Source organism: Bacillus sp. 7884-1 (genome assembly GCF_002272245.1).
Classification (GTDB): Bacteria; Bacillota; Bacilli; order Bacillales; family Cytobacillaceae; genus Neobacillus.
In genome coordinates, this window is sequence record NZ_NPDD01000198.1 from 1 (window position 1) to 57,671 (window position 57,671).

Sequence of the window (57,671 nt, forward strand, 5' to 3'; positions counted from 1 at the left end):
ATTTTTTTCTTCCTAAAACCTCGTTCTGCCGAAAATTTCTATCTGCCACCTGAATGTATTGCCCCATTCAATTACAACGATCCTCCTTCAAGTAAACTGTCATTAATATTAGCCCAATCCCGCAAATTAATAAAACAGTCCCAAAGGTAGTAATGAAGAATATTGGGGATATTATTTTCACAAGGGAAAGCCCCACCATAATCATCCCAACAAGGAGATAGTGATTAATTGCGTGTAAACGATATGCATTCTGCTCTATATGCCACGCGTGATGGTAACCTTGTAAGAACCCTAAAATAACCTGAAATAAGAGAGCAATGTAAGGAAGAACTTCAAATGAACTATTTATATTGCCTACTAGTATATAAACACTACCCATCCCAATGTAAATATAAGGAATATACGTATTGGCATGCTTTTTACCAGCTCGGAATAGACGATATCCAAAGGCAGCACTAAAAGAAAAAGCAGCAAAAAACCAAGTAAATAAGGTAAATGTCAGTGAGGCTTCTTTTAACCAAAGGATATAGTATGGAAAAATGACAACCTGGCCAACTGATACTACCAAAGGGACATAGCGTTCACTCAAACTCTTCATCCGAGGCTCCTTCTTAAAAATAATGGTCATAAAAGATATTTTGAAAAACATCGTTTGGATCTCTTTTTAATTTTTCTTCTTGAAACTTCTCCCACTTTGGATAAGCAATTCTAAATTGGTCTTTTGTTTGATAAGGATAATATGGGAGGTAATATACCCCTCTGTGCTTGAGTGTCAAATCCGTCCATCCCTGAATAATGGCTTTCGCATTATTAATCTCTTTTTCTTTTAAGCCATGTTGGATTAAAATGACGAGTCCAAACATATCTTCTTTGGCATAATTCAAACTTGTGTAGTTGTCCTTTGCAGCATAACGAACAGTAATGTTATGAATCTTAAAATCATCATTTTTATCATTAGCTGGGAGAAATCTTTTTAAATCACTCATATATTCTTCAAACTGCTCCACTGGAATGAAGAACTCTTGCAGTACTTCTACCCGACCAGGTGTTGTAAATTCCATAAAAGCAGAATTCCCGCGCATGGCGTTATTTCGAGTAATTTCGTCTCCGTCGAGTGACTTAATCAGCAGCTTTTGATTTTCCCAGAAAAGATCTTCTAACCCCCCGCCTTGCCGGCCAAGATCCAGTGCCAGCTTACCAATTCGGGCACCGCGCTCTTTTTTAAGCGGCGTTTGATCATCCGTTTTTCCAGTATTGATGTAATCGATTACATACATTTCGTTCAAAAAAGAATTCGGAGCAACACTTACTCTTGCATAATGCATAGATGTATCATCATTTCTTAGCAGTTTTGCAAAATAGGCTTCATACTCATGTGTTTTATGTTCTTCTGTATGGATTGTGTAAACGTCATTTTCCGTTAATTCTAAAGTGACATCTAAAATGACACCGAATAAGCCATAGCCGCCAAATACATACTTCATCCATTCCTCAGAGTCATTCTGAGTTATTGTTTTCATCTCTCCTGTGGGAGTCAAGATGGTCATTTCCCTGACTGTTCCAGCCATTGTGCCAGACCGTATATCCCGCCCATGAGCATTAACGGAAAGTGATCCTCCTATGGTGAAAATCGATTGTGATTGTGTGACTTTTAAAGCTAGCCCATAAGGTTGAATCGCTTCCTGAACATCTTCCCAAGTAGCTCCACTTTCTACTTTTATCGTTTTATGCTGTTTATCTATTTCGAGGACTTTATTGAACGTCTTCATATCCAATACTACACTATCCTTGTAATATGTATGTCCTCCTTGCGAATGCTGCAGTCCAGCTATGGAAATATGCTGGCCCTTTTCATTCGCTTCCTTCACAATTTTTTGTAATTCGGTCCGATTACCTACTTTTACTATTCTTTCGATCCGTTCAGGAAGCAGACCTGTATAATCTGTTGTCAAATTTCTCTGAGAGAGTCCATATTTTCTTTTTTCGATAGGGATACTTAAGGACACGAAGACAACAAAAATACATACTACAATTCCTAGAAACCATGGATTTTTATGTATTACCTGTTTATTGTTCTTTATTAGTGATGGCTTCAACAAATCAACCCCAATAGTGTAATATTACACTAAATATAACAGGGTATTTCCATTCTATGCAATACAAATTTTTTTAAAAAAATAGCCATGTTTCTCCCCTCCTTTATAGTAACCGTAGGCAATTTAGGTTCGTAAGAGAATTAAAAATAGCCCTCAATTCACCAAGAGGACTGAGGACTTCTAAGAATCTGATCTTTATGCCTTTAATACACCATATTGTGACGGCTTGTTTATTAAGGAGCACGAATATCCTCCCCCTCTTACACCGCTTGAGTATCACTTAAATAAAGCCTTAGTTAAGTTGTACTTAATTTAGCATAGACGATAAAAAACAAGGTTATTTCCCCTATGACTATAATATTTGGTACTGAAAAAATCAGATTAATAATAAAAAAGAATGCTAAGATCCCTAAAAATAATCCTAAATGATATATTTTCAATCTGTGGTGCTGATGTCTATATTGATGGAAAACAAAAGTAGTGGAGAAGAAATAGAGTAATACAGAGCCATAAACGAAATATTGGATAAATATATAGTGGACCTCATGTAATAACAATAGTCTAATGGATGCTGCGATCATGCTCAACGACATTAAAATAAACAAATGACCGTATATAATGGTCTGGCCTGCAGTTTGGATCGACTTGTCTACTTTCTTTTCTACATTATCAAAATACTGCCACCACATCGCTATGATTAGGATAAAGGAAATAACCGCAAATCCGATTGAATTCCAATCTCCTTGTGTAGGTTGAATGACCGCAAGGGTGCTGATAAGAGACTCACCAAATAGAATAATAGTGAATAGACCAAATCGCTCCAGTAAATGTGCCGTATTAGTGGGCACTTTTACTAAATACCTTCTGCCAAACACCGGGACCATAATATCAATAAAAATACCAAAATATAATAAAACATATCGGACCCAAGAATCAAAAAACAGTGAACATAATGAAATAATGATTCCTATCCAAAAATACCTTCCCAAATATTGTGCTGCCTCTTTACGAAAACCCGTTTCTAAGCGCCGGACAACAAGATATTGGATTGCCGTTATGGCTCTCAATCCAATATAACCAATTAAAAAAGAAAGATAATATGTATCAAAATCAACCGATAAGCTTGATGTCATGACTAGGACAAAGAACATTTGTAGGATCAAAAATAGCCGTTGATGAAACAAATCTTGTCCAAACCGGTTCACAAACATGGTTTGCCCTACCCAAGCCCACCAGATTGGAATAAAAATCAACCCAAACTTTATTAAATACTCTGCATGTATATATCCGTCTTCAACATGAAGTAAAACATGGGTAGCAACAGAAACAGACGCCACAAATAATAAATCATAAAAAAGCTCTAACCATGTAACTTTCTTTTCCTGCACTTTTGTATTCCTCCTTGTTCATTACTTGTTTCACTTAGTACTTTAGTTGATTACTATTATTTAACGCAAAGGTTTTTACTCAAAGATATTTAAAAAGTTCTTTCTATAATAGAACAACTTAGTTAAGTGTAGTCCATAATTAAATCTATAAATTATTTTTAGGACTACATTGATATGTATTGAGAAAGAACGAACCACAGAACACGTTGTAAATGTATGCTCCCAAATTTTAATATTTAGCCAGAATTTAGATTGGTGAAGAAAGCAGATAAAAAAGGCCTGGGTTCACCAAGTGAACGGAACTTCTTAGATAACAAAAATAAAACGGGTAGTAACTGTTACCACCCGTTTTAAGTCAAAACTATTTAACTACTTTTTCTTTCTTTTTGCTTTCATCGATTGGACCTGGAGAAATGCTTTGGTCATTGGCTGTCAAATCGATGTTATATTCCTTTGCAAACACCATATGGGTTTCTACAAGCACATCAGCAGTATTTTCATCCAAATTAAATACCCTTGCACCGCGTAATCGATTCCGTTCAGCACCTGAAAGACCATATGTACCAAAACCAGTATTTCCGGCATAACCAAGCAGGATGCCATAGTAGTTACCCATGTAGGTGTTTACGTGATCATGACCGCAGAAAACACCTTTCACATCTCCCCTCTCAAGCATAGCTGAGAACATGCCGCTGTTGACCGGGCCTGGGCATTCTTCTTCGTTTCTTTCTCCCACAATATTATGCTTTGTCACAGCATTAGCGTGGTTTTCGTCTGTTCTGCCATCTACACTGGCAAACCACATATATCGATGTTCCCATAGAGGAATATGAATAAACACGAGTGAAGGAACCTTATGTCCCCATTGTTGCTCTAATTTTTTGGATGTCTCATTATACCAGCTTACTTGGTTGAAACGGAGCCAGTCCCAGGTTGGATACCCGCTAAAGTCTTGACCAGCAATGGAGTTAGGAGCATACCTTCCGCTGTCAAGCAACCAAAGATTGAAAGCTGCATCCGTCCCTTTGGAATTTTTGATAAGCAAATTCATATTTCCTGTTCCAGTAATATCTTTTACACTGGGCTTGTTCAAATTGTATTTGTAAGACATGTAAATCTCAAGCATGTCCTCTTCATCAAGGCCACTTTTTGGAGTGGAGTCCTCATCATGGTTTCCGTATGTAATCGCCCACTTTATTCCTCTCTGCTCCATCGGCTGTGCCACATTATTAATCGCTTGTTTCATCTCAAGAGGAGTATCACAGCCACCCGTGATATTGTCGCCGTTAAGGACAACAAAATCCGGTTTTTCAGTATCTAGGACTTTTTCCATCAGTTCGATTGTACGACGGTCAATGTTTTCATCATCTTGTGTATCGTTAAACTGGACAATCTTGAATCTTCCGTCCGGTTTGAATTGAAGCTTGAAATCCTCATTTGCTGCGGCATGAGCTTTACCTGTGAACATATCAGCTGGAATGCCCGCTGATCCAAGTGTTAAGGCAAGTGTACTCAATCCACCGATTTTGATAAAGCGGCGTCTATCCAATCCCTTTTGCAAATCATAATTACTCATAATAAAATCTCCACATCCCTTTATAGAAATATAATAAAAAGTAAATCTATAAAAAGAGTAGCAGGGAAGTTTTAATTTTCTGTTTTCCCTTTGTAAATTATTGATAATGATTTGGTAAAGATTACTTATACAATGAATATTTTCTAATAATCTGTGTTTAAAAAAATGGAAAAGTTTTTAAATTAGGCAAAATAAAAAGCAATGGAGTTTTTCTTTTCCATTGCTTTCTTTGCTTATATTTGGTCTATTATTCTAGTTCAGGTGCTTTCCGATGTTGAGTTCCCTCTTGATAAGAATAGGCTAGTTTGATTAACGTAGATTCATCGAACTCTTTACCCAGCATTTCCATTCCCACTGGCAGACCATTCTCACTGAACCCTGCTGGCACCGAGATTGCCGGGAAGCCAGAAAACGGACTTAAGCGATTCGCATTTCCAGCACCTTGACCGCTACCTACTACCGCAGGTAAAGCATTAGAAGTTGGATACACGAGCGCATCTAATTCATATTCTGAATAGGTCGCCATTAAACTATCCTTTGCTAATTTTGGACGTTCTGTAATGATCCGTTGGTATTCTGGATCATTTTCAAGTGATTCTCTATTGTTTCTAGAAATTAATCCACTTCTTAGACTTGGATGATATAATCCACTGTCAATAATGTCAGTAAGTGTCTTATAGGGAGCATTTGGTCCGAGAGAAGCTAAATAATCATTTAATTGAAACTTAAATTCGTAACTACTTAAACTTGAAAAAGCTAAAACCTGACTAAGGTTAGGAATTGTAACTTCGTACACTTCAGCTCCGAGTGCTTCCATGTCAGCTATTGCTTGGTTCATGACTTTATTGACTTGTGGATCACTTCCAAACAGCTCTCGTACAACCCCAATTCTAGCATTTTTTAAACCATTTTTCTTCAGATAGTGTGTATACGTTTTTGGTACATTTCCAATGCTTGCTGCGGTAACGGGATCGTCTGGATCATAGCCAGCAATCGCATCAAGTACGATTGCTGCATCTTCAACCGTACGTGCAATCGGCCCGCCCACATCTTGTGTGAGGGCAAGTGGTATAATACCATCCCGGCTAGCGAGTCCCATAGTAGGTCGAATTCCAACTAAATTATTAAAAGAGGAAGGAATACGAATGGAACCACCGGTGTCTGTTCCTAAGCCAACAGTAACAAAGTTGGATGTAACCGCAGCTGCAGTACCGCCACTCGAACCACCTGGATATCGTGAAACATCATATGGATTATAGGTTTGTCCACCTAGGGAACTAATCGTTTCAAATCCAAAAGCAAATTCATGAAGGTTCGCTTTACCTAAAATAATCGCCCCTTCTTCTCTCAATCTCTTCGTTTGATATGCATCATCCAAAGGAATGGACCCTTTAAGAGATAGGGACCCTGCTGTAGTCGGCATGTCGTATGTATCATAGTTATCTTTTAATATAATGGGAATCCCATGCAAGGCGCCACGGACCTTTCCAGCCTTTCGTTCTCTATCAAGCTCTCTTGCCTTTTCCAGTACATCTTCGTCAATCGTAATAATCGAATGAATAGTATCATCGTATTCGTTAATTCGACCAAGGTAAAATTGGACCAATTGTTCAGAAGTTAACGTCCCCTTTTGCATCTCATGCTGCAGTTCAAAAATTGTTGCATCTTCAATCTTGACGGATAATACACTACTTGCAATAGGATTAGCTGTTTTGGCAGCTGTTATAGGGGCTGCCTCTACTGATGCACTAAATAAACTACCCGCTACTACTAAACTAGTTATAAAAGTTACTGACTTCTTATACCCTTTCCTCATTTTTTCCTCCCCTTTCATTAGATACTATGAATATACTAATATTCATTCTAGGAGTCTTAAAACGCGGAAGGTTTTCTAACATAAAATCAGGAGAAATACTTAAATATGATCTATGGTTTTGAAAATAGACTAAGTGAATCTTGCTTTTTTTAGGATGTAATCGACGACGTGATTACGATGGATTCCAACTAATAAACTCTGACGCATTCGAGGAGCATTTATAGTACGAAGTTGAATCACTTTCGATGTTTTTTTGGCGGTACGACGACTAAAAATATTTCCAATTCATTAAGAATAAAAGAACAAAAAATTGTCAACTTATTATTGGGAGATAAAAAAATGCTATGTTTCTCACAGGAATAACCGTTTTTCAAAATAAGGAGGACAGTGAATGAATCAATTGAGAAAGAGTTTATGTTCTGTACTTGTTTTTATTTTGTGTGCAATTCCTTTTTCATCTGTGTTAGCACAAACGACTGGTACCCTACCCGAGAATCCTAGTGTTACGGCACTAAAAAATGATGAACCTACTTCTAAGAGGATTAATCAATTAGAAGAAATCGCTATGTATTATTACTGGCATGGCGGAGATGTCAAGAAAGCAGAAGAAGAAATATTCCAAGGAATCACTCTTAAAGGGAAATACGACGTTGTAGAAAATGCATTTTTGCAAGCAACTCTGATAGATCCTCATAGCCTTGATTTGAAATTTTCGCTTGCATCTACACAAATCATTCAGAAAAAAATTCCTGAGGCTTTACAAACTTATAAGCAAATTTTAAATTTAGATCCGAGGAATTTTGAAGGAAATCTTTTATACGGGGTTTACTCAAAAGTAAATGGGGACGAAAAGGCATATGATGCTTCTTTTTCAAAATTAAAAAATATCGATTCTAAAAGAGCTAATGAGTATACTTCAAAAATAAGCAAGACAGAAAAAATCTTAAGAGAGAAATTCAACACAGAACCACCAGCAAACCTTCCATCCAAAGATCATGCCATTGTGATTCTTGGATACGCACTTTCAGAAGAAGGAACCATGCAGCCTACACTTGTAGAAAGACTAAAAGTAGGACTTGCTGCTGCAAAAAAATATCCAAATTCCAAAATCATCGTAACAGGTGGTGTCCCTAAAAAGGGCATAACGGAAGCAGATGCCATGAGCAAATGGTTGGTCGATAACGGAATTGCAAAAGAACGAATTATTATGGAAAAAATGTCAACAGACACGGTAGAAAATGGTCTTTTCACAACAGCCATTCTTGAAAAAGAAAACATAAAAGATGTCACTCTTGTTACAAGTGCCAGCCATATGAGAAGAGCATTAACCATATTTGAGGAAGCCAGTGATTTCTATGATAAAATGACCGGCAAAAAAAGCAAAAGAAACTTTACTAACATTGTCTATTTGGATTACCCATCATTGGAGGAAGCACATAAAGTGACCAAGGATGAGCTGCTCGTCATATACCGTGACCTTATCAGGACTTCAGGAATCTGGCAATACCCAGGGCTTCAAAGATAAGTTACATTGCAGCTAGACTGGGGAGCTTTCATCTTTGGTTTGAAAATATCTTCTTTTTTGCAGAAGCTCTATATTTTTTTTCAACAAACAAAATTGGCTGCCTTATTTATTGTTTGGCAGCCAATTTGATTTAGCTAGGTCATTTTCCACTCTATGAAAAAGCTATCAAGCTTGTGATATCTCCTCCATATGAAAGTTCATCTGAAAAATTTCTTTATCTTTGTTATATAGCAGGTGGTCTGTATTTAAATATTTAAAAAGTTTATATTTCCTCATCATTTCAACAAATTTCCGTTTTTCAATACGAGAAATCGTATTATAAAAAAGGATCAATAGCTCTGTATTTGTTAATTGTGCTCTGACTATTTTGGCATATTGATATTTATTTTCAAAACTCATATTTTGTCTATCTATGAAGTTTAGAAGGTGGAAAATATTTTGAATAAAATGACCTATAAACATCTCATACTCAATATACCACGCTTCATAACCTTTATTTATCGATTTATATCTGTGATTAATAGAATTTTGCGTTTCATTGTATTCCAAACTCTTTGATAGTTTAAGGTAAATTTTATGTAATACATTTCTTCCGTCTACTTTAGAGTCACCATTTATATCAAATGAAATGGAATTGACAATTTCGTGATGCAAAGAAACAAGATTAAAAAAAGTTTGTTCAAATCTTTGAATGTCAATCATTTGATTTTGTTTCACTAATAGATTGGTTTGAGTTTCATAGGATAGCTTCGTTTGTTTTAATTCATCTTTCTGTGTAAAGTACGTGGCTAAAATCATGAGAAACGACGCGAGACCTATAAAGGGTGCTGTTGACCCGCCTAACCAATCCCCTACAGCCCCTAATTCTAGGATATTACTATGATTTACGACATATAGTATGAAAAATGGATTAATTAGAGTTAGGACCATGAACAACAGTGAAACTCTGAAGAAAATACCACTTAAAATCATCCCTTCTGCATTTGCTAAAAAGCGTTTATGTAAAAAGTAATAAAGAATGACCAATATGAAGGTGAATACTAGAAACTTTTCCATAATTACCATGTCCCACTCACCTTTACAATACTTTTCATAGTAAGATATTCTCTTTTAAACAAGGGTATGACAAAGTAACGGGCAACAAAATTTCGAGGAATTTTGCTGACCGTCTATTTTTATCTTGACGGTAGTACTATGGAGAGGTCTAATCCTATTGCTGTTTCAATGAAAAGATTGCCATAGTCCACCTTTTTCATTGATTAAATTCTGAATGTCATAGTAAGGAATCCAAAATTTTGGGAAACCAACAGCGTATGAAGCAAGTTCATATGGCTTAAAATAGATCACTAAATAATCGTTTGTTAAGAAAAATGGATGGTTTTCTTTTATACCTTTATACTGATCATGGTTTATATAGAAATCCTGATGTTGTTGAATTCGCTTCCCAATGATTTCACTTAAGACTTGTTTATAATTACTCCCGGTTGTAAATAAATCTTTTAATCGATAAATTTGACCTGTTATAAAATTTATATGAACATTGATTTTACTTGGCATCCCATGGGCAGCTCCAAATGGATATTCTTCCCCTGTTAATTCCAGTACCAGTAACTGTTTCTGATAAAATTGAACAGAATAGTTACCAGAATAGCTATAATATGACTGACCATTTTTTGGTAAATCTTTCACCCCTAATTTATTTCTTAAATGTTGGTTTACTTTTGACTGAGCAAGTTTGTTTTCCATTCCTTGGATTTGTGGATAGTAAACCAGATAATATTTATTAGGTTTATATTTTTCTTCGCGAATGTGAATGGGTCCGGTTAAAGGAAGAATCATGTTCTGAGTCCATACAAGATCCCCTTTCCGATCATAGTAAGAAAATCTTTCATCCACAAAAGCTTGAATCAAATCTCCTTTCAGCCTGACTGTACCAGTACCGTCGAAAATAGGGAGATTTTGAGCTCGGGTACCTTTTCTGTTTATAAAAAAAGTTTTTTCATCTTTTGTAACAGAGCTATATTCTCCTTTGTACTCACTAACACGGTCATAAATAAAATCGGTAAGAAATTTACCGGTGGTTGTTTCAGCAATAGCAAAGACAGAGCCTGCATGTGGATAATCCGGATCGATGGCTTTGGCCACTGACGCCCGATTTTCCCCTAGTAGATTGATATCATCATATTCTGGCGGAATGATAAAAGCACCTGTCTGGTCGATAAGCCCATATTGATTTTTATAATTTTCCGAAGTATTGACAATAGCTCTTCCATTTTCAAATAGCATAGCACTCGAATAGACAGGCGGAATGACCACCATACCTTCCTCATTAACATATCCTGATTTGTCTTGATCCGTTTTACGTAAGGAAATCAAGCCCTCACTTAAAGGACCCATTCGTTCAAAAGGATAGGTCCTCAGACGTTCTCCATTCAAGCCAATAAGTGCAGATGTACCGTCCTTTAATCCAACAATTGCCTTACCTTCGTGAAAATCGTGTGCATAATTATATTGTGCAGGGATTACAATCTCTCCATTGGAATCTAAATAGCCATAGAGGAACTCTTTTCTATTCACGAAATCCTGAAAAACGAGACGATGTTCATGAAAGGCACCAAAATACGTAAACGGATAGGTTTTATCTGTTAGTATTTTTCCAGTTTCATCTATGATCCTATAACCCTTATCTTCCTCATCTACAATCGCAAGGCCATCAGAAAATGGATAGATGGAACTATAGATTGGTGGAACCACAAAACGGCCGCTTTGGTCAATGATTCCAGAATGATCTTTTAACCAAACAACAGCCAAACCGTTCGGTTGGAATTCACTTAGATCCTCATATTGAGGTGAGATAACAAACTGACCTCGATTATTTATAAATCCCCATTTAACCCCATTTAATGTTTTAATTGAAACTGGAAATAAATCATTCACGATTAATTCGCTTTCCATATACACATCACTCGTTTCAGCATTTCCAATATCTTATGGAGTGATTTAAGAATAAGTGATTTGAAGAGACCTAATTTTTTATGCATGATACCTAAATATTTTTAGTATTATAACCAGTTCATTAATTTGATAGAAGAATTGTTCCTCTACTATAACTTCCAAACCATAGCGTTTCTGCATACTTTATCAAATCCCCCTTATTATTCCAGTAAATACAGGTACCGTTAGAAAGATTTTCCTTCTAAATTTTCATTCCAATACCCTAGTTGATTCTTTCGTTTTGCACCAACATTTTCAGTCCTGAAAATGAGCAGGTACGCAGAATATAAGAAAAAGCTAAACTCAAATAAGGGCGAGTTTAGCTTTTTATAATTTCTTTTAACTTGGATTTGCCTAACAACAGCTTAAAGTCGAGTTCCATAAGAATAATCGAAAGCATAATCAGCGTTCCACCAACTACTAACTTACCTGTTACTGGTTCAAAACCAAACGTAATTGAAAAAATGCTTCCAAATACGGATTCAAGCTTCATAATGAGTCCAGCTGATGTTGCTGATGTATGTTTTTGAGCTAAAACCTGTAACGTTTGACCAACAAACGAACAAATTACTCCCATGTATAATAATGGGACAAGAGCAACAGACCAATTAATGTCCGATAGCTCCCCTTGCTCAACTAAGAGGAAAAATGCGATATATCCTACTCCCTTTTAGGAGGCATTTGTCAGCCACCTTTTATACAAGTTTCTGACGAACTTCCAACAGCAGCATTCAGTTTTTCAAGAAGTGAATTAACCTGTTCCTCTTCAACCAATGTTTCGATGGTCTGTCTTGTGAGCGGAATTTTGTGTTTATTAAAAATATCTTCCGTAACTTCCCAAACTTCAACAATTACTTTTGGTGACATATTCGCTTGTATAACCATCTCAGCATACTCCTTTTTTCTTAATTTTAACATTTTTCTATTAAACTAACCTACCCAGGATGCACAGAGAGGGCTTCTTTTTTTATGGAACCATGCTATCGTTAAGGTTTGTTGGGATAAGAAGTTTTTCTCCTTATCCGCATTCTGGTATAGTGTAAAAAAGTAGGGGTGATAGAATGTTTTTCATTGGACAGTTCGAGCAGTTGCCTGTAAAAATTTTAACCGTGGCACTGCTGATTATACTCACGGTTTATTTGATCCGCAAATCCATCAAGCTTTTCTTTGACAAAACGAGCATCTTGGATGAAAAGCGTGAAGATACATTGATGCATTTTGCCAACCAGGTGACAAAGGTATTGGGACTGGTTTTATTCTTAATTTATGTGCTTAGCCATTTCTTCGAACTAACAAGACTTCTCACTGGTTCGGTCGTGTTGGCAGGTGCCTTGGCATTGATCCTCCAGCATATCATCCGCGATTACATTATGGGGCTTACCTACTTGTTTGAGCGCCAGATCCATCTCGGGGATTATGTAATCATCAATGGAAACCGGCAGGGGAAAATCGAGGAAATCAGCATGCGCCACCTGAAAATCCGCCAGTATGACGGATACCTCTATTCGGTCTCCTATAGCAGCATCACGGAACTTCAAAACGGGAACCGGGGAATGCGCAGGGTGAACGAAAACCTTGTCCTCAACTATAGGCAAAATCCAGACGATGCCTTCAAGGTGATGGAGGAATTGGCACAAACATGCAACGAGAAATACGGTGAATACCTGTTGAAGGATGAGAATGGCATTCCATTAGATCCTTTCAAATTCAATCAAATCACCGAGCTAAACGTGGATTTCAGGGGTAACAGATATTCATTATCTGGTCTTGTGAAGGAAGCGGATTTCGTGGAAGCGAGCAAAAAAGTGAGGTATGAACTGGCGATGGCTGCCTACAAGAACGACTTGATGATGGCAGAGAGCCTTAACACAATCCATTAATAAACATTAAAAGCAAGAGTTCATATCTCTTGCCTTTTTTTCTGTTTTTTTTATGAATATAACGAGTGTAGCCATGTAAGGTATGGAAGTCGAGTCCAGGTGGTTCGGACCCCCGCCCATTATTCTCATCATGTCAAACTTATAAAGCCCCCGAAAATATAGTTAAAAACTACAGTGTAGCTCCTATTCTTTTTTTATTGTTTTTTCAATTCATTAATAATCTCATTAATGCGTTTTTCCACTTCATAAAGGTTCTTCTGCATCCTGTCACGCCGACTGGTTAAGACCTGTAATTCCTGTTTCAATTCTTCTGTTTTGCTCATGATTTCAACTCCGGACTATGATTTATCATTCGTATGCTAGCAAAAAAAACATTTATAGATGGATTTCATTGAGATACCCCTATAAAATTCATCTTAATTATTATTCTTATCATAATCATTTTAATTCGTTAAAATGTTTCCGAAAATTCTCAGAAAGGGTTTATTACGGTCCCGCAGGAGCGTACAGTAATATAAGCAACCTGGAGGTCGCTATTCAACATTTTTTCAGGCTCTAGATTTTTACCGCTTCCTTAATGGGTCCTTTATAATAAAAATCATAAACAAATCCATCATCCGTTTCCCATGAAAAGGTTATGTAAGCTACGCGTCTTGTGTCAGTGATTGTGATATGTCCTACATGAATAATTTTGTCTTTTAACCAATTCACTTTCTTCAACGCATTAAACAACTCATCTGCCTGCTGATAGGGCTCATCTCCGTGATCACCATCAAAATACATTGACCACGAGCCACGCTTTGCGAATTAATAAGGAGCAAAATTCAATTCAATAAATGCTCCTTATTAATTTTTTAAATATTCATAACTATCTCATCTGAAGTAGTTTTTATTATAATGTTGTTATAGCAGTTTTTACACTGATGCTAGCCGTTCTTCACTAATTGTTGTTCCATCTATTAGCTGTTGGATTTTGAAAATGGTATTCTTATTAAAGGAAGGCTTCTTGTTTAGAGACTCGTACCATATCACTAGAAAAGTATTTCTTAAAATATTTTTCAACCTTTACATGTAAACCTTGTTGATACCACTGTGATAGTCCATGTTCTTCAAATATTTTGGGCATTCCTAATCTCTCAGAACGTTTACCCATCGCCCCATCCCCAATCGATAAAGTATCAATCCATATATGGTCCACAATCCCGTCCAATCGTTTAGGAAATATAGGTACGGTAGACTGTCAAAATACACTTATGAAGTAAAAAACAGTGATTTTATGCTCATTTTAAGCCATTATAATTCTGACAATATCATTAAATGGATTGTCAAACAGAGCCTCACTCATTCCACCTAAAGTAAAAGCAAACAAAATAGGTAATGTTTCCAGACTATTGGCTACATTTAGAAACGGTCCACTTAACAACTATACAAAACTGATTACCTTTTCTTTCTACTATACAATTATAAAGGTTAATACGAACATTTGAAGATATAAAAATATTTCCTAAAAAAACAGCCCTTTTTAAAAGGCTGCCGCTTGTACTATTTTATATTTGTTTTTGGAATGGGATAACTTTTTGGCTTTCTGGCCGCCCCTGGTGCTTTTCTAAACTATCTAACGGTTTCTTATTTTGTTTTTGTAATTTTTGCACTTCCATATGAAAGAAAATTAACTCTCCAGGCTCATCATCCCAATAGTTGCTTTTTTTCTTTTTGAAGAAAATCTTTTTCATATAGAACAACATTATTATAGGAAGCAACAAATATAGTAACCATTCCATGTTGTTTCATTTCTCCATTATTTTTTTATTCCATCATTTGACCGCATGCTTTCATCATTTTTTGTCCTTCAGGAGACTGCATCACTTCCATCATCTTCATCATCCCTTTGTCACTCATCATATCATCATTTTTTTCAGCATAAACAAACTGACCAAGCATTAACAATGAACCTAATGTAAAAGATGCAATAAGAGCAATTTTCTTTTTCATATGAATCACTCCCTTTTTTTATTTAAGACCATTATAAACAATGTCTTTGCAGAAAATATGAAGAAATAACTTATTTTGTTTTTAACAATAAAAAATGTAGTTTTTAGCTACATAAACTGTACAGTTTTTAAGGGACAATCCGTAAAATGGCGTCAAAATATTTGTAAACCTACAAAAAACACGACATTAAATTTGACGTGTTTTTCTTCCAACTATTTCTATCTATATTAAGCTGTTAAATCAGGAATAAGATTTATCCTCTTTTCCTTTTCGTCTAAGGTGATTGTAAAAACAGTATCTGAGCTGATTCTCCGTAATTTTCTAATCTCTGTAGGTATATGAACGGTTCCTTTTTGATTAATAGTACACTTATGAAACATATTAGTGAAATTCTAGATTTGCCTCTTTAATAAAGTTAATTCCCTCAACAAAAATATCTAAACACTTTTCGGATTCGGTTTTTCTTTATCTTAGTCGATTCCCCAATTTTATTTTTATTGGACCCATTTTTAAGTGTAAAATGTTAATAATCTGCATATTTTCTTCACATTTTTTTTATAAAATGGACTTATTAATTATACCTAGGTGATCAATATGAAAATTTCTCTAAAATTAGGCTTATGGTTTTTTGTTTGTTTATTAATTATTGAAACCTCTTCTATGGTGTATTTACATCGTCACGTAATCGAATCACGTGCAATGCAAGAACTCAATTCACTTAAGGAAAGAGGTAACAGCCATCGTGATGTTTTGGAGATGTCAATGGACCCCTCCACTCTTCATCATATTGCTCTAATGGAATCCAAGACTGATACTGAAGTGGTCATTAAAGATGCAAATGGGAAGATTATTGAATCCTCTGGCCCCGTTGATTCCAGCATGAAAAAAATAATAGATAAACCAACTGAGAAGCTAACAAGAAACGGCTTAATTTTACAGTCAGATTTGAAAGATGAAAAATATATAGCAACCGTTTCCCCTATTAATACAGGAAATGAGAATAAAGGTTTCGTTTACATGTTTAAGACCACTGACCAAGTACAAACATTGATTTCACAATTAAACCACCATTTCCTTTATGCCTCATTATTAATCTTAATTTTTATGTTGATAACCATTTTCTTATTATCGAGGGCTCTTACAAAACCGCTTATAGTAATGAAAGAGGCTACAAAAAAATTAAGTAATGGCGATTTCTCCGTGTCATTACCTGTTATGTCCAATGATGAGATGGGTGAATTATCACGATCCATTCAAACTTTAGCCAATGACCTGAATCATCTAAAGAAGGAAAGAAATGAATTTTTGGCTAGTATATCTCACGAATTACGCACACCAATAACCTATATTAAAGGCTATTCTGATATAGGAAGAAGACCTATGCTTGATGAACAGGAAAGGATAAATTACTTCAATATTATCCATGAAGAATCTGAACATCTCACCCAATTAGTAAAAGAGTTATTTGACCTAGCTAGATTAGACCAGAACGCTTTTACCATTGTAAAAGAAAGGGTTCATATTGATTCGTACCTAAAAACAATTTATGAAAGGGTCTTACCTGCTTTTAAAGATAAAGGGATTCAACTAAAGTTATCCTGTGAAGATAGCTTGTTTTATTCTTTAGACTCAACTCGTTTTGACCAAGTTCTTTTGAACCTTTTGGACAATGCGATGAAGTATTCGAACGAAAATACAACAACAAAAATTAAGGCTTATAGAAAAGACCAAAGTATCCAAATTGACATTAAAGATGAGGGAATCGGAATCCCAAAAGAGGATTTACCTTATGTATTTGAACGTTTATATCGAGTGGAGAAATCTCGTTCAAGAGCGACTGGAGGATTTGGTCTTGGTCTAGCGATTGTAAAAGAGTTAGTAGAAGCTCATAAAGGTGAAATTTCCGTTGAAAGTAAAGTGGGAGAAGGCACCTGTTTTAAAATTATATTGAAGGAGAAATAAGATGAAAACCGTTTTACTAGTAGATGACGAAAAAAGAATGCTTGACCTTTTAGAATTATATATCGCCCCCCAAGGTTATAAATGCGTCAAAAAACAAACTGGCAGCGATGCCCTAAGTTATTTAGAAAATAAGAATGTGGATCTTGTTATTTTGGATATTATGATGCCCGATATGGATGGGTGGGAAACTTGCAAAAAAATACGTGAAACATCAAATGTTCCAATCATCATGCTCACGGCCCGTGAGGGTAAAGATGAAGTGATTAAGGGACTAAAAATGGGTGCGGACGATTACGTTACAAAGCCTTTTAATGAAAAGGAATTATTAGCAAGAATGGAAGCTGTCATGCGAAGAACAAGCAATGTCACAGAGGACCTTTTAAAATTTAAAGGATTAACATTGGATGAAAATGCCTTTAAAGTTGCTTTTGAAAATCAAAGTATTTCCATGACACCGAAGGAGTTCTCTTTATTAGGGCTTTTTTTAGGCAATCCTAACAAGGTTTTTACCAGGGAACATTTACTGTCAACAATATGGAGCTTTAAATCGGATATTGAGGACAGAACGATTGATTCCCATATCCGAAATATTAGAGATAAACTTCGGCAAGTAGGTTTTCCAGTTGATGAGCATCTGAAAACCGTTTGGGGAGTTGGATACAAGTGGAGTTCTGAGAGCGAACAATGACTGGAGCGATAGAAAATTTATTTACATCCAGTGGCCCCTTTGCCATCGTTGTTAGTATCATTATTAATATTGTAATCAGTATAGCTGGGGTGATCCCAAGCGTTTTTATTACTGGTGCCAATATTACCTTTTTTGGATTTCACACTGGTTTGATCATCTCTTTTATAGGAGAGTGTATTGGAGCAGCTTTCAGTTTTTGGTTATATCGAAAAGGGATTAAAACTTTAAATCCCTCACTTTTAAACAAAAACAAATGGTTACAAAAACTTCAACAAACCCAAGGCTGGGATTCATTTGTTATTATCCTAGTATTGAGAGTTCTACCGTTTATCCCTTCTGGATTGATTAATCTAGCAGCAGCTATCAGCAAAACCAGTATTCTTACTTTTATTGTTGCTAGTTCTCTAGGGAAATTACCTGCCCTTTTAATAGAAGCATACGCTATTAAACAGGTATTGGAATCATCAAATGATGTAAAGGCTATATTAGCAATAATTGCCCTTTTTATTCTTGTCATATATCTCTTTCAAAAAAGAAGGAAACAAAATTGATTTATCATTATGGAGGTAACAACGTGAAACATTTTAAATGGCTGTTCTCTATTTCCTTAATCAGTGTTATTCTTGCTGCTTGTTCGGATAAAGAGACGCAAAATACAGAGACATTTGAAGAAGCAAAAGATGTAAAGATTGAGCATATCCACGGTTTAGGATATGCAGGAAATAATAACGAACTGTATTTGGCTACCCATGATGGATTAGTCCGCTATTCTGATAATGAATGGTATGCTATTACAAAGAACAAGCATGATTATATGGGTTTCCAAGCTGTTGATACAGGTTTCTATTCTAGTGGTCATCCTGAACCTGGTTCTGATTTAAAGAACCCTCTGGGCTTAGTAAAAAGCACTGATGAAGGTAAGTCTTTCGAGAAACTGGCTTTTTACGGAGAAACAGATTTTCACTATATGGCTGCTGGATTTAATAGTCATACGATTTATGCGATTAATGAGACACCTAATTCACAGTTAGAAACTGGTTTATACTATTCAAAAGATGAGGGTAAGACTTGGAAACAAAGTAAAATGCAAGGTTTTTCCGCTAGTTCCATTGGCAATATTGCCACTCACCCAACAGAATCAAATTTGATTGGCATTTCAACAGATAAAGGCTTATATCTTTCAGATAATAATGGCGATCAATTTAAGGTCGTTGCTCAAGAAGTACCAGTAACCACACTAGAATTTCAAGAAGATACAATGTTATATTTTGCTATGAATGATGACAAAGCTGGACTTTATAAACAGGAGTTATCAACTCAAAATGTGACCGAGATTCCCGTACCAGAAGAGATAAATGATAATAATCCAATTATGTTTATTACTTCAAACCCTAAAAACAGAGACGAAATTACAGTCATTACTCTCAAAAATGATATTTACCAAACCCAGGATAACGGTGGTACCTGGGACGCTATAATAGAGGGCGGAAACATACAATAATCATTAAAATAACATTACAAAGAGGGTATAAATCACTTCGATTTTTCACCCTCTTTTATTATGACATTAGGGGCATTCCCCCCCTTTTCATATTAACAAACGATTGTTAAAATCAGTAAATATATACAATTTTCAGGAGTTTATCATATGCCGTCTTCACCAATGTCTAATGAACAACGAGATTTAATTAGGATAATTGAATTACTTCGGAGGGAGATGATTCAGACAGGAATTAAAGAAGGATTGACCAGTAAAAAACCAATTGAAATTAGTAGGAAATTGGATGTGTATATAGCAAAGTATCAAGCAATTTCCTTCTGATAACAGAACATATTCAACATTACCTCTTATAACTTCTAATCTATCTTTATTAAGAGCTTATCGAGATTTGATTTCAATAAATAGAGAAAATGACGTATGAAATTCATACGTCATTTCTTATGACTTGTAACTGGAGCCCTTTAAGCTAAAATAGATCGTTTGGTTTTCAATAACAAGTATCCGATTGTCTATAACCGTTTCTTTGTTAAAAAACTTACTTAAGAGTGATACCGTTTGGTTCCGTTCCAACCTCTATTGTCGCAATTACTTTATTTTCATTGTTGTCAATTACACTCACTGTATTTTCGTACATATTGGTTACATAAACAAACTGGTTATCATCACTTGTAACTATCCCATGAGCACCTTTACCAACCTTTATAGTCGTCACAATTTTTCTGGTCTCAAGATCAATTTTGGAGACGCTATCTGATGGATTTTCAGGCGTTCCTTGATTGGCCACAAATGCATATTTACCGTCAGATTGAATGTAGACCTGGGCAGGACCTTCTCCTACTTGAACCTTTTCTACATTATCATTTTCAAGATTAATAATTGCTAATGAATTTTCAGCATTCAATGTTACAACTAAATTTTTCCCATCTGGGGTAACGCTCGTTGTTACAGGTGTATTTCCTACTACAATTTTTTTGCTTTCTTTCATGCTCTCTAAATCAATCACACTAACAGTATCCTCGCCCATATTTGCAATGTATGCAGTCTTGCTATCGGCTGCGATTCTAAAACCGTGTGGGCCATTACCTGTTGAGATGTTTTGAATCATTTTATATGTCGTTAAATCAATAACGGAAACATTGTTATCTTCATTGTTTGTCACTAATGCGTATTTCATATTTTCGGTAAACACAATGTGAGCTGGATGAGATCCCACCTCTACCTTGTTGATTAATTGGTCTGTTTCCACATCATAAAATAGAGCAAAACCATTCGTTTTTTCTTCATGACCACTATCATGTCCCCCGTGCTCTCCTATTTCAGGAACAACAGTAGCCCCTAGTATTCTTCCATCAGGTGAAATTTGTACATTATGAACGGATCCTTCTATGTCTATTGATTTAATAGTTTTATTGGTTGCTGCATCAACTTTAGTAATTCCTCCATGTTCAGCTGTATAGACGAAATTTACTTTTTCATTTTTCGATTCATCCTGGGCTGGTTGAGCATTGTTTGTAGGTTCTGTTGTTGTCTCCTTAGTTTGCTTATCGGTGGTATTACCACAAGCAACTAAAAATATGGATAGAAGAAAAAATAAGCTAATGTAAAAAAGTTTTTTCATATTAACACACTCCTTAATGTTGTTACTATAACTGTAGTAAATATTTGTGCAGAAACTTTGAAGAACCCGTCTTAATTTATGACAGTTTTATGAATTAACTATGTATCATTTCTATTTTCAAATTGGGAAAATTAAGTTTTACCAATACTACAAATTACCTAGTCGTTCTGCATAAATTCTGCACATTTATGTTGTAATATGTGAGTAAATCAGTTTTAGGAGGTAATAATGGTGAAAATGAAACGAACACTTTTATTTTTTCTTACCCTGGTCATTGCCATCTTTTTAGCAGCGTGTTCCAATAATAATCAAGAGAGTGAACATGGTAATACGAATGACAGTGAGAACACAGAGCAAGAACAGGATACTAGTAACGAAGGCCATGGAGGACATGCGGGAATGGATCATTCAGGTTCAGGTGAAGTTCCAGAAGGGTTAAAAGATGCTGAAAACCCTACCTTCAAAGTTGGAAGCCAAGCAATTATAAATGATGACCACATGGAAGGAATGAAAGGTGCAGAAGCAACCATTGTAGGAGCATATGATACAACAGTGTATACCATATCGTATGAACCAACGACAGGTGGAGAAAGAGTAACAAATCACAAATGGATTATCCACGAAGAGATTAAAGATGCTAGTGACACACCATATAAACCTGGTGATGAAGTTATCGTTGAGGCTGACCATATGGAAGGTATGGAAGGTGCAACTGCAACAATTGATTCAGCAGAGCAAACAACAGTTTACATGGTTGATTTCACTCCGACAACTGGTGGAGAAAAAGTGACTAATCATCAATGGGTAACAGAAAGTGAACTTTCAGCTAAATAAAACATACAAAAAAGATTATCTTGGGCATTCCTTTCAACAAGGGATGCCTAAAATAATTAAAGTGATGGCTTTAACATCGCTACATAGGATGAGAAAACAATTATAGTTCATAACAAAGGAGAATATTTTATGACTAATCGAGAAACACCTCCCAGCACACCTCGCTGGGTGAAAGTCTTTGGTATTATTGCAATCGTTCTAATTCTACTGTTTGTCATACTGAAACTTACTGGCATCGGTGGTAACCACGATCCTGGTCGCCACTTTTCTTCAAATGAAAATGACCAATATATTCAGCAATTTGAAAAAAGGATACACAACCTATGACAATGGCACCACGTCTTCGCAAATTTGCTCTAATGGTGCATATCACTTCCTCAGTCGGCTGGATAGGTGCAGTTGTTGGGTTCCTAGTTCTTGCCATCACTGGTCTTACCAGTCAGGATGACCAAATGATACGTGCGGCCTATATTTCGATGGAGTTAACGGCTTATTTCGCCATTGTCCCATTAAGCCTTGCCTCGCTTTTGAGCGGACTTGTCCAGTCGCTAGGAACCCAGTGGGGCTTATTCCGCCACTATTGGGTTCTGGTGAAATTTCTGTTAACCATCATTGCGACCATCGTTTTACTATTGCAACTGGAGCCAATTAGCTACATAGCAAGCAAAGCAGCAGAGACTACATTGTCGAGTTCTGACCTGAGAAACGCAAGACTGTCACTCGTTGTCCACTCTATTGGCGGACTATTGGTGCTTCTCGTGGTCACTTCGCTATCGGTTTACAAACCTCGTGGGCTAACCCGTTATGGGTGGCGTAAACAACATAAACAAAGCAATAAGTCATATTCATAGTAGATAAAACAAAGAGGCCGCATTTATTTATTGAAATGCGGCTTTTTTATAAAAAAAGCATTCCAAGATATTAACTTGAAATGCCTCCTAAATCTTTATGTACTTGTTTTAATGTAGGATAATAAACCTGATAATTGTTTTTTCCTAGCTTTTTTGCTTCATACATGGGCATATCAGCTTGTTTGATTAACGAAGATGATGTGTCAACTCCATTGTTGGAAAAGGTTATGCCAATACTCGTACTAAGATTAACTTTATTGTGATTGATAATAAATGGGGTTTGAATGACTTTAAGAAGTTTTCCTGCAATCCTAACCGTTTCTAAATGAGAAACTTGAGGGATTAATATAATGAACTCATCACCTGCAAACCTCGCAAGAAGGTCTTTCTCTCTTAAACAATTTTTTAATCGTTGGACAACCTCAATTAAAACGATGTCGCCTGCGTCGTGACCAAATTCATCGTTAACCTGCTTAAAGCCATCTAAATCCAAGAATAAAACGGAAAATTGACTTTTATTCTTCTTATGACGTTGTATTTCTACATCTATTGTTTTCAATAACATGCACCTATTCGCTGCACCCGTTAATGGGTCATAATACGCCATCTTTTCTATATTTTCATAGGCTTGTTCTAACTTAAGTTTGTTCTTTTTTAACCTTTTTGACATCAAACCAACGGTATAAGAAATTAAAAAGCTAAGCGTTAGTTGCATCATCATGGATGCTATAACTTCTACAGTCATACCGTGGAAATGAAAATAATATTCGAAGGTTATATGAACAAATTGTAATAGAAAACTAGATATAATTGCTCCCCGAATTTCAAAATAATATGCAAATGCAATAGGAGGAAGGATATAAACACTTCAAATCATATCCAATATATAATGTTCGGCATAGGTCCCAAATGATGAACTAATAAGTGGATAAATAGCTAAGGGAAACAGAGATGTAATAATAACTGGGATCCAAATCTTTAAAGGAATGGTACGAATTAATGCTACATTTTTATGCATTGCAATGTCCCTTTCGGTGTCGAACCGTTTATGTGAGAATTTTATGTATAACCCCATGAATTTACTAAATACCTAGCTAATAATACTCTATTTATCTTCGTAGAGTAAATAGGGAAATTAATACATCAATGAAGTGATTTTAATTATTAATAAACGACATGTCTTTCCATGTCGAATTAGTTAAATCATTTTACTCAAGACCCACATGGATATACTAAAAAAACCAATAATCCCAAAGAAACAAAACAGCATATTTACATCATTTCTTCTTTGTAATTTTCGGTATTTATTATAGCTTATCTCCCCTTTAGCAAATCTTAATCCATTAATATTTGGTTCCACAGAATAAAGTGCACCGTCTTTATCTCCGAGGATTACGTTGGAAATTAAAGCGACACCCTTTGCTCCTGCAGCGTTACCATTATCCAAATATTCCACTCTTACAAATTTGTATAAGGAGTACTTTTGTATTTCTTCAGTCATTTTATTAGCTAGTTGCTCAATGTAATTGTTAGAAAAACACACTAGTATCACCTCATTTGCATTTTTAATTTTATTCCTTTATCCGATGACCACCGACTTTTCATCTATACAAGTAATTTGCCTTAAACCAACTTATATTATTATTCTATGAACCTATATGAAAATTGTCAAAAAAATCAGCAGGCATTCTAAGAAACCTGCTGTGAGCATTTAAGCTAACTTATCAATAAACTTCTATCTATCCGTTTCACAAATTTATGGAATGCTTCCCGTTTCTTACCCATTTGTGAATATAGAGCAATTATCTTTTCTACCGCATCGTACAGTTTTTCTGGTGTTAGATTTTCCAGTAATAAGATACCGACTTCTGCATCTTTCCCTTTTGCTTTGCCTCCTACATATAAATTATAATGATCTCTAATTTTCATAACGCCTATGTCACTTAACATTGGTTCTCCACAACCTATAGGACATCCTGTATAAGCGACTTTAAGTGTAAATGGAACAGGTTTACCTGCGATACGGCGATTTAACTCTTTCGCCACTGGCATCCCTACCTCTTCTTCTCCTTTGCAAAAATTGCAGGTCCTCAAGCTCTTTACGAAGTTTCCGACTGGATAAGACTCCAATCCAACTTCTTTAAATTCCGCAATTATTTCTTCTTGTTTCTCAGCAGGTATTTCTATATACAGTTGTTGAAATGTCGTTAGCTCAAGTTCTTCATCTTCATCCATATATTTAGAGATTGTAACCAGTTGCTTTGAGTTCAGCTTTGCACCAAACCCAATTCCCCCATTTATGGCGATCTTAACTTTTTTAACATCATTCCCCATTTAAATTTCTCCCCTATCCGTTAGTCTCATTTTTATATTTATGATTAGAGCTTTACTCTTTGGAGACGTAAAGCATTTAATACAACCGATACTGAGCTGAAGGCCATTGCAGCACCAGCGAGCCAAGGTGCCAAAAGACCAATCGCTGCAATTGGGATACCTATAACATTGTAAGCGAAAGCCCAAAATAGGTTTTGCTTTATATTTCGAATGGTTTTTTTGCTCATGATAATAGCATCAGCGATGGTATTTAAATCTCCGCTAATAAGGGTGATGTCAGCTGCTTCCATTGCCACATCCGTTCCAGTACCTAAAGCCATTCCAATATCAGCCACAGCGAGAGCTGGAGCGTCATTAATCCCATCACCGACCATTGCTACCTTTCTTCCATCTTTTTGAAGTTTCTTCACTTCATCGGCTTTACCCTCTGGAAGAACCTCAGCAATGACATGATCTATGCCAACCTCTTTCCCAATGGCCTCGGCAGTCCTCTTATTATCACCCGTGATCATGACAACGTTAATTTTTAGGTCTTTTAATCGGCGAACGGCTTCTTTTGAAGTTTCTTTAATGGTGTCTGCTACGGCAACAATCCCATTGTAGTTTCCATCAATAGCAACAATCATCGCCGTTTTCCCGTTACTTTCAAGGCTTTCCATATCAGATATTGCTTTAGTAATATCTATATTTTCTCTTCCCATGAGCCTTCTGGTACCGATTAGAATCCTTTTATTCTCAACAACTGCACTTATACCATAACCAGGAATTGCTTCAAATTGTTGAACTTCTTTTAATGAGATATTCTTCTCCTTTATCCCTTGGACAATGGCTTGTGCTAAAGGATGCTCTGATTGATTTTCAGCAGAACCTATAAGGGACAAGAACTCTTCTTCTACCATATTTTCATGTAAAATAACATCTGTTAATTGTGGAGTACCTTTAGTAATCGTGCCTGTTTTATCTAAGATTACAGTATCAATGTGATGTGTTGTTTCAAGGTGTTCTCCACCTTTAAAAAGAATACCGAATTCTGCTGCTCGCCCTGAACCAGCCATAATGGATGTTGGTGTAGCAAGACCGAGTGCACAAGGGCAGGCTATAACTAGAATAGCAATTAATTTTTCAAGAGCTTCTGCAAACTCTCCAGGACTAATCCATATATACCAGACTAAGAAAGTTACAACAGCAATCCCTACAACAATTGGAACAAAGATTCCTGAAATTTGATCAGCAAGGCGTTGAATGGGTGCCTTTGAACCTTGTGCTTCCTCGACCACTTTAATAATTTGTGATAACGCTGTGTCTCTACCGACTTTTGTAGCTTTAATTTTTAAGAAACCATTTTTATTAATGGTAGCACCAATAACCGTATCACCAACTGTTTTGTCCACTGGCACACTTTCACCTGTAAGCATGGATTCATCCAGTGCGGAACGCCCTTCGATGATTTCGCCGTCTACTGGTACTTTTTCGCCAGGTTTTACGTAAACAATGTCACCTACAACTACTTCTTCAAGAGGTACTTCTTTCTCCACTCCATCTCGAACAACAATGGCGGTTTTAGCTTGAAGCCCCATTAACTTTTTAATGGCTTCTGACGAACGTCCCTTTGCTTTTGCTTCAAATAACTTACCCAATATGATTAAGGTAATTAGAATCGCACTCGTTTCATAATACAGTTCAACCATATGTCCATGAGAGCCTATGGATTTAATGGTCATATATAAACTATAGAAGTAGGCTGCTGATGTTCCAAGTGCAACTAGAACATCCATGTTCGCACTTTTATTTCTTAAGGCTTTATATGCCCCAACATAAAACTGTTTACCGATTATAAATTGAACTGGTGTTGCTAGTGCTAATTGTACCCATGGATTCATTAGTAAATCTGGTAAGTAAATAAACGAAGTAAAGGTGAAATGGCTAACCATGGACCACAATAATGGAAAAGACAAAATGGCTGAAAAGATAAATTTGCTTTGTTGTTCTTTTATAGCTTTCTGTCGGTGATCTATGTTTTCTTCCTTATCCTCTTTTGCAATAGCTCCATATCCTAACTTTTCAACACGTTTAACAATATCTTGGGTACCAATTAAAGAGGGATTATATTCGACTGTCGCCTTTTCTAAAGCTAAATTCACCGTGGCATTGCTTACACCTTCTAATTTGTTCAGGCCTTTTTCGATTCTAGTTGCACAGGCAGCACAAGTCATTCCAGTAATATCAAATTCTTTTTTCTCCGATACAACATCGTATCCTAAATCCTGAATCTTCTTTTGAAAATCCTGTTCAGACACCACTTCAGGGTCATATTTTATGGTGGACTTTTCAAGTGCTAAATTAACATTCGCTTCTTGTACGCCTTCCATTTTTTTAAGCCCTTTTTCAATTCTTAATGCACACGCAGCACAGGTCATTCCTGTAATTTGAAAATTTGTTTCTTTTATTTCATTAGTCATCAATGTTCACACCTTTCATACGGGTAGGGGGTATATATTTTTGTTAAAGATAACGTGCTGTTGTAAGCACGTTACCTGTTTATCTTAAACAACATCATAGTCTTGGTCATCAATCATTTCTTTAATTTTATCTAATGAAACTTCTGACGGATTGAACTCTACATCCACATTACCAGCGTCTAAATGAACTTTTACAGATTCTACACCTGTTAATTCTCCAACGCTTCCTTCAATTGCTTTTACGCAGTGGCCGCAAGACATTCCATTAACCTTTAATGTTACTTTTTCCATTATTATCACTCCCATTTATTTTTTCAGTAATCTTTCTATAGTTAAAAGAACTTCATCTATTACTTCTGTATCACCTTCGTTGATTCGATCCAGTACACAAGTTTTTAAATGTCCTTCCAGAAGAATCTTAGCCACACTATTTAAAGCGGACTGTGTAGCTGCGATTTGAGTAATGACATCATCGCAATAAGTATCTTTTTCAATTAACCCTTTTATACCTCGAATTTGGCCTTCTATTCGATTTAAACGGGTAACCAGATTTTTCTTCACATTATCAGAATGATGGCTTTTTCTTTCTTCAGGAAGGTGACAATCGTGATTTATGTTTTCATCCATTATATCGCCTCCACAATTACATTATACTATACCCCCCTACTGTATGTGAAGAATTTTTTAAAATTTTTTCGACAAACCTATTAATTAGGGATTTGTTTGAAATCTATCTGCTCTGACTCCACTTTTTTTACATTTGCATATTTCTATATCTTCTACAAGAAGATCATTGCCAGAGCGTAGGTCCCCAATCTCACCACCATGGGATATAATTTGAGCATTTTATTCCTGAATCATTTCCTCAATCAGACTTTCAAAGTCTTTCTGGGTAAATCCAATTTTGGTACACTTCTACGTAAAATTCTTTTCCCCAGAATCCAAAAGGTTTATTAAAATGTCAGTGTCTTTTTGCTTAATCATGAATCTTTAAAAACTGATAAATAATAAGGACCTTTTAAAAGTACACATCCTTGATCACAAATTATGTTCTGTTTCTTTTTTAACATGTTGTGAACAAATTCAATATTGTTATGGTGTTCATAGTTCCTCCACTCTTTCTCCAAACTTTTTGCATAAATTCCTCTTATTCTGTTTACAAGCACAGGAAATGGAGGAAGACAATATGACAAAAAAGAAGAAATTACTTTCACTTGGTATTCCCGTAACGGTTGCTACACTGTTACTAATAAGTGGATGCACCCAGTCAAACAAGGAAGCCAGCTCAAAAACAGATGAAGCTCAGACACAACAACAAGAGAAAAAGGAGGATTTTGAGGCACGGCTTGCAGGAGGTAAAGTCGGAAGCGACAGCATCGCATTTGTTGGAGGGGGTGCTAGCAACAAACTATGGGTGATTGATGCGAAATACCATAAAATGCTGACAACCATTGATGCGGGTGGAGGAAACCTTAAGCGTACGGAGCAGAAGTATCCAAACTTGCAGGATACACACGCCATGACATTTACAAAAGACTTTAAAACCATGGTCACAATCAACTGGTTTGATTACGATGAGCCATCCTATGTCATAGCCTACGATCCAGCGACATTTGAAGAGATATGGAGAGTGGAATCAGGCAAAGGCGGCCATCACTCCGCATTATCACCAGACGATAAGTACCTGTATGTAGCAAACCAATACGGTGACTCCGTGTCTGTCATCGATGTAAAGGCAAGGAAGAAAATCAAGGATCTGCCAACAGGAAAAGGAACAGATTACATCTCCCCTTCCATGTATTGGGACGGAAAGCCAATAGATTCTCCATACCTTTTCGTAAGCGTTGATAAAGAAGATAAAGTAATCGTAATCGATTGGAATAAGAATGAAGTTGTAAAGGATATACCTGTCGGGGCAAGCCTTCATGGGGTTAACCTTACACCAGATGGCAAACAGGTTTGGGCTGCTGTACGGGGCGAGGTCAAGAGTATTGTAATAATCGATGTGGCCACGCTTGAAATTGTAGATAAAATCAAGTTTGAAGAAGGCCCGACTCATATTTCATTTAGCCCCGACGGAAAATATACGTACAATACAACTGGTGGAAACAAATTATTTAAAATTGACACAAAAACTCATAAAATCATCTGGCAATCAACAGGTACCACCATTCCTGCACACACAGGAGTAAGCCCTGATGGAAGGGAATTCTGGACACTCAATCACGGAATGGACCAGCGGTATAATTATCAACTTGGTGGTGAAGTGGTCAGCGGAGTCCAGGTATGGGATACAGAAAACGGTGAGCTTATTACGGAGATACCAGCAGAAGGCGTACCACACGAAATCCAATTCGTACCTAAAACAGCACTTGGTAGCGAAACTGCTCTAACTAGTGAAGATGTACATTCACACGGAACACACTCCATTGCAGAGGCTGGAGAGCAAATCTTCAAACAAAGTTGTGCCTCCTGCCATGGCGGTAAATTAGAGGGAGGAAATGGTCCAGCTTTAAGTAACATTGGTGCTCAAAAGTCAAAGGAAGAACTGCTTGAGACCATAAAGAACGGCAAAGGCATGATGCCAAGCGGACTTGTCTCTGAATCTGACGCAAAAATACTTGCAAACTGGCTAGCTGAGAAAAAATAAATACCTGTTAACCAAAAACCTTCACTAATTAAGGTGAAGGTTTTTGGTTTCTTGTTATCAATCAGAAGATTAGGCCTTCAATGTTAATTATTCCGTCACAAACATAAAGGTTTAGAGTAAAAATGCACTTTTTGTAAACGTATGTATACACTTTCACACCAACGGTTTTACAGCTCTATTGAACAAACTTTGTTCACTGATGTATACACGGACATTAGAACCTTTAACAGAATATCCACAGACATCGGTTCCCTAAATTAGATAAAATGAAGGAAAAGAGTGAATGGATGTGTTTAGATGGAAAGAACACCTGTTATTTATGAAGGAAAAAATTATATTCTGCTTATTCAGGATAACTAATTGGGAAGAAGAACTCAGGGGCCAAACAAACCTATTTATAAATTTGTCGGGAATAATATTGAGAAATTTAGGACGATTAGAGGATTATCAATAAATGAATTAGCTCTCATTACTGGATATAACATTGCCGCCATTAGAAATATGGAGCATGGGAAACAAAGGATACATCTCGATACTATTGAGTTACTTGCTCAATCCTTGGATGTCCCAATTTATGTTTTTTTTTCAGATTCCAATGCAGAAGTGGAAAGGTGAATATATTCGAGTTGAACAAAAATATCAAAAGCTTAAGAAGAAGGAGATGAGTTAAGAAAACTCTTACAAAACAAATAAAATAGCAAAAATTTTAGTAACGTGCTTCGGGGTATGAATCGGTTATACTCGTTATCCTTTTTTGAGAGTCATTTGTCAGATGAGCGCAAAAAGGAAAATGAAATTATGTGGCGAATATCTTTTATTTAGTTAGGGTAGTTGAGAGGTTATAGTGATTAGATCATGAACCTTGTAAATTTAATTAAGGTACGATTTAAAATGGTTATTATTTTTAAAACGGGGGATTTTATGCCACATCATTTTGGACTAAAAGTACTTGAAGGAAAACGTAAATTGAAGTTAACACGAGAAAAATATGCAATAGTGAGTAATAAAAATTCATTAGTTCGTTTTTCTAGCGATATTTACGCTGATGAAGAAGGAAAAATTTACACGGATGAATGGTGCGAAAATCAACTTAAGGTCAGCTTGAAAAATTATGACTTAAACATGGAATATTTCTCCACTTATTGCTATGTAAGAGAAATGCCCATCCAAAAATTTAACGCGCAGCCACTATATGGATTTAGTGAATGGGTAAACCCAACATCCAAATATCCCTTTGCTTCAGTGAGAATATTCTTTGATAATGTTTCTTTTATATCAATCCACACATCTATTGCTCCTCTCATAAAGTGAGTAACTATCAATACTTCCAGATATATAGGCATTATAGACAAATGTTGTTCCACACATAAATGTGTAACAATTAATGGCTGTTTTATTTTTGGAGCTCTTATTCAATTAACCACCCTATAGTGAAACAAGAAAAGCTGCCAAATTGACAGCTCATGTCTTACACTCTTGAATAAGCAAAATTCCTCCATTATTAGGTATTTCTATGAGGGGTAATCTGTTTCTCTACTCCTCATATTGCCTCCGATTTGCCCCATCATATTTTTAAAGTCATTCCCAGATGGATTCTGGAATAATTGAAGTCCAAATTCCGGTGCTACTGCGAAAAGATGATCAAAGATATCGGATTGTATGGTTTCATATACATCCCAGCGAATATCATTGGTAAATGCATAAATTTCTAGTGGCAATCCAATTTCAGTGGGCGCCAGTTGTCTTACGAGTAATGTCATTTCCTGACTAATTCCTGGGTGATGTTGAAGATATTGGTTAATATACGCTCTGAAGACCCCGATATTGGTAAGCGCACGGCCATTGACTGGATTATTCCGATTAATTTCATTCTTTGCATTGTATTCAGCAATTTCCTGTTCCTTAGAAGTTATGTAATTTGAAAGAAATTGGATTGTTTTAAATTTCTCTATCATTTCTTGGGTGCAAAACGTGATACTGTTGGTGTCAATAAATATAGAACGCTTAATTCGGCGGCCCCCAGAAACTTGCATCCCTCTCCAGTTTTTGAACGAATCAGAAATAAGAGCATAGCTTGGGATTGTCGTAATCGTTTTATCGAAGTTCTGGACTTTTACCGTATTCAAAGAGATATCAATGATATCCCCATCCGCCTCATATTTAGGCATTTCTATCCAATCACCTACGCGCACCATATCATTGGCCGCTAATTGAATACCAGCAACAAGACCTAAAAGAGAATCTTTAAACACGAGAAGAAGAACAGCTGATAAAGCACCAATCCCGCTAAGAAGAATAAAAGGACTCTCCCCCATCAAATTAGCGATAATGATGATTCCTCCAAGAATGAATACAATAATTTGAACCACCTGAATATATCCTTTAATTGGCTTAATCTTGGAGATTTCAAAGGTTAAATAAATATCATTAAATGCATTTAAAAAGCTATAAATAACCATTAACCCAACAACGATTATATAGGTAATGGCTCCTTTTTCTATTAAATGCTGATAGTCAGGAAAAGTAGATGAAAAATAATAAATAATAATTGCCGGAACAATATGGGATAACCTGTGAAAAACTTTCCTTTCTAAAAGGATGTTGTCCCACTCGAATTTGTTATTCGTAATGATATGAGTAATGACCCTCAGCACTATTTTCTTCGAAATAAAATTCGAAGCAATACAGAGAACTCCTATAAAAAGAATCATAATAATAGCAGCAAGATAATCAGTAAGGATTGGGTTCATCTCATATTCGAGCAGTCGATTGCGAATAAGCTTCATAATTTTCCTCCCTTGTATTTCATCATGCGTTGTCAGTACGTTAAATTACCATCCAAACACTCATTCTACCATTATTTTTCCTAAATTGTATTTCATCATACTCCGTTGCAAAATAGAAACATTAAACACTTCTAAAAAGAAATAAGCTACTCAAACGTTGCTTTTTTCAATTTACTCTATTCGGAATTTGATACATTAAGATATCTTCACCAAAAAAAGTCGAATTCCTTATGATTCTAAGGATTCGACTTTTATTAAAGAGCTTTCTTAACAGTTATAAAAATTTACTATTATCTATTCTGGAGGAATTACTACCCTTAACCTGCTTTAACGTCGCAACAATAAGAAAGCTAACAATCACTAATAAGAGCCATGAACTTACCTTACCTAGATGAACCAAACTCCATGCATCGCTTTGGTTTGGATATTCCCAAGCCCCAAGAAACGTTGCGATATTTTCAGCTATCCATATGAAAAATCCGATGAGCACAAAGGAAAGTGCCAGTGGCATCCTGTAAAGAGTTCCATTAACCTCGTATGTGACCCATGATTGCCAGAAAACAATTAATACCAGTCCAGAAAGCCACCAACGAACATCAATCCAAAAATGGTGGGTAAAGAAATTCAAATAAATCGCAGCCGCAAGAGGCACCACCACTAAAAAAGGCGGCCACTTAACCAGTTCTACCTTTAACCTCCTCCACGCCTGGCAAAGAAAACTTGCTACGCTCGCATACATGAATCCGCTATACAAAGGCACTCCAAAGATCTTGAAATATCCTTCCTCTGGATAAGACCAGGAGCCCATGTGTGTCTTGAAAATTTCAAGCGCAAGTCCAATTAGATGGAACAAGGTGATAACCTTTAGTTCATCACGAGTTTCTAGCCCAGAACGCACCATCCACCACTGCATTAGAAGGCAGATGATAAACAGCCAATCATATCGTGGTAGAAATGGAAGTGGCACGATTTGTGTAAAAGCCAAAGAGGCAAAAATAACAACAGGAAACAAACAAGAAAGGGCCTGCTCCCAACCAAAACGAACCAGTTGTTTTAGTGGTCTCAAAATTTGTCCCTTCATAGGGTTATTTCAAGATTTATCTAATCCTGCTTATGGGGTGTACTCGTCACTTCGGTATTCTAGGATATCTCCAGGTTGGCAATCTAAGGCTTTACAAATCGCCTCTAAAGTAGATAATCGAATCGCCTTTGCCTTTCCATTTTTCAATATAGAAAGGTTGGCCATCGTTATTCCAACTCTCTCCGAAAGTTCTGTCACGCTCATTTTCCTTTTAGCCAGCATCACATCAATATTGATTATTATTGCCATTGTTATCACCTCAGACCGTTAAGTCATTTTCAGATTTTATATCAATCGCTTCTTTTAAAAGTCTTTGAAGAACGGCAGCAAAGACGGCGATCACCATTGAAGCAAAGACAGGAACCATCCCGATTATGATGAGTCCAGGAGCATCGTCTAGCTCTGCTACCATATAAACAAATGGCAAAATCACCAAGTACAAACCACTGATTGTCAATGCACAGATTTTGATATTCTTTAGAGATTTAACAGACAATTCAGAGAAAGCTTGGTTCTTGTCAATATAGCTTAAAAGTTTAAAAGCCTGATACAATGCAGCGAAAAATGGTATTACTGATACATACATACCAATTACAATGGGATATAGTATATGGGCATAATCTGGATTTACTGGATTTTTAGGTAACCACGTTAGTCCAAATATACCCAAAGCAAGTACTGGAATTCCAATAAGAATAACAGCCATCCTTAAAAATAATGTTGACCCTCGTTTCATAAAAAGCACCTCACTAATTTATTTTCTATTTGATATTAACACGACATTTATCGTTTTACAATAAAATATTATTCTTTTTAATTATACTATTATCGTTATGTAAATATCCTTTTTAATTTAGACAAAAATAAAAGCATTCCCTTTTTACTAAGAAATGCTCTTTATCTTTCAACTATTTATTCAATACTTTTTAGGCTATCGACGATTTTTACCGCTTCCTTAATGGGACCTTTATAAAAAAAGTGATAAACAAATCCATCATCTGTTTCCCAAGAAAAACTTGTGTATGCAGCACGTCTAGTGCCCAGAATGGTGATATGTCCTTCATGAATGTCTTTGTTTTTTAACCAATTCACTTTCTTCATTGCTTTAAACAAATCATCTGCCTGCTGATAGGGCTCATCTCCATTATCACCATCAAGATACATGGACCACGGGCCACGCTTTGTGTAAATGATTGATCTAATCCACGGTTGGATCCATAACTTAGCTCCATCTTCCTTTTTGTAAAAAACAAATTCACTCGGTCTTTCGCTGGATGTCATGGTTCCAACATAAACGGATAGTTCTCCTATTTTGCTAGACTCAGGTGGATGAAATAACGCAGAATCGTTTGCTCGATAAGGTTTATCCATCGATAAAAAATAAATCATGTACCCATTTTCATAAGCTTTCACTTTAACAGACGTATGCTTTTTTGATTTCCCAGCTTGTTCGCTCCAGTAAGTGGGCAAGTATACGGGAACATTCGTATTTTCCTTCAGGCCTTTTGCGGACGGTCGTAAAAAGTGCACGACTTCTTGTTGCTTTGCGAATGCAGAGAGAAACACCATACTAATAAGGAATAATAGCGCTGGCTTTTTCAAGAAAAACCCTCTTTCAACACATTGATGGTAATTATGTATGAGGAACCGACGGATAAGGAGAAATTTGATCAGCATTATTTTGATGTTCATGTTCCACTTGGCAGGAAGATTCCAAATGTGATTAAAGATTCTGTGCATCGTGTTGTTGATTCACAAAACACGAATTTAAACTTTTATCTGATGACCATATTAGAATTCGAGAATATGGAAAAACTTCAGGAAGCATTTGCAAGCCCAGAAGCAAAACTAGCAGAAGAAGACGGTCCAAATCTTTTTAAATACCTGGAAAAACCTCCGATTATCACTATTATGGAATAGAAAAAATGGGGCGGTCCCTCTACCTCCATTATGAAGGAAGGCCGCGTCCCATTTTAGATTAGTTGAATAAAGGAATAATAGTTACTTCCGACTACCTTTTAATTCCTTAAGTGAATAAAAAGTTCCCTTCCAGCTAATCCCTCCCTTAAATAGCGTAATTAAGCAGGAGCGTAAAAATACATAGATTAGGAGTAAAACAAATATTGGAAATAACAGGACATCATAACCTTTATCCTTTGATAGCTTTCTAGTATAAACCAAATTTAAAATCAAAATCGCAATAATAGAAACACCATTGACAACTGCATACCATCCATCCAACACCCAAAGTCCTAAAAATGGAAGTAAGTAAAAAACGCTCATTCCCAGGATTACCCCAAATAGCATAAAGAGGGAGTAATTAAGCCCGGCAAATATATTTTTTTCTAATCCGTACAACATTGCGGAAAAACTATGGTACCATTCGACCTCGATATCATTTTTTCCTATTAACACTCTTTGTTTTAGTCCATTCTTTTTAACTAACATCCCTAATTGCAAATCATCGTCTGGTCTTAATGAGATCTCTTTGTGTGTTCCGATTTTTTCATAAGCTTCACGGGAAAGTAAATTAAACGCTCCTACCCCAATTCCTAGTTTGGTCTGCCGATCATTATTCGGCTTCCAAGGCCATTTTGACAAATACAATGAAAAGATGAAAAGATGAATAAAGCCTCGAAGCCAAAATTCGCGGGATTTTAAATATGGCAGCAAAGTTAGATGATCTACCTTATTCTTTTGAAAATATACCATTGCTGAACCAATGGTATCTGGTGAAAATTGAATATCAGCATCAGTAAAAAGAAAATAGGTTCCACTCGCAGCTAAATAACCTTGGAGTAAGGCATAATTTTTCCCCAGCCATCCTGTCGGCAGTTCATGGATGTGAATGACTTTGATATCTAGGTTAAAACCTTGGTTTTTTATCTCTTTCATGAAATTCTCTATATTTATTGCGGTATTGTCTGTTGAACGGTCGTTTACAACGATTATTTCGATATTTTCATACTTCTGATGGATTAAAGATTTGAGTGTTTGAACAATCGATTTTTCCTCATCTTTCGCTGCAATAATAATAGATACAAAGGGAGTGTTTGTTATTGGTCCTCTTTCAACCCCCAATTCAGGTACGTGTTTCAACCCTTGCCAGTGTATGAGAAACGTAGCAAACCAATAAGTGAACAAAATGAGACTTATCACTCCAAAGCTAATGAGCATTTCTCTCCTCCCCACAAAAAACTGTTATAAGAAGTAAAAGGACGGACAGTTCTTGTGCTTCCTATTTATTCTTATGCAGTTTTATCATTATTCATTTATATATTTATATTGCAAAATGTTCGTTCCCGGTAGCAATTTACTATTTCTTTATATGATACAGAACATGTGTATTTAAAGGGCTTTTTATCTCAACCTTTGGGTGATTAAAATATTTAATAAAACTCATACCGACTTTTATCATTACGTTCTTCGAAGGAGTATTTACTTCAGCTGTAAAACTATAAATATCACTAAAACCCAATTCCTTAAATCCATATTGTAAACACGCTGCCGCTCCCTCCGTTGCATATCCTTTTCCCCAAGCTTCTTTTTTCAAGCGCCATCCAATTTCTACACATGGTGTAAAATCCGCCTCGAAGTTTGCCCTATGAAATCCTATAAACCCTATAAACTCTTCATTTTCTTTTACTTCGACGGCGTATAACCCAAATCCACATTCTTTAATTTCAGATATAATTGATTTATAAAACACGTTTGTTTCTTCCGTTGATAAGGTGTTAGGAAAATACTTCATTACTTTTACATCCGCATTTAGTCGTATAAATGGCTCTAAGTCTGTTTCCTCCCAGTCGCGTAGTTTCAATCTTGAGGTTTCTATATAAATCATAATACACCACCGAAAAAAGTTTTTTTGGAGAGATTCATCACACATTATTGCAATCTGTAAAAAGTATTAATCCTCTGGCTTTTCGTTCCAAGGAATACAAGCTTCGAATTCTAATCCTCGAAAATAACTAAGTCTAGATTGAACTCATTATAACATCCATCAATTTCATGATTTGCAATTGTAAGGTAAAATCTTAATAGAATCAAAAATATTGAGCTATGAAGCCTTATTAATAAAATATGGATCTGACTAGTAATAGGTCTCTTAAAAAATTTTTTAGAGTAAAGGGGAAAGATAGGAATGACAGAATTAAAGGATTGGAAAAATGGGGCTCACGGATATAAATTCATCGCTTCTTTTAGTGGTGGGAAGGATAGTGTCTTAGCGCTATATAAAGCAATGAAGGATGGAGAAGCACTTGGACTGATTGTCATGCTGGAGGAAGAAGGGAAACGTTCCAGATCCCATGGAATGCCGCCGGAGCTCATACATGCCCAGGCTAAATCAATAGGTTTGCCCGTATATACTGCAGCCGCAAGCTGGACCGATTATGAAAAAGTATTTATGCAACTTTTAGAAAAAGCTAAAAATCAAGGAGCAGAAGTGTTAGTAACTGGAGACTTGGATATTCCTCCTCAAGGCTGTTGGCATGAAAAAGTTACAAAGAATGCTGGATTAAAGCTGGGGATGCCCTTATGGGAAATGAATCATCGTGAAGCTGTCGAAGAGTTCATAAATCTAGGATTTGTAACGATCCTTGTTACTGTTAATCTATCACTTGGTATGCGCGAAGACGATTTAGGACGAATATTAACCTATGAATACGTGAAGGAGCTTGAAGCTCGTGGGATTGATCCCTGCGGAGAAGGTGGAGAGTTCCATACCACAGTAATAGATGGACCCATTTTTAATAATCCTATTCCAGTTCGTAAATGTGCGATTATTAAGAACGGAGAATATGCTTTTTTACCTTTGGAGCTGGATCAGATGGCTGATATGGATACCTTATAATAAAGACTTCCATCAGTGGTTTTTCCTCATCCCCCACTGATGGTTAGTCACATTTATAATAATTTATTAGTAGAAACCTTCACAATAAAATGGATCATCATGGTTTTAAGATAACCTTTATGCAATCATCTTCATGATTATTAAATTTTTCGTAGCCTAAACTTGCCTGTTCTAATGGCAAGGTATGTGTAATTATTGAAGTTGGATCAATTTCCTTTTTTATAATAAGGTCATAAATTTCAGGCATTAAATGTCTAGCTGGTGCTTGCCCCATTCTAATGTTAACGTTTCTTACGAAGAAAGGACCTAGTGGAAACATATTGTAAAGACCCCCGTAAACACCTGTGATTTGAAGCGTACCACCTTTTCTTATCGCCTTCGTAGCAATTTGGATCGGTCCAAGCGTACCACCTTGTAGTTTTAATTTCTGTTCGATAAATTCTAATGGTGATTTTTTTCCATCCATTCCGACACAATCAATTACTACATCTGCTCCACCCTTAGTTACGTCTTTTAGTACTTCCCCCATATCTTCATGTTCTGTAAAGTTAAAGATTTCCACCTTGTTTTCTCGTTTCGCGTGCTCTAGACGATAAGGAAGATAATCAACAGCAATGACTCTTTTAGCACCTTTTAACCACGCAAACTTTTGAGCATATAATCCAATCGGTCCACAGCCTAGTACGATGACGGTATCGCCCTTTTTCATCCCTGAATTGATTACACTCCAATACGCCGTGGGAAGTACATCTGATAAAAACAATAAATTTTCATCCTCTAATTCACAATCCTTTGGAACCACAAAAGGTGTAAAATTGCCAAAGGAACTCTTAAATATTCTGCTTGACCTCCAGGGTAATCCCCAAATTTTTCTGAATAGCCAAAATAACCACCAGAGTCATAATGTGGATTAGAGTTATCACATTGGCTTTCTAGCTGATGATTACAGTAATAACACTTTCCACAACCAACAGTAAAAGGAACAACAACCCGGTCGCCCTTTTTCACTTTCGTTACATCAGGTCCGACTTCTTCCACTATTCCCATCGGTTCGTGTCCGATTACATATCCAATCGGAAGTGGAAAATTACCTTGGTACAAATGTAAATCAGATCCACAAATAGCCGTTGAGGTAACTTTAATAATCACATTTTGTCAAAGAGGGATCCAATTGAATTATAAAAACGAACCTATTGAAGTAAGCTAAAGACGTAAAAGGACTTATTAAAAAAAGTAAAAAACCCAAGTCTGCATTCATTAGACTAAGGTTTTTTTGGTTTTGCAGCTACCATTGTTTTAACAAAGGCTTTTAATCAATATTTATTTTACTTTAGTAGACCGGACTGACAGCCACGGATCAATCGCAAAGGCAAACTGGCCGGTTAGGCAAAGAGATACATGCCCTGCCTCAACATGCTGATAGGTTTTATCTTCACTTGAAATAAGGTCCATGATCGGAAGGATTTGAGATTCTAACACCAATTCATCCCTTGTGGATGTTATCACCAATGTACTACATTTAATATTGGTTAAATCCACCTTCTTACCGTCAATCTTCATTTCACCTTTTACAAGCTTGTTATCTTTGTATAATTCATTCATCATTTGCTTAAATGCTGCACCCGAAAACGTAACGGCATCCTTCATCCATTTGTCCATATTCCGCCACTTGTCTACATACTTTTGATTGTGAGCACGGGTGACCAGGTTAATGGTTGGTCCGATGTTAAATCCTTGCAGCGCCATAAAGATTGCATATAAAAACTCTGATGGAATTACTTCGTAAGCATCTGCAAACCGGTCAAAATTGATTGTCCCGTTTTGGAGTGCTTTAACCCATTTATTAGGAGCAATAGCGTCGCTATAGTCAATTGGAACTGCTGCCAGTATGAGATTTTTGATTGGCAATTCTGTTAGTGATGTTAGCATTGCTGAAAGCATTCCACCAATACAATAACCCACCAAAGATATATCTTCTGCACCTGAATGCCTTAAGGCTCGTTTTACCGCAACTTCCAGATAGTCAATAAGGTAGTTATCCAAAGTGAGGTCCTTGTCTTCCAAGCCAGGAGAACCCCAATCTAGCAAATAGACATCGTACCCCTGTTTTGTAAGGTTGCCCACGACACTTCCTTCCTCAGAGATATCCAGAATATACGCTTTATTTAATAGAGAATACACCAAAAACAAGGGGGTGTTATACTTTTTCTCAGGTGCATGGTGATACCACAAAACAGATTTGTTTTTTTTCCAGACTCCTTTTCTAGGTGTAGACTTAATATCAGGCTTTGGTTCACTCAATACTTTATAAATAGTGTTCCACCGCTGCTTCTCAGTTTCAAAGTTGAGAACAGGGATATTTACTAGTGATTTAACCGCCATCATTTATTCCACCTTCACCATTATTTTCCTGACAGAACTGGCTCTACTTTTTCTTTTTGCAAAAGCTTCTTCATCTCATCAAACTCAAATTGCATATTTGATAATTTTGCTAGCTCCTGTGATGTTTTTTGCCATTCAGCATGGAGATGTTTGGTGTATTCTATGATTTCGGCTAGCATTTTATTTTGTTCCTCTGTAGCTAAAGCAAAGTTTTCTTGCAAATTCCAGATTTGCTCTTCAAGAATATCTATTTTTTCTTCAGCTTGAATGGTTTGTTTGACCGCATTGGCTACATCATTTTTGGTTGGTAGATTCATATAATTAGCCATTAATTCCCGATTTCTTTTTAACATCTCTATATATCTAGAATTTGCTTGAATGCCAACCTTAGTTATTTGGATCAATGGGTTGTTATTAAGAGATTGAAATAGTAATCCATTTAAACTTTTTTCCCACATTTCACTTACTTGTCTAAATGAATCATAAGGATTATTATCGGACATGCTCTCTCACCTCTGTTTGATTTTTTTGTGTTCTCCTACACATGTTTTTTCGGTTGTTTCCTCTTCACTCCTCTCAAATGAATGAGTACTCATTCATTACTTATTACCTGTATTTTATATTGGAAAATTGTAACTTACAATAGCCCAAATTGAAGATTCTGAAAACATTTAAAAAATTTTTCGGCCAGATTTCCTTCATTGTCCACCAACTGTACGACTGTTAATATATACAAGTGTTTAGTTGATGGATGGATTACAGTTGAGGATCTTTTAAATTACAAAAAAAAAGGAACTACGTTAACACAGTCCCTTCTTTCTTTGATTTCCAAACGTTATCATTATTTATTGTTAACAGACCAGGCGATTTCGAGGAAATCATTAAAGGTTTGGATATTCGGTTCTTCTGAGCGATCCTTTAAATTAATGGCTGAGGTTATGATTGAATCAGTGACATGTTGGAGGATAGTGATTGAGCCATCCTTTAATTCATTCTTAATAACATTTTCACCTAGTATGGCATATCCTGTTCCATTTAGGACCGCTCTTTTAATCATCTCATCACTTCCACCAACCATTATCGTGGTATGCGGGTGAAATCCGCCTTTTTTGAAAAATTGGTCAATAATATTGCTAAAACTGCAATTATTATCATATGAAATAAAGGGATATTCACTTAAAATTTCATGAATACCTTTGCCCCTACTAATGTCTGATGAGGCCACCAAAAAGGTCTGTTCTTCCTCTAAATAGGTTTTTCTTATATCAGTTTCATTACATGGACTTGCAATGATTGCAATCTCTGCCACACAATCCCTTACACTTTGGATTGCATGGACACTGTTCAGTGGAAGAAGTCTTACTCTTACGTTGGGGTACATTTCCATGTACGTCCTTATTAACGGTGAAAGATGCCGTGTACAATAATATTCAGAGGCTGCAATCGTAAGAACACCAGTTGGTTCGCGTAATTCTTCCATATCTATTTCTATTTTTTCAATAAGGTCAAATAAATGATCAACATGGGCCTTTAGCTTTTTACCAGCCGTTGTTAGTAGCGTCTTTTTCCCAACTCTGGTTAATAAAGTATGATTGAGTTCTTTTTCTAACGATTGCATTTGTAACGTAATGGTAGGCTGCGTATATTTCAAACGTTTGGCTGCCTTCGTTATATTTAACTCTTCAGCTACCACTTGAAATGTCTTTAAATTTCTTAGTTCCATCCCATCCCCGCTTTACTTTAACAATAGTTATTTTCCATTACTTGGTTAGGTTCTTTATTCCCTATTATTATACCAATAATAATTCCCCATTTGTCATGGGGAAGGAAAACTTTACAACGGATATAGGATGGATTGAAGGTTATCTTCTGCTGCTTACTTATTAAAAGATAATGTATAAAAGATTTTAATGATAATTACGTTAATAAAACAAGATTTCTTTAACTCTTACCATTATTTTGTCTGGTAGGCATATTCTCTCTTCATTGTTAGCGGTCGTTCTAACAATTTTTCGCCAAATAACGATCCCATAAGTGCTACGGCAACGAGTGCCGTTCTATTTCGTTCATCGAGAATGGGGTTTACCTCTACAAATTCAGCTGAAGTAATGATTTCAGCATCTGCTAACATTTCCATGGCGAGATGGCTTTCACGGTAACTTATCCCACCTAATACAGGAGTTCCAACCCCTGGACATTCTTTTGGATCGAGTCCATCCAAATCTAATGATAAGTGTACACCATCGGTTCCTTTTAAATACTCGATTGACTCTTCCATCACCTTTGTCATACCTAATCGATCAATTTCGTGCATGGTGTATACCTTTATCCCAAGCTCTTTAATCAAATCCTTCTCACCGTCATCAAGATCTCGGGCACCAATAATGACGACATTTTCAGGTTTAATTTTTGGGGCGTACCCGCCGATATTCGTTAGTAAAGGATGACCAAATCCTAAACTTGCTGCCAGAGGCATCCCATGAATATTACCAGAAGGAGACGTTTCCTCTGTGTTCAAATCCCCGTGTGCATCATACCAAATCACACCAAGATTCGAATAATGACGGGATACACCAGCCAAGGTTCCAATTGCAATGCTATGATCTCCTCCAAAAATCAAGGGAAAATCATTTCTTCCAATGATTTTTTCTACTTTTTCAGCTAAATCCAGACTAGCATTCACCACTGCCTCTAAGTTTTTCAAGTTGGAATGTTTAGCAGTACCCCTGACCGCAGGCTCAATGTCAATGTTACCAAGGTCCGTTACAGTGTGACCTATATTTTCTAACCGTTCCACAACACCTGCGTAGCGAATGGCACTTGGCCCCATGTCCACCCCACGTCTTGACTGACCTAAATCCATCGGTACTCCTAAAATTGAAATATTCTTCTCCATCATTATGGCCCCCTTGATAAGTATAAGAATATTCTAATCTTTTTAATCAAATTGAATCAACTAGACTAACAGACTTTATATATATTCAAAAATAACCTTTAATCAAGAGCTATTGTCATGGAGTAGAACTTAGATAGAATGGAACTATTACACTAGTAAAGTATGCAAGATTCGATTAAAATGGAGGGTGGCTTTTTGTATTTTTATAAGTTGATTATGGATTTTAACCCTTTACCCATTCCTTTTTTAACATTTTTTTACTATTAAATTTTCTTATAGTTGGTGTTTGACTTTTTTATTGAATTGTTGGAAAATTTCCTCAATATTCATTATTTCATAGATTGGGGTTGAGGGTATGATAGATTGGAAAAGTATTAATGAAGAAGGTTTGTTAGCTCCCACAATGGCAAAAGATTTTCCAAACCTGCCGGTGGTAAAATCAGAGGGATTGTTTTATGTAGGTGTTGACGGCAGAAAATATCTAGATTTCACCTCTGGTATTGCAACTGAAAATACAGGACACAGACATCCAAGAGTGATTGCAGCAATAAAAGACCAAGTTGACCATTTAGTTCACGGTCCGATTGGGATCATCAATTACGAGTCTATTATTACATTAGCCAAAAAAATGAAAGCGGTTTTACCAGAGCCTTTAGACTGTTTTTTCTTTGGAAATAGCGGTGCCGAGGCGATTGAAGGTGCAGTTAAATTAGCAAGACATGTGACGAAAAGACCCTATGTTGTATCGTTCCTTGGAGGATTCCATGGTAGAACGATGGGAGCCCTAAGTCTTACTACCTCTAAAAGTAAATACAGAAGGAATTTACCTGTTGGAGCCAATATGACGTATCAATTACCGTATGCTCAGATTTCGGAAACTCCACTAGGATATAACCATGACGAATATTGGTCTAGACACGTTGAAAAGGACTTTGAACGACTCTTTAATCACCAAGTAGCCCCAGATGAAGTAGCAGCTGTTATTTTGGAACCAGTGTTAGGAGAAGGCGGTTATGTTATCCCGCCAAAGGCTTGGCTGCAAAAAATAAGGGAAATCTGCGATCGCGAAGGAATTTTGTTAATCTTTGATGAAGTTCAAACCGGTTTTGGACGTACTGGAGACTGGTTTGCCGCCAATCGATTTGGAGTGACCCCCGATATAATGGCGATTGCAAAAGGGATTGCCAGCGGATTACCACTTAGTGCCACTGTTGCATCACAAGAATTAATGGAACAATGGGCCATTGGCAGCCATAGTACAACATTTGGCGGAAATCCTGTCGCATGTGCTGCAGCGTGTGCAACGATTGATGTTCTAAGAGATGAAGGTTTAGTTGAAAATGCTAGAATGTTAGGTGACTATGCATTAAATAAATTAATAGCTCTTCAAGAAAAACACCCTGCGATTGGGACCGTACGTGGGATTGGGTTGATGTTGGGTATTGAAATTGTCCATCCTGAAACGGGGGAACCAAATGGTAAAGGGTTAATGAACATTCTTGAGAAGTGTCTAGACAAGGGAGTCATTTTCTATTTAAGTGGTAATAAAGGTGAAGTCATCCGAATGATGCCCCCGCTTACTATCGATAAAGAACATTTGGATCTTGGTATATCCTTGCTGGAAGAAGCGGTCACTGAATACGAAATAGAATCTAATTTGGGGGTTTATAGATGAATATACTTGATACGCTTGTACTTCTCCTGTATTTTGGTGTACTGATGGTTGTAGGGATTATTGGAATCAAAAAGGCAAAGTCAGAAAAAGATTTTTTACTGGCAGGAAGCCGTTTAGGCTACTTTAGCCATGTCGGTTGTTTAGCTGCGGTCATTATTGGCGGTGCGGCAACGGTTCGACCACTTTAGGATATGATGTGGGTATTTCCGGTTTTTGGTTTGTTTCAATGATGGGCTTTGGTATCGCTGCATTGGGATTATTCGTTGTGAATAAGATAGGCGGTTATGAGGTTTTTACGATCAGTCAGCTGCTCGGAAAGCGTTTTGGTGAAGGGACTCAACTCATTAGTGCGATTGTTACTAGCATCTACACTCTTATGATCGTCGTAACCCAAGTAATTGGTATGGGAAATGTCATTCACGTGTTACTCGGCTGGCCGGTTATTCCTTCTATGTTTATTGGTGGTGGAATCGTCCTCTTTTATACCATTCTAGGTGGAATGTGGAGTATCACATTAACTGATATTATTCAATTTGCTGTGATGACTATAGGTGTATTCTTTATCATGTTCCCTTATAGCGTTGATAGTGTTGGTGGATTAACGGCCCTTTTCCATAGTATGCCAGAAAGTCATAATAGCCTGACTAACATTGGTTGGGATCGAATTTTTCAATACTTTTTATTATACTTTTTTGGATTAATGGTTTCTCAAGATATTTGGCAGCGTGTCTTTACAGCAAAGAACCAAAAGGTAATGAAAAGCAGTGCTGTCTCTGCTGGTGTGTATAGTGTTTTTTATGCCTTAGCACTAAGTATTGTTGGTATGTGTGCATTCGTACTTCTCCCGAATTTAGGGAGCTCTCAATCTGCTTTTACTAGTTTGGCAATAGAAATTTTACCTCCAGGCTTAATGGGACTTGTCCTTGCAAGTGTTTGTTCTGCACTCATGTCGAATGCATCTGGAGCCATCTTTGCCTCTGCAACTTTAATCACGAATGATATTATTAAGGTTTACTCAAAAAAGAAGATGAACGATAAAGAGGTTATCAAAACGTCTCGGATTGTCACACTCGGATTAGGTGTGATATCGATTATTTTCTCAATCTGGATTCAAAACATCCTTGTTGCATTAGATATGGCTTATGCGATTTTATCTGGTGCGATATTCGTCCCGCTGATTATTGGTCTATATTGGAAGCGTGTAACAAGTAAAGCTGCTTTTTATTCAATTATCGCTAGTTCACTCGTCATCTTTATTACTTTCATGATCTATGGTATCACGTCAACACTGCCAATCATTTACGGTTTAGTTACAGGTGTCATTGTAATCGTAAGTCTAACACTGATGAATCCTGCTGCTATTCAGATACACGAGAGCAATCTTAAAACGACCAATCATAAATAAAAACGGAAAAGGGGCTTGTTTGATGCCCCTTTTCCGTTTTTATTTATCCTCACTTCAAAGGTTTACCTCGGATTTTTATATTTTTATCCATTCAATGAGTTCTGATATTGCGTCTTCAAAATCAATAACAACTGTACCATCTTCAGGAATTTCACCTATTCTGTTTTCAAATTCATCTAACAGGACAGAAAGCTCCTCCATGTTCTCATAAGATGGTTGTTTCTTTTTTTTATGTTGTTTCGCTTTTTGCAGAAGGTCACTGAAATATTCATCGTCCCCGATTTCGTCAATGCCACTCCAAACCTCTTGTAATGCACTCTCTAATTTTTGAACAGAAGAATGCAGTTTTTGTAATTTCTCTATGGTTGTGTCCATAACATATTTCTCCTTCCTATTCCAAACCCATTTCATTTAATAATTTCTTTAACTGGATTAACTCCTCTTTTGATAGGGTAATACCTTTGCCCATTTTCTCATGGCTTTGGTCCCAATCCCGCAAATCATATTTCGGCTAACGGTCGTTCCAACTGATGAGATTTAGTTCCTTGTTCCATCCCTTCGCACCTTCTGAAATGATTCCTATCGTTTCCTTTATTTCATATATTAAGCTCGCCATTATTACACCCCTTTTAGGTTCTCTACAATAATCTTCCCTTTATATAAGATAGACACCAAAAAATCTTGAAAAAAACATCCAATTTTTTTAAAAAAAATGTGATCGTTTTATTTGTTGTGTTATATAATAACTAATAATAATAAAACTGTTATATAACATTAAGAAAAGGGGTAATGAAGATGAACAAAACAGATTCAATCGCACGGAGAATTCTTGGTTGGAAGTTAAATAGATGGGACCGCTGGTTTGATTATGAAAAAGGTGTTTTCATCCATGATTCTGAATTTCAACCTGAGAAAAATCTTGAACATGCCATGCTTATCGTTAAAAGACTAGAGGAATTCGGGTTTACTTTTTCAACAGCTGGAGAATCCGAAGTTAGCTTTAATAATATTCGCGCGAAAGGTGAAACATTAGCACAAGCCATTACCAATGGAGCCTATTCCATCATTGAACAACACTCCGTCGCCAACACCACTAGAATCTGGAGCACTCTGTGTTAACAAGTTTGTAAAATTTCTCCATTTTAAATTAATAAAATAGCAAAAAGAGTCCCAAGACACTTAATTCGTCTCAGGACTCTTTATATATATTATTCCGCTTCACCTACAACAGTAAATCTTTCGTTCAGGTGCTTAAGATTTTCAACTTCATCTGCTACTGCAATCGCAAAGTCAGCATAGCTGATATAACTTTCTCCTTTTGAATTAACAAGGAGGTGATCTTTACCCGCTTGATAAGATCCCGTTCTTTTTCCTTCTGGATTGAAAATTGCAGAAGGGCTGATAAATGTCCATGTTAAATCAGAAGTCTCCTGTAATTCTTGTAGGTTCCTTGCTTGACCTTGTGCAGTTGGTTTAAACATATCCGGAAATTCAGGAGTGTCAATTACTCTTACTGTTTTATTCTCGTCGACAAAAAGACTTCCAGCTCCTCCGACAACCATTAATCTTGTACCTGTCTCTTTTAACGCCTCGATTAATGCGTGACCCGCATCCACATGAGCTTGTTCTTCTCCAAGCGGCGCTCCAAAGGCATTAATAACAACATCAAACGCTCTTAAATCATCAGATGTTAAATCGAATACATTTTTCTCAATGACTGCAACATTTTTATCTTGAATTTTAGATGCATCTCTTACGATAGTTGTAACGTTGTGTCCCCGATTTCCTGCTTTTCCACTTGCTCCAATAACTGCGATGTTCATTATGATTTCCTCCAATTATATAATATAGTTGCTTGTTGCCTTTTTTATCAATGGAGCAACCTCAGCTGCCAATAATTCAATGTTTTTGGCTACTTTATTAAAAGGTAACCCGCCTATATCCACTTGTGCTAGAAAACGTTTATGACCAAAAAGCTCGTGCTGATGAAGAACTTTCTCGACAATTTGCTGCGGACTTCCTACGAACAAAGCGGTATTTGGACTTGCCATATGCTCGAAGTCCTCCCTTGACATTCTTGTCCCCATCCCTCGTTGGCGATTCACATAGGACCAATAATTTGAATAATAAGGAAAGAACTCGTCTTTGGCTTGCTGTGTAGTTTCAGCAATGAAAGCATGGCCTGTTACACCCACCTTTAAAACATCAGGTGAATGACCTGCTTCTATTCCCGCCTTCCGGTAAAGATCCACAAGGTGTTTGAAACGCAATGGATCTCCGCCTAAAATGGCCAGCGCCATGCCAACTCCAAATTTCCCTGCACGGACGGCACTATCAGGCGTCCCGCCAACACCAATCCAAATCGGTATTTGCTCTTGTAGAGGTCGTGGTGAAATTTCTGCATTCCTTAAGGGAGAACGAAAATCACCCGTCCAAGTGACTCTTTCATTTTTATTTAGCTGCAATAGCAATTCCATATGTTCGGAAAAAAGCTCATCATAGTCGTTGGTACTGTACCCAAAAAGCGGGAATGATTCTATAAAAGCTCCTCGGCCAGCCAAGATTTCTGCACGACCATCAGAGAGCAAATCCAATGTGGCAAAATCCTCGAATAAGCGAACCGGGTCAAGCGTACTTAACACACTTGTAGTACTGGTTAATTTAATTCGATTTGTTGCTTGTGCAATAGCAGCTAAAATAACTGCAGGAGAAGAGGAAGCATAATCCAAACGGTGATGTTCCCCTACCCCAAAAACATCTAGACCAGCTTCATCCGCAAGCTTTGCCGCTTGTATCATTTCCTTCATTCGTTGTTTGGGGGTTATCGTTTTGTTCGTCAAGGGATCCGGACCGATATCAGCAAGTGTATAAATTCCTATTTCAATGCCGTTATGATTACTAGTAGACATTCGGAGTCCTCCTTATCTAAACTGCTAACTCAACTTTGTTTCCAGAAGGGTCATGAGTTATAAAAGAATGGTTTACTTCCATAACATGGGCACCAATCTTTTTCAAATTAGATACGCATTTGTTCCGTACTTCATCATTAGGCAAAATGAGTGTAAAAGATTCTAAACCTACACTATTTAAGGAAGGAGTTGGTGCCCCTGCCCCATTCCATGTATTGAGTCCGATGTGATGGTGATACTTTCCAGCGGAAAGAAATAGCGCCTGCCCGCCATATCGATTGACCACATCAAATCCAAGTCCTTTAACATAAAATTCTTCTGTCCTCTTTAATTCAGAAACATGCAAATGAATATGACCCATTACCGTTCCTTCCGGCATTCCCTTCCACTTCTCACCTGGTTTAACAATAGTCAATAGATTTTCAAAATCTAGTGGATCTACCGTCATAGCCACTTCTTCGCCTTTCCATCTCCATTCAGAAGGATCCCGATCGATATAAATTTCAATACCATTTCCATCTGGATCATTTAAATACAATGCCTCACTTACAAGGTGGTCTGAAGACCCAAATTTTATCCCCTTGTTCACCAAGTGAATCACAATATTGGCTAAATCTGTTCTTTCTGGTAATAGGATAGCGAAATGATATAAGCCTGTTGTTCTTCCTTGTTTTGGAATGACCTGGTCAGGTTGTTCAAGTGATAAAATGCTTACTTTTCCATCACTTGTTAGTTTTACCGTTGAAATGGATTGTTCTAAAATATCGAAACCAAGTACATCTTGATAGAATTTTAATGAACGCTCTAAATTTTCTACCTTAATTTTGACATGCCCCACAAATGTAGTTGGTTTTGTGTGAAATCCCATAAAACCCCTCCTAGAGTCATTTTTCTTATGATAATTTGTCAGCTAAAAACAAATAACAGTCAGTTACTTTATGTAAGTTAGTATATTAATGTTATTATATATTGTCAAGTAACTAGATTTACTTTTGTTAACGAATAACATTTTGTGGTATACTATAAATAAGAGAGGTGTAATGTAGTATGAAACAACCTACTATATGTCCAAAATTTGAAAAAGCCATCTCACTACTCAGTCAAAGATGGAGTGCATTAGTTATTTATCAGCTATTATCTGGTTCGCAACGGTTTACTGAAATTCAGTCCGCCATTGGCATAAGTGGTAAAGTATTATCCGATCGTTTAAAGGATTTAGAACACCAAGGAATAGTAAAACGTGAGGTCATACCCGAAACACCAGTCATTATTGAGTACTCATTAACCGATAAAGGTCGTTCACTAGAAGCGGTCCTACGAGAAATAGAGAGCTGGTCTCAGCTTTGGGTGAAACCGGAACCCGAGTTATCTTAAATGCCGAAGCATAACTTTTTATGAAAAATAAAATAAAACGAAAATAGACAAGAGCAGGATACCTAAGTAAGGTTCCTGCTCTTGTCTCTATCATAGGGACGGTTCCCATGGCTTTTAATGAAGTTAGTTCTGACCAAAAGAACCGTCCCCCTGGCAACTATATGCTCTTTGCGTTTGTAGCTACTGTTGATATTTTTCGTTTTTTTACCATCTGACGAATATTGGAAATACTAAAGATTACTAAAGCAATCCAGATACATGAAAAAGTAACAGCATGGTCCTTCGTAAATGACTCCCCGTATATAAGTACTCCAAGTAGTAAACTAATAGTCGGAGCAATATATTGTAAGAAGCCCACGAGGTAAAGGGGAATCTTTTGTGCCCCAATACCAAACCATAATAGCGGCAAGGCTGTGGCGATTCCTGATCCTAGTAATAATAAATCAACTTTAAGGGACCCTGTCGCGAAGCTATGCTGACCATTTATACCTAAATAAGCTAAAAACAATAAAGCAAACGGTACTATAAACAATGTTTCCAGTAACAAACCTAAAATGGAATCCACTTTTATTAGTTTCTTTGACAGTCCATAAAAACCAAAGGATAGTGCTAATATCAGTGCAATCCATGGAAAAGTTCCAAGCGATACCGTCATATAGACTACACCGATTCCGGCTACCGCAAATGAGACTGCCTGCCACCTATTCATCTTTTCACCTAAGACAAAAACCCCTAACAATACAGCGACAAGCGGGTTGATAAAGTAGCCTAAACTTGCCTCCACGATGTGGTTTGTATTCACAGCAAATATATAAACGAACCAGTTAATACTAATTAATAGCGAAGCAAGGAAAAGTCCAAGCCATGTTTTTTTCTGTTTCATTTGAACTTGAAAAAAGTTTTTTAATAGTTTTCGCTTCAAAATACCTACTATCAGTAAAACGAAAATAAAAGACCAAATGACTCGATGAGCCAAAATTTCAAGCGCTGAAACTTGATCTATAAATTTCCAATAGATAGGTAAAACTCCCCAAAATATATATGCACCGGCCGTATAGTAAATTCCTTTTGTATGTTCACGTTCCATATCTTTTTTCACCTTATTTCAGTTTTATCGTAGTTGTTAAACACGCTCTTAAAAAACATATGTAATTATATCACACTATTCTTTTTATACTAGGATTATTACACTTTAACATTACTGTAAATTTACCATTACCGATGACTCATTAACAGGGAGTATCTTCAAAGGAGCGTTTCTGCTTTATCCAGGAACGCTCCTTTGATTTTAAGTTTGATGAATAGTTTTTAACAATTTATTTGTTTGAAGATACCTCACTTTATTCATTAATCCTTTATGGATGTATCTTTCTCTACATTTTTCGGTTGAAGAGGATTGTTTTCTAAAATAGTTTCTACTTCTTCATACCCCTCTAGAAAAGCAAAGTTATATCTTGCTGGAAGCGCGAAAACATATTCATTATTTTGGCCCAGCATTGTTGGACCAACCGGTGCAGCACCAATATGAAATTCCCCCTTTTCAAGTGAGGACCATTGTTCAAGAGAAAAAATCATAATCGGAATATCTTGTCTTGGTTTAGCCTCCGTCCATTCAGGATGTCTTATTAATAGGATTGGACCACTTTCCATTTGTTGTTGATCTGTAGCTATACCATCCCAAGAATCCGATACAATCTGATAGCCCTCCCAACTTATTGGTAACGTAAAGGTAAATCCATATTCTACATTTTCATAAAGGTTTTCTACCGTTTCATTTTGATCTATATCCTCTTTATCATTGTTTTTATCTACTGTAGTTTCTCCTTTACCTTGTTGCCCTTGTTGATTTGAATCGAGACCTACTATCGGAATCATAAGAATAGCGAATAACACGAATGCAGTAATACCTACTAATCCTAATGAAATCTTTTTCATTATTACCATTCTTTTTTTCTTCATATCATATGAATTCGCAAATTGTATTAGATTTTCATGAATGATATCTTGGGTTTCTTTCGTAAACTTTTTATCGTAATCAGGTTCTGATAATGATCGAATTTTTTTCTCTAAATCATAAAACCTCTCATTCTTTTTCATGAGAAAATCCTCCTGTACTTTTTTGAAGTGACTTTAACGCACGATGGTAGGTAGATCGAACCTTATTTTCATTCCAATTTAGTATGGAGGCTGTTTCAGATACAGAGAGTTCTTTAATGCCTCTAAGGATGATCACATCTCGATAATTTGCTTTTAGTGATTGTATTGCCTGATAAAGCATTTTGTTATTTTCATTGAGTTGGAGAATCTTCTCCGGTGTCTCCTTATCACTTTGCTCATCCCTGAACCAAATCATTTGTTTCATCCTTACACGCTTCCTTTTTCTCATTTCATCTATCCCCACATGACGTGCAATTGAAATTAGCCAGGTTTTAGGGCTTGCTTTATGCTGATAAGTATCAAAACCTTTAATAGCTCGGATAAAAACTTCCTGCACCAGATCTTCTACGTCACTTGACCCAATGTAATAAACTAAAAAATGGTATATATCTTTGTTGTACAAGTAATACCACTCAGAAATTATGTTGCTATTCATCCGCTGGTCAACTCCATTTTTCCTCCAATTTTTTATACTCATAAATTAGTCGAATCAGTGGAACATTTATGTCACTTTTTACAAATATTTTTAAAGATTTTATACCACCAATACTAACGCCCTCCTTAGAAGCAAAAAAAAAGAGCTTGAAATACCAAGCTCTGTTCAATAATCCTTTATAGGTAACCCTTAGATAACACATTTCTTATGTCTCTTCTCGGAAAAATCAGCTGCAGCATTTTTCCTTTGACAACTTTATCTTTAATGAGAGTATTTTTCTGCTCTCGATTTGCGAATATAGTGGATAATGAATGTCACAACAAATGATAAAACCAAGAAACCGATAAAAATTTCGTTTGCAATGTGAATATCAACCAGCGTTAATCCCATTTTAATTGCAATAAAGGTGATCAAAATGTAGGCAGTTGTTTCGAGCTCAGGCACCCTGTCCATTAAGGCAATGAAGAAGGTTGCCACACCCCTCATTAGTAGAATCCCAATCATCCCGCCAAGTAAGATGACCCAAACTTCTTCAGATACAGCGAGTGCTGTTAAGATACTATCCACCGAAAAGGCTAAGTCCATAAGCTCTACTGAGATAACGGTTGCCCAGAAGAACCCAAATGTTTTCACTAACCAGCCTTTTGGTTGAACTTGTCCTTCCCCTTCTCCTGCCTCTTTGTGCAGTAGCTTGTCTTTAAAGAATATAACCGCAAGCCACAACAAGTATAGAGCTCCAATTAATTTAATCCACCATAATTTTATTAAAAACGTTCCCAAGCCGATGAAGATAAATCGGAATAGATAAGCTCCCCAAAGTCCATATACTAGGGCTTTCTTTTGCTGCTCTTTAGGTAGTGGCTTAACAAATGCAGACAATACCAATGCATTATCCGCGGATAATATACATTCAAGTACGGCTAATGAAAGGATTAACCCCCAAGCTTTTGGTGAGGATAACACTTCCGCCCACATATGCCAATCTAACATTGAGGTATAGGTCGAAACAATTCCTTCCCACATTTTGCATTTCTCCTTGAATTTTACACTGTATTTTCATTATGCATTTCTTCGTTACCATTTAGTCACTGTCAATTTTTCCAGTAATTTATTTAATTTTTTGAGACCATTGATGATTTCGAGTAACGATTGCTCTGTTTCCCCTTGAATGGAATTTGAAATTTTCTCGATTAATTCTTGATTGATTTCCTCTACCACAGTTTTTCCCTTTTCTGAGAGAGCAACCTTTACCACTCTCTCATCGCCTTCATCTCTTACACGTACAATAAGACCTTTACCTTCGAGCTTTTTGCACATCGTTGAAATATTGGTTCCGGCAATATGTAAGCGGCTGGCTAAAGTGCCGATTGTATGCGAACCATGCTGATCTATTTCTAAAAGAATTCTCCCCTGCAATGTGGTAATCCCATGGTGGTCACATAAAGTGATTATTAAATTACTTGTTCTTTCATTTATTTGCCTGGTATAGCTCCAAAGGATATTTTTAAAATCAATTACATCCATGTTTACCTCCTAATAATTATAATCTATATTATATATGATTTATATATATAATAGATTATATACTTAATAATATCAAATCGTATTTTAATGATTATTTATTAGAAGTAGTTCAAACAATAATGATATTCCGTAATAGGAGTAATATCATTGGAACATACCTGGCTTTCTCTTGTACCCTTTCTAATTGTAATAGCCATGTCGATTTGGCTGAAAAATATCTTACCTGGTCTTGTGGTGGGTCTTCTCGTAGGCTCTTTGATATTTACTTCGGATATTTTAGATGGGACCATTCAAAGTGTTACTTATATGGTGACCACTTTGTCGGATGAAACCAACATAAAAATCATTGGATTTCTTTATTTATTTGGCGGTCTTGTGGGGATGATGAACATTTCTGGAGGGATTAAAGGTTTTTCAGAATGGGTTGGGACGAAGATAAAGAATGAACGCGGGTTGCTTGGTTTGATCTGGCTTACCCTCCCTTTTACCTTTATGATGCCGATGTTTCGAATCATGATGATTGGACCTGTCGTCAAATCGCTTGCGAAAAAAATGAATGTCTCGAAGCAGAAAGTCGGACTGACGATGGACATTTCAACAGAGTCAGTCATTGTCCTCTTACCAGTCGCGACTGCATTTGTTGGGTTCATGGTTTCTTTAGTGGAAGGCAGTATCCGGGATTTGAATTTTGGAATGTCGCCCTATGAGGTATTCTTATTAAGTATTCTGTTTAATTTCTTTGCCATTTCCACGCTAATCATTGGATTAATCCAAACCTTTTGGATTCCTAGTAAAAAGGATTCGAATGTAAAAGGTGTTCAAGAGCAGATGGAAGAAGAAGAGCATGAATTTCACCGAATCGGCATTAAAAAAGAACTTTCGATGGTAAAAGCTCAGCCGTGGAACTTGATTGTGCCAGTCTTTTTGCTGTTAGGTTTATCTTTGTTCTTATTATGGCAGGACGGTAAAAGTAAAGGTGCTAAAACCGTATTCGATGCCTTTTCTATCGCAGATGCCACTTTTGTCATGCTATTAGCCGTTTTTATCACTCTTATCCTCTCATTCATTTTTTATATTATTAGACGGCAACATCTTAGTGAGCTATTGTACCATTTTTATGATGGCGGGAATCAGATGATGGAGGCTATTAGTCTGCTCGTGTTAATATGGTCATTAACCCTTTCAGCCGAGGACCTGGGTTTTTCTACCTTTATTAGTTCAACCTTAGGTGCATTTTTACCAGCTTGGTTAACGCCAGCTACAATCTTCCTGCTCGGGTCTGTTGTGGGCTATTTTATTGGTTCCTCGTGGGGAACATGGGGATTATTTATGCCATTGGGCGTTAGTTTGGCGGTTTCAACCGGTGCGTCTATCCCATTAACCGTAGGTGCTGTATTTGCCAGTGGAGCCTTTGGGGCATTGGCCTCACCATTAGGAGATACCACCATTACGACCGCCTCTATTATGGATTTGCCAATAGTCGAGTATGCACGATATAAATTGAAGGTTTCAGTCATTGGAGGGGTCATTTCAATCGTTTTCTATCTTGTGGCTGCCTTCTTTATTTGATATATCTACACACTTTTTCAAGATATCTACACAAAATTACTCGATATCTACAGATCTGTGATAAATAGTAAACGACCTAAGAAAAGTCGGGGTAACTTTTCTTAGGTCGAAATTTGTTGAAAGCAGAAAATAAACCCCTCAGCGTGTATTTTTAATCTTGCATAGCTCCTGCCTCTCGGGAAGTCATTGAACCTTGTCCCAGCCTTACATCTTTTTGAATTTCTTGTTTTACCTTTTGTGGATCAGTTCCTGCAAATTCTGGTTTCATAATAGAACCTAACTTCTGGTTAGCTTGTTGATCAGGATGCATCCTAGTCCTCCTTAATTATCGTATCATTCTCTTATTATTTACAGATCTACTGCAAAATTAATCTTTCTGATCCTGAAACAAATCAATAAAAGCCCAGTTCACTTAACTGAGCTTTTCTTTAGGTTACCTGGGGTAAAAGAATAATAAA

General features: G+C 36.6%; 64 protein-coding genes and 2 pseudogenes (1 of these 66 running past the window's edge). 21 read left to right on the top strand and 45 right to left on the bottom strand.

The window, feature by feature from the left end; genetic code table 11:
• Positions 1–67: 67 nt before the first annotated feature.
• From CHI06_RS22000 to CHI06_RS22020, 5 genes are all read right to left on the bottom strand, one after another.
• Positions 68–598, bottom strand: coding sequence for a hypothetical protein (locus tag CHI06_RS22000; RefSeq protein ID WP_142300997.1), 531 nt, complete (start codon positions 596–598; stop codon positions 68–70).
• Between the two features lie 13 nt (positions 599–611).
• Entirely contained in the window at positions 612–2,096 is a 1,485-nt protein-coding gene (locus CHI06_RS22005; RefSeq protein ID WP_257009407.1) for an FAD-binding oxidoreductase, read from the bottom strand.
• 296 nt (positions 2,097–2,392) lie between these two features.
• Positions 2,393–3,484 (bottom strand): low temperature requirement protein A, encoded by a 1,092-nt coding sequence (locus CHI06_RS22010; RefSeq protein WP_095250715.1) that lies wholly within the window; start codon positions 3,482–3,484, stop codon positions 2,393–2,395.
• 361 nt (positions 3,485–3,845) lie between these two features.
• Positions 3,846–5,060: a metallophosphoesterase family protein gene (locus tag CHI06_RS22015; RefSeq protein WP_095250716.1), complete on the bottom strand. Its 1,215-nt coding sequence runs from the start codon at positions 5,058–5,060 to the stop codon at positions 3,846–3,848.
• A 247-nt stretch (positions 5,061–5,307) separates the two neighbouring features.
• Positions 5,308–6,876 (bottom strand): amidase family protein, encoded by a 1,569-nt coding sequence (locus tag CHI06_RS22020; protein ID WP_095250717.1) that lies wholly within the window; start codon positions 6,874–6,876, stop codon positions 5,308–5,310.
• Positions 6,877–7,267: 391 nt separating this feature from the next.
• Here CHI06_RS22020 and CHI06_RS22025 point away from each other — a divergent pair, with 391 nt between their 5' ends.
• Positions 7,268–8,401: a YdcF family protein gene (locus CHI06_RS22025; protein WP_095250718.1), complete on the top strand. Its 1,134-nt coding sequence runs from the start codon at positions 7,268–7,270 to the stop codon at positions 8,399–8,401.
• Between the two features lie 165 nt (positions 8,402–8,566).
• Here the strand turns inward: CHI06_RS22025 and CHI06_RS22030 are convergent, their stop codons facing one another.
• The 4 genes from CHI06_RS22030 to CHI06_RS22045 form a co-directional block, all read right to left on the bottom strand.
• Positions 8,567–9,466 (bottom strand): putative phage abortive infection protein, encoded by a 900-nt coding sequence (locus CHI06_RS22030; protein WP_095250719.1) that lies wholly within the window; start codon positions 9,464–9,466, stop codon positions 8,567–8,569.
• Positions 9,467–9,622: 156 nt separating this feature from the next.
• Complete coding sequence (locus CHI06_RS22035) at positions 9,623–11,356, bottom strand: WG repeat-containing protein (protein WP_095250720.1); 1,734 nt, start codon at positions 11,354–11,356, stop codon at positions 9,623–9,625.
• A 358-nt stretch (positions 11,357–11,714) separates the two neighbouring features.
• Positions 11,715–12,050 carry a DMT family transporter gene (locus CHI06_RS22040; RefSeq protein ID WP_095250721.1) on the bottom strand — a complete coding sequence of 112 codons (336 nt, stop codon included), beginning with the start codon at positions 12,048–12,050 and terminating at the stop codon, positions 11,715–11,717.
• A gap of 29 nt (positions 12,051–12,079) precedes the next feature.
• Positions 12,080–12,280 (bottom strand): hypothetical protein, encoded by a 201-nt coding sequence (locus CHI06_RS22045; RefSeq protein WP_095250722.1) that lies wholly within the window; start codon positions 12,278–12,280, stop codon positions 12,080–12,082.
• Between the two features lie 176 nt (positions 12,281–12,456).
• On the opposite strand from CHI06_RS22045, the gene CHI06_RS22050 reads away from it, so the two are divergent.
• Complete coding sequence (locus tag CHI06_RS22050) at positions 12,457–13,275, top strand: mechanosensitive ion channel family protein (protein WP_095250723.1); 819 nt, start codon at positions 12,457–12,459, stop codon at positions 13,273–13,275.
• Between the two features lie 194 nt (positions 13,276–13,469).
• Here CHI06_RS22050 and CHI06_RS30740 read toward each other — a convergent pair whose 3' ends face one another.
• The 5 genes from CHI06_RS30740 to CHI06_RS22065 form a co-directional block, all read right to left on the bottom strand.
• On the bottom strand, positions 13,470–13,598 hold the full coding sequence (locus tag CHI06_RS30740) for a hypothetical protein (protein ID WP_257009408.1): 129 nt from the start codon (positions 13,596–13,598) through the stop codon (positions 13,470–13,472).
• 232 nt (positions 13,599–13,830) lie between these two features.
• A complete protein-coding gene (locus CHI06_RS22055; protein WP_095250724.1) occupies positions 13,831–14,058 on the bottom strand; it encodes a hypothetical protein in 228 nt (75 codons plus the stop codon).
• Positions 14,059–14,266: 208 nt separating this feature from the next.
• Positions 14,267–14,473 (bottom strand): hypothetical protein, encoded by a 207-nt coding sequence (locus CHI06_RS29450; RefSeq protein WP_142300998.1) that lies wholly within the window; start codon positions 14,471–14,473, stop codon positions 14,267–14,269.
• A 349-nt stretch (positions 14,474–14,822) separates the two neighbouring features.
• Complete coding sequence (locus tag CHI06_RS22060) at positions 14,823–15,056, bottom strand: hypothetical protein (protein ID WP_095250725.1); 234 nt, start codon at positions 15,054–15,056, stop codon at positions 14,823–14,825.
• A gap of 25 nt (positions 15,057–15,081) precedes the next feature.
• On the bottom strand, positions 15,082–15,267 hold the full coding sequence (locus tag CHI06_RS22065) for a hypothetical protein (RefSeq protein ID WP_095250726.1): 186 nt from the start codon (positions 15,265–15,267) through the stop codon (positions 15,082–15,084).
• Between the two features lie 594 nt (positions 15,268–15,861).
• Here CHI06_RS22065 and CHI06_RS22070 point away from each other — a divergent pair.
• From CHI06_RS22070 to CHI06_RS22090, 5 genes are all read left to right on the top strand, one after another.
• Positions 15,862–17,229 (top strand): sensor histidine kinase, encoded by a 1,368-nt coding sequence (locus CHI06_RS22070; RefSeq protein ID WP_095250727.1) that lies wholly within the window; start codon positions 15,862–15,864, stop codon positions 17,227–17,229.
• Between the two features lies 1 nt (position 17,230).
• The gene (locus CHI06_RS22075) at positions 17,231–17,917 is read left to right on the top strand and encodes a response regulator transcription factor (protein ID WP_095250728.1); all 687 of its coding nucleotides are present in this window, start codon (positions 17,231–17,233) and stop codon (positions 17,915–17,917) included.
• The gene (locus CHI06_RS22080) at positions 17,914–18,468 is read left to right on the top strand and encodes a TVP38/TMEM64 family protein (protein WP_095250729.1); all 555 of its coding nucleotides are present in this window, start codon (positions 17,914–17,916) and stop codon (positions 18,466–18,468) included. The genes CHI06_RS22075 and CHI06_RS22080 overlap by 4 nt, the downstream gene beginning before the upstream one ends.
• A gap of 23 nt (positions 18,469–18,491) precedes the next feature.
• On the top strand, positions 18,492–19,418 hold the full coding sequence (locus CHI06_RS22085; RefSeq protein ID WP_095250730.1) for a F510_1955 family glycosylhydrolase: 927 nt from the start codon (positions 18,492–18,494) through the stop codon (positions 19,416–19,418).
• 147 nt (positions 19,419–19,565) lie between these two features.
• Positions 19,566–19,739: an aspartyl-phosphate phosphatase Spo0E family protein gene (locus CHI06_RS22090; protein ID WP_095250731.1), complete on the top strand. Its 174-nt coding sequence runs from the start codon at positions 19,566–19,568 to the stop codon at positions 19,737–19,739.
• Between the two features lie 214 nt (positions 19,740–19,953).
• On the opposite strand, the gene CHI06_RS22095 is transcribed toward CHI06_RS22090, so the two are convergent.
• Positions 19,954–21,036, bottom strand: a complete 1,083-nt coding sequence (locus CHI06_RS22095) for a YncE family protein (protein WP_095250732.1) — start codon at positions 21,034–21,036, stop codon at positions 19,954–19,956.
• Between the two features lie 228 nt (positions 21,037–21,264).
• Here CHI06_RS22095 and CHI06_RS22100 point away from each other — a divergent pair, with 228 nt between their 5' ends.
• The 3 genes from CHI06_RS22100 to CHI06_RS22110 all read left to right on the top strand — a co-directional run bounded on the left by CHI06_RS22100 (position 21,265) and on the right by CHI06_RS22110 (position 22,721).
• Entirely contained in the window at positions 21,265–21,870 is a 606-nt protein-coding gene (locus CHI06_RS22100; RefSeq protein WP_257009409.1) for a DUF1541 domain-containing protein, read from the top strand.
• Between the two features lie 129 nt (positions 21,871–21,999).
• A complete protein-coding gene (locus CHI06_RS22105; protein WP_095250733.1) occupies positions 22,000–22,197 on the top strand; it encodes a hypothetical protein in 198 nt (65 codons plus the stop codon).
• The gene (locus CHI06_RS22110; protein WP_095250734.1) at positions 22,194–22,721 is read left to right on the top strand and encodes a hypothetical protein; all 528 of its coding nucleotides are present in this window, start codon (positions 22,194–22,196) and stop codon (positions 22,719–22,721) included. Before CHI06_RS22105 ends, CHI06_RS22110 begins: the two co-directional genes overlap by 4 nt.
• 70 nt (positions 22,722–22,791) lie before the next feature.
• Here CHI06_RS22110 and CHI06_RS22115 read toward each other — a convergent pair whose 3' ends face one another.
• The 6 genes from CHI06_RS22115 to CHI06_RS22140 form a co-directional block, all read right to left on the bottom strand.
• Entirely contained in the window at positions 22,792–23,442 is a 651-nt protein-coding gene (locus CHI06_RS22115) for a GGDEF domain-containing protein (protein WP_179292731.1), read from the bottom strand.
• A gap of 477 nt (positions 23,443–23,919) precedes the next feature.
• Positions 23,920–24,168, bottom strand: coding sequence for a hypothetical protein (locus CHI06_RS22120; protein WP_142300999.1), 249 nt, complete (start codon positions 24,166–24,168; stop codon positions 23,920–23,922).
• 269 nt (positions 24,169–24,437) lie between these two features.
• On the bottom strand, positions 24,438–25,055 hold the full coding sequence (locus CHI06_RS22125) for a nitrite reductase (protein WP_095250737.1): 618 nt from the start codon (positions 25,053–25,055) through the stop codon (positions 24,438–24,440).
• 44 nt (positions 25,056–25,099) lie between these two features.
• A complete protein-coding gene (locus CHI06_RS22130) occupies positions 25,100–27,514 on the bottom strand; it encodes a heavy metal translocating P-type ATPase (protein ID WP_095250738.1) in 2,415 nt (804 codons plus the stop codon).
• Between the two features lie 84 nt (positions 27,515–27,598).
• Positions 27,599–27,805: a copper chaperone CopZ gene (gene copZ / locus CHI06_RS22135; protein WP_095250739.1), complete on the bottom strand. Its 207-nt coding sequence runs from the start codon at positions 27,803–27,805 to the stop codon at positions 27,599–27,601.
• A 15-nt stretch (positions 27,806–27,820) separates the two neighbouring features.
• Positions 27,821–28,141: a metal-sensitive transcriptional regulator gene (locus tag CHI06_RS22140; RefSeq protein WP_095250740.1), complete on the bottom strand. Its 321-nt coding sequence runs from the start codon at positions 28,139–28,141 to the stop codon at positions 27,821–27,823.
• Positions 28,142–28,700: 559 nt separating this feature from the next.
• Between CHI06_RS22140 and CHI06_RS22145 the strand changes: the two genes are divergently transcribed.
• From CHI06_RS22145 to CHI06_RS29975, 3 genes are all read left to right on the top strand, one after another.
• Positions 28,701–30,164, top strand: coding sequence for a YVTN family beta-propeller repeat protein (locus CHI06_RS22145; protein WP_179292732.1), 1,464 nt, complete (start codon positions 28,701–28,703; stop codon positions 30,162–30,164).
• Between the two features lie 360 nt (positions 30,165–30,524).
• Entirely contained in the window at positions 30,525–30,779 is a 255-nt protein-coding gene (locus tag CHI06_RS22150) for a helix-turn-helix domain-containing protein (protein WP_095250742.1), read from the top strand.
• 306 nt (positions 30,780–31,085) lie between these two features.
• Positions 31,086–31,475: a hypothetical protein gene (locus CHI06_RS29975; protein ID WP_179292733.1), complete on the top strand. Its 390-nt coding sequence runs from the start codon at positions 31,086–31,088 to the stop codon at positions 31,473–31,475.
• Positions 31,476–31,675: 200 nt separating this feature from the next.
• Here CHI06_RS29975 and CHI06_RS22165 read toward each other — a convergent pair whose 3' ends face one another.
• From CHI06_RS22165 to CHI06_RS22185, 5 genes are all read right to left on the bottom strand, one after another.
• On the bottom strand, positions 31,676–32,950 hold the full coding sequence (locus tag CHI06_RS22165; protein WP_095250743.1) for a mechanosensitive ion channel family protein: 1,275 nt from the start codon (positions 32,948–32,950) through the stop codon (positions 31,676–31,678).
• A gap of 274 nt (positions 32,951–33,224) precedes the next feature.
• Entirely contained in the window at positions 33,225–34,016 is a 792-nt protein-coding gene (locus tag CHI06_RS22170; protein WP_095250744.1) for a DUF817 domain-containing protein, read from the bottom strand.
• A 45-nt stretch (positions 34,017–34,061) separates the two neighbouring features.
• On the bottom strand, positions 34,062–34,280 hold the full coding sequence (locus tag CHI06_RS22175; RefSeq protein ID WP_095250745.1) for a helix-turn-helix domain-containing protein: 219 nt from the start codon (positions 34,278–34,280) through the stop codon (positions 34,062–34,064).
• Positions 34,281–34,290: 10 nt separating this feature from the next.
• The gene (locus CHI06_RS22180; RefSeq protein ID WP_095250746.1) at positions 34,291–34,767 is read right to left on the bottom strand and encodes a DUF2975 domain-containing protein; all 477 of its coding nucleotides are present in this window, start codon (positions 34,765–34,767) and stop codon (positions 34,291–34,293) included.
• A gap of 176 nt (positions 34,768–34,943) precedes the next feature.
• The gene (locus CHI06_RS22185) at positions 34,944–35,633 is read right to left on the bottom strand and encodes a hypothetical protein (protein WP_095250747.1); all 690 of its coding nucleotides are present in this window, start codon (positions 35,631–35,633) and stop codon (positions 34,944–34,946) included.
• A gap of 33 nt (positions 35,634–35,666) precedes the next feature.
• Here CHI06_RS22185 and CHI06_RS22190 point away from each other — a divergent pair, with 33 nt between their 5' ends.
• Positions 35,667–35,951 (top strand): EthD family reductase, encoded by a 285-nt coding sequence (locus CHI06_RS22190; protein WP_179292734.1) that lies wholly within the window; start codon positions 35,667–35,669, stop codon positions 35,949–35,951.
• An 81-nt stretch (positions 35,952–36,032) separates the two neighbouring features.
• Here CHI06_RS22190 and CHI06_RS22195 read toward each other — a convergent pair whose 3' ends face one another.
• Positions 36,033–37,208 (bottom strand): glycosyltransferase, encoded by a 1,176-nt coding sequence (locus CHI06_RS22195; RefSeq protein WP_095250749.1) that lies wholly within the window; start codon positions 37,206–37,208, stop codon positions 36,033–36,035.
• A 139-nt stretch (positions 37,209–37,347) separates the two neighbouring features.
• Positions 37,348–37,875, bottom strand: coding sequence for a GNAT family N-acetyltransferase (locus tag CHI06_RS22200; RefSeq protein ID WP_095250750.1), 528 nt, complete (start codon positions 37,873–37,875; stop codon positions 37,348–37,350).
• 300 nt (positions 37,876–38,175) lie between these two features.
• Here CHI06_RS22200 and CHI06_RS22205 point away from each other — a divergent pair, with 300 nt between their 5' ends.
• The gene (locus tag CHI06_RS22205; protein WP_095250751.1) at positions 38,176–38,886 is read left to right on the top strand and encodes a diphthine--ammonia ligase; all 711 of its coding nucleotides are present in this window, start codon (positions 38,176–38,178) and stop codon (positions 38,884–38,886) included.
• Between the two features lie 97 nt (positions 38,887–38,983).
• Here the strand turns inward: CHI06_RS22205 and CHI06_RS22210 are convergent.
• The 5 genes and pseudogenes from CHI06_RS22210 to rocF all read right to left on the bottom strand — a co-directional run.
• Positions 38,984–40,038: pseudogene (locus tag CHI06_RS22210) on the bottom strand (alcohol dehydrogenase catalytic domain-containing protein); the annotation flags it as partial.
• A gap of 168 nt (positions 40,039–40,206) precedes the next feature.
• A complete protein-coding gene (locus CHI06_RS22215; protein ID WP_257009411.1) occupies positions 40,207–41,271 on the bottom strand; it encodes an alpha/beta fold hydrolase in 1,065 nt (354 codons plus the stop codon).
• Positions 41,272–41,288: 17 nt separating this feature from the next.
• The gene (locus CHI06_RS22220; protein WP_095250753.1) at positions 41,289–41,771 is read right to left on the bottom strand and encodes a polyhydroxyalkanoate biosynthesis repressor PhaR; all 483 of its coding nucleotides are present in this window, start codon (positions 41,769–41,771) and stop codon (positions 41,289–41,291) included.
• 338 nt (positions 41,772–42,109) lie between these two features.
• Positions 42,110–42,991 carry a LysR family transcriptional regulator gene (locus CHI06_RS22225; protein ID WP_095250754.1) on the bottom strand — a complete coding sequence of 294 codons (882 nt, stop codon included), beginning with the start codon at positions 42,989–42,991 and terminating at the stop codon, positions 42,110–42,112.
• 231 nt (positions 42,992–43,222) lie between these two features.
• Positions 43,223–44,164: an arginase gene (gene rocF, locus CHI06_RS22230; protein ID WP_095250755.1), complete on the bottom strand. Its 942-nt coding sequence runs from the start codon at positions 44,162–44,164 to the stop codon at positions 43,223–43,225.
• 355 nt (positions 44,165–44,519) lie between these two features.
• On the opposite strand from rocF, the gene CHI06_RS22235 reads away from it, so the two are divergent.
• From CHI06_RS22235 to CHI06_RS22240, 3 genes are read left to right on the top strand one after another with little or no spacing between them, the layout of a single operon-like run.
• Entirely contained in the window at positions 44,520–45,839 is a 1,320-nt protein-coding gene (locus tag CHI06_RS22235) for an aspartate aminotransferase family protein (protein WP_095250756.1), read from the top strand.
• On the top strand, positions 45,836–46,027 hold the full coding sequence (locus tag CHI06_RS30745) for a hypothetical protein (RefSeq protein ID WP_257009412.1): 192 nt from the start codon (positions 45,836–45,838) through the stop codon (positions 46,025–46,027). Before CHI06_RS22235 ends, CHI06_RS30745 begins: the two co-directional genes overlap by 4 nt.
• Before the next feature lie 8 nt (positions 46,028–46,035).
• Positions 46,036–47,244, top strand: a complete 1,209-nt coding sequence (locus CHI06_RS22240; RefSeq protein WP_257009413.1) for a sodium:solute symporter family transporter — start codon at positions 46,036–46,038, stop codon at positions 47,242–47,244.
• Between the two features lie 75 nt (positions 47,245–47,319).
• Here the strand turns inward: CHI06_RS22240 and CHI06_RS22245 are convergent, their stop codons facing one another.
• Positions 47,320–47,619: a hypothetical protein gene (locus CHI06_RS22245; RefSeq protein WP_095250757.1), complete on the bottom strand. Its 300-nt coding sequence runs from the start codon at positions 47,617–47,619 to the stop codon at positions 47,320–47,322.
• Positions 47,620–47,635: 16 nt separating this feature from the next.
• Positions 47,636–47,860, bottom strand: a pseudogene (locus CHI06_RS22250) (YdbC family protein).
• A 179-nt stretch (positions 47,861–48,039) separates the two neighbouring features.
• Here CHI06_RS22250 and CHI06_RS22255 point away from each other — a divergent pair.
• A complete protein-coding gene (locus CHI06_RS22255; RefSeq protein WP_095250758.1) occupies positions 48,040–48,363 on the top strand; it encodes a BC1872 family protein in 324 nt (107 codons plus the stop codon).
• A gap of 89 nt (positions 48,364–48,452) precedes the next feature.
• Here the strand turns inward: CHI06_RS22255 and CHI06_RS22260 are convergent, their stop codons facing one another.
• Genes CHI06_RS22260 through CHI06_RS22270 form a run of 3 tightly spaced genes read right to left on the bottom strand, consistent with a single transcriptional unit; the run spans position 48,453 to position 51,021 of the window.
• Positions 48,453–49,067, bottom strand: coding sequence for an NAD(P)-dependent oxidoreductase (locus CHI06_RS22260; RefSeq protein ID WP_095250759.1), 615 nt, complete (start codon positions 49,065–49,067; stop codon positions 48,453–48,455).
• 15 nt (positions 49,068–49,082) lie between these two features.
• A complete protein-coding gene (locus tag CHI06_RS22265; protein WP_095250760.1) occupies positions 49,083–50,153 on the bottom strand; it encodes an LLM class flavin-dependent oxidoreductase in 1,071 nt (356 codons plus the stop codon).
• A gap of 16 nt (positions 50,154–50,169) precedes the next feature.
• Entirely contained in the window at positions 50,170–51,021 is an 852-nt protein-coding gene (locus tag CHI06_RS22270; protein ID WP_095250761.1) for a VOC family protein, read from the bottom strand.
• A gap of 179 nt (positions 51,022–51,200) precedes the next feature.
• On the opposite strand from CHI06_RS22270, the gene CHI06_RS22275 reads away from it, so the two are divergent.
• Positions 51,201–51,527, top strand: coding sequence for a winged helix-turn-helix transcriptional regulator (locus CHI06_RS22275; RefSeq protein WP_095250762.1), 327 nt, complete (start codon positions 51,201–51,203; stop codon positions 51,525–51,527).
• Positions 51,528–51,684: 157 nt separating this feature from the next.
• On the opposite strand, the gene rarD is transcribed toward CHI06_RS22275, so the two are convergent.
• The 5 genes from rarD to CHI06_RS22305 all read right to left on the bottom strand — a co-directional run bounded on the left by rarD (position 51,685) and on the right by CHI06_RS22305 (position 55,644).
• Positions 51,685–52,614: an EamA family transporter RarD gene (gene rarD, locus CHI06_RS22280; protein WP_095250763.1), complete on the bottom strand. Its 930-nt coding sequence runs from the start codon at positions 52,612–52,614 to the stop codon at positions 51,685–51,687.
• Between the two features lie 260 nt (positions 52,615–52,874).
• Positions 52,875–53,624: a hypothetical protein gene (locus tag CHI06_RS22285; protein WP_218833114.1), complete on the bottom strand. Its 750-nt coding sequence runs from the start codon at positions 53,622–53,624 to the stop codon at positions 52,875–52,877.
• Positions 53,611–54,087 carry an RNA polymerase sigma factor gene (locus CHI06_RS22290; protein ID WP_306453839.1) on the bottom strand — a complete coding sequence of 159 codons (477 nt, stop codon included), beginning with the start codon at positions 54,085–54,087 and terminating at the stop codon, positions 53,611–53,613. Before CHI06_RS22290 ends, CHI06_RS22285 begins: the two co-directional genes overlap by 14 nt.
• A gap of 294 nt (positions 54,088–54,381) precedes the next feature.
• On the bottom strand, positions 54,382–55,143 hold the full coding sequence (locus CHI06_RS22300; RefSeq protein ID WP_095250766.1) for a TerC family protein: 762 nt from the start codon (positions 55,141–55,143) through the stop codon (positions 54,382–54,384).
• Positions 55,144–55,194: 51 nt separating this feature from the next.
• Entirely contained in the window at positions 55,195–55,644 is a 450-nt protein-coding gene (locus CHI06_RS22305; protein ID WP_095250767.1) for a MarR family winged helix-turn-helix transcriptional regulator, read from the bottom strand.
• Positions 55,645–55,791: 147 nt separating this feature from the next.
• Here CHI06_RS22305 and CHI06_RS22310 point away from each other — a divergent pair, with 147 nt between their 5' ends.
• On the top strand, positions 55,792–57,213 hold the full coding sequence (locus CHI06_RS22310; protein ID WP_095250768.1) for a Na+/H+ antiporter NhaC family protein: 1,422 nt from the start codon (positions 55,792–55,794) through the stop codon (positions 57,211–57,213).
• A 151-nt stretch (positions 57,214–57,364) separates the two neighbouring features.
• Here the strand turns inward: CHI06_RS22310 and CHI06_RS29980 are convergent, their stop codons facing one another.
• The gene (locus CHI06_RS29980; RefSeq protein WP_179292735.1) at positions 57,365–57,523 is read right to left on the bottom strand and encodes a hypothetical protein; all 159 of its coding nucleotides are present in this window, start codon (positions 57,521–57,523) and stop codon (positions 57,365–57,367) included.
• 118 nt (positions 57,524–57,641) lie between these two features.
• Positions 57,642–57,671 carry the final stretch of an ATP-binding protein gene (locus CHI06_RS22315; RefSeq protein WP_179292736.1) on the bottom strand. The gene runs 1,221 nt beyond the window's last position, so only the last 30 of its 1,251 coding nucleotides appear in the window; its start codon lies off the right edge, out of view; the stop codon is at positions 57,642–57,644.

Excerpts from the sequence above, each read along its gene's own strand:
- CHI06_RS22070 (WP_095250727.1), top strand. The coding sequence starts at position 15,862 with ATGAAAATTTCTCTAAAATTAGGCTTATGGTTTTTTGTTTGTTTATTA.
- CHI06_RS22115 (WP_179292731.1), bottom strand. The coding sequence starts at position 23,442 with ATGATGATGCAACTAACGCTTAGCTTTTTAATTTCTTATACCGTTGGT.
- CHI06_RS22055 (WP_095250724.1), bottom strand. The coding sequence starts at position 14,058 with ATGTATTTTGATGGTGATCACGGAGATGAGCCCTATCAGCAGGCAGAT.
- CHI06_RS22140 (WP_095250740.1), bottom strand. The coding sequence starts at position 28,141 with ATGGATGAAAACATAAATCACGATTGTCACCTTCCTGAAGAAAGAAAA.
- CHI06_RS22045 (WP_095250722.1), bottom strand. The coding sequence starts at position 12,280 with ATGGTTATACAAGCGAATATGTCACCAAAAGTAATTGTTGAAGTTTGG.
- CHI06_RS22050 (WP_095250723.1), top strand. The coding sequence starts at position 12,457 with ATGTTTTTCATTGGACAGTTCGAGCAGTTGCCTGTAAAAATTTTAACC.
- CHI06_RS22195 (WP_095250749.1), bottom strand. The coding sequence starts at position 37,208 with ATGCTCATTAGCTTTGGAGTGATAAGTCTCATTTTGTTCACTTATTGG.
- CHI06_RS22270 (WP_095250761.1), bottom strand. The coding sequence starts at position 51,021 with ATGGGATTTCACACAAAACCAACTACATTTGTGGGGCATGTCAAAATT.
- CHI06_RS22000 (WP_142300997.1), bottom strand. The coding sequence starts at position 598 with ATGAAGAGTTTGAGTGAACGCTATGTCCCTTTGGTAGTATCAGTTGGC.
- CHI06_RS22265 (WP_095250760.1), bottom strand. The coding sequence starts at position 50,153 with ATGTCTACTAGTAATCATAACGGCATTGAAATAGGAATTTATACACTT.
- CHI06_RS22190 (WP_179292734.1), top strand. The coding sequence starts at position 35,667 with ATGTATGAGGAACCGACGGATAAGGAGAAATTTGATCAGCATTATTTT.
- CHI06_RS29975 (WP_179292733.1), top strand. The coding sequence starts at position 31,086 with ATGCCACATCATTTTGGACTAAAAGTACTTGAAGGAAAACGTAAATTG.
- CHI06_RS22205 (WP_095250751.1), top strand. The coding sequence starts at position 38,176 with ATGACAGAATTAAAGGATTGGAAAAATGGGGCTCACGGATATAAATTC.
- CHI06_RS22175 (WP_095250745.1), bottom strand. The coding sequence starts at position 34,280 with ATGGCAATAATAATCAATATTGATGTGATGCTGGCTAAAAGGAAAATG.
- CHI06_RS29980 (WP_179292735.1), bottom strand. The coding sequence starts at position 57,523 with ATGCATCCTGATCAACAAGCTAACCAGAAGTTAGGTTCTATTATGAAA.
- rocF (WP_095250755.1), bottom strand. The coding sequence starts at position 44,164 with ATGGAGAAGAATATTTCAATTTTAGGAGTACCGATGGATTTAGGTCAG.
- CHI06_RS22275 (WP_095250762.1), top strand. The coding sequence starts at position 51,201 with ATGAAACAACCTACTATATGTCCAAAATTTGAAAAAGCCATCTCACTA.
- CHI06_RS22125 (WP_095250737.1), bottom strand. The coding sequence starts at position 25,055 with ATGGGGAATGATGTTAAAAAAGTTAAGATCGCCATAAATGGGGGAATT.
- CHI06_RS22285 (WP_218833114.1), bottom strand. The coding sequence starts at position 53,624 with ATGAAAAAGAATGAGAGGTTTTATGATTTAGAGAAAAAAATTCGATCA.
- CHI06_RS22200 (WP_095250750.1), bottom strand. The coding sequence starts at position 37,875 with ATGATTTATATAGAAACCTCAAGATTGAAACTACGCGACTGGGAGGAA.
- CHI06_RS22090 (WP_095250731.1), top strand. The coding sequence starts at position 19,566 with ATGCCGTCTTCACCAATGTCTAATGAACAACGAGATTTAATTAGGATA.
- CHI06_RS22255 (WP_095250758.1), top strand. The coding sequence starts at position 48,040 with ATGAACAAAACAGATTCAATCGCACGGAGAATTCTTGGTTGGAAGTTA.
- CHI06_RS22180 (WP_095250746.1), bottom strand. The coding sequence starts at position 34,767 with ATGAAACGAGGGTCAACATTATTTTTAAGGATGGCTGTTATTCTTATT.
- CHI06_RS22105 (WP_095250733.1), top strand. The coding sequence starts at position 22,000 with ATGACTAATCGAGAAACACCTCCCAGCACACCTCGCTGGGTGAAAGTC.
- CHI06_RS22095 (WP_095250732.1), bottom strand. The coding sequence starts at position 21,036 with ATGAAAAAACTTTTTTACATTAGCTTATTTTTTCTTCTATCCATATTT.
- CHI06_RS22075 (WP_095250728.1), top strand. The coding sequence starts at position 17,231 with ATGAAAACCGTTTTACTAGTAGATGACGAAAAAAGAATGCTTGACCTT.
- CHI06_RS22060 (WP_095250725.1), bottom strand. The coding sequence starts at position 15,056 with ATGGAATGGTTACTATATTTGTTGCTTCCTATAATAATGTTGTTCTAT.
- CHI06_RS22260 (WP_095250759.1), bottom strand. The coding sequence starts at position 49,067 with ATGAACATCGCAGTTATTGGAGCAAGTGGAAAAGCAGGAAATCGGGGA.
- CHI06_RS22300 (WP_095250766.1), bottom strand. The coding sequence starts at position 55,143 with ATGTGGGAAGGAATTGTTTCGACCTATACCTCAATGTTAGATTGGCAT.
- CHI06_RS22065 (WP_095250726.1), bottom strand. The coding sequence starts at position 15,267 with ATGAAAAAGAAAATTGCTCTTATTGCATCTTTTACATTAGGTTCATTG.
- CHI06_RS22305 (WP_095250767.1), bottom strand. The coding sequence starts at position 55,644 with ATGGATGTAATTGATTTTAAAAATATCCTTTGGAGCTATACCAGGCAA.
- CHI06_RS22130 (WP_095250738.1), bottom strand. The coding sequence starts at position 27,514 with ATGACTAATGAAATAAAAGAAACAAATTTTCAAATTACAGGAATGACC.
- CHI06_RS22025 (WP_095250718.1), top strand. The coding sequence starts at position 7,268 with ATGAATCAATTGAGAAAGAGTTTATGTTCTGTACTTGTTTTTATTTTG.
- CHI06_RS22110 (WP_095250734.1), top strand. The coding sequence starts at position 22,194 with ATGACAATGGCACCACGTCTTCGCAAATTTGCTCTAATGGTGCATATC.
- CHI06_RS22225 (WP_095250754.1), bottom strand. The coding sequence starts at position 42,991 with ATGGAACTAAGAAATTTAAAGACATTTCAAGTGGTAGCTGAAGAGTTA.
- CHI06_RS22015 (WP_095250716.1), bottom strand. The coding sequence starts at position 5,060 with ATGAGTAATTATGATTTGCAAAAGGGATTGGATAGACGCCGCTTTATC.
- CHI06_RS22245 (WP_095250757.1), bottom strand. The coding sequence starts at position 47,619 with ATGGACACAACCATAGAGAAATTACAAAAACTGCATTCTTCTGTTCAA.
- CHI06_RS22035 (WP_095250720.1), bottom strand. The coding sequence starts at position 11,356 with ATGGAAAGCGAATTAATCGTGAATGATTTATTTCCAGTTTCAATTAAA.
- CHI06_RS22100 (WP_257009409.1), top strand. The coding sequence starts at position 21,265 with ATGGTGAAAATGAAACGAACACTTTTATTTTTTCTTACCCTGGTCATT.
- CHI06_RS30745 (WP_257009412.1), top strand. The coding sequence starts at position 45,836 with ATGAATATACTTGATACGCTTGTACTTCTCCTGTATTTTGGTGTACTG.
- CHI06_RS22080 (WP_095250729.1), top strand. The coding sequence starts at position 17,914 with ATGACTGGAGCGATAGAAAATTTATTTACATCCAGTGGCCCCTTTGCC.
- CHI06_RS22145 (WP_179292732.1), top strand. The coding sequence starts at position 28,701 with ATGACAAAAAAGAAGAAATTACTTTCACTTGGTATTCCCGTAACGGTT.
- CHI06_RS30740 (WP_257009408.1), bottom strand. The coding sequence starts at position 13,598 with ATGAGCAAAACAGAAGAATTGAAACAGGAATTACAGGTCTTAACCAGT.
- CHI06_RS22235 (WP_095250756.1), top strand. The coding sequence starts at position 44,520 with ATGATAGATTGGAAAAGTATTAATGAAGAAGGTTTGTTAGCTCCCACA.
- rarD (WP_095250763.1), bottom strand. The coding sequence starts at position 52,614 with ATGGAACGTGAACATACAAAAGGAATTTACTATACGGCCGGTGCATAT.
- CHI06_RS22220 (WP_095250753.1), bottom strand. The coding sequence starts at position 41,771 with ATGTCCGATAATAATCCTTATGATTCATTTAGACAAGTAAGTGAAATG.
- CHI06_RS22215 (WP_257009411.1), bottom strand. The coding sequence starts at position 41,271 with ATGATGGCGGTTAAATCACTAGTAAATATCCCTGTTCTCAACTTTGAA.
- CHI06_RS22165 (WP_095250743.1), bottom strand. The coding sequence starts at position 32,950 with ATGAAGCTTATTCGCAATCGACTGCTCGAATATGAGATGAACCCAATC.
- CHI06_RS22030 (WP_095250719.1), bottom strand. The coding sequence starts at position 9,466 with ATGGTAATTATGGAAAAGTTTCTAGTATTCACCTTCATATTGGTCATT.
- CHI06_RS22020 (WP_095250717.1), bottom strand. The coding sequence starts at position 6,876 with ATGAGGAAAGGGTATAAGAAGTCAGTAACTTTTATAACTAGTTTAGTA.
- copZ (WP_095250739.1), bottom strand. The coding sequence starts at position 27,805 with ATGGAAAAAGTAACATTAAAGGTTAATGGAATGTCTTGCGGCCACTGC.